The organism is Xanthomonas sp. Leaf148 (genome assembly GCF_001423585.1).
Taxonomy (GTDB): domain Bacteria; phylum Pseudomonadota; class Gammaproteobacteria; order Xanthomonadales; family Xanthomonadaceae; genus Xanthomonas.
This window is the reverse complement of sequence record NZ_LMOP01000013.1, coordinates 115344-173014: the sequence shown is the minus strand read 5'-3', so window position 1 is coordinate 173014 and position 57671 is coordinate 115344. Positions and strand designations below refer to the sequence as shown.

Sequence of the window (57671 nt, the reverse complement as noted above, 5' to 3'; positions counted from 1 at the left end):
GGCGCGGCCAACCACGTCCTGCAAGCCGTTGAGCACATGGTCGGACACGGTGTTCATCTTGGTCTTGAAGCTCACCACCGCGATGTCGTCGCCGTCATGCCACATGCGCACGCCGTCGTTTTCGAACACGGTCTCGCCCGGCGAGAATTGTTCGCCCAACAGCGGATCGGGGAAGCGCTGGCGCTTGTAGACCGGCAAGGCGGAGCGCGGCAGCTTGGCGTCGTGCGCCGGGCTGTACGAGCCTTCGGCACCATGCACGCCGTCGCGGCCATCGAACACCCAATTCGGCAACGGCGCGCTGCTCATGCTCTTGCCGTTGGAAATGTCTTCGGCAATCCACTGCGCCACCTGCTTCCAGCCAGCGGCCTGCCAGGTTTCGAACGGCCCCAGCGACCAGCCGTAGCCCCAGCGGATCGCCAGATCCACATCGCGCGCGGTCTCGGCGATGTCGGCCAGGTGATAGGCGCTGTAGTGGAACAGGTCGCGGAACGTCGCCCACAGGAACTGTGCCTGCGGGTGCTGGCTCTCACGCAACTTGGCGAACTTCTCGGCCGGGTTCTTGATCTTGAGGATCTCGACCACTTCCGGTGCGGCAGTGCGATCAGCGGCGCGGTAATCCTGCTTCTGCAGGTCCAGCACCACGATGTCCTTGCCGACCTTGCGGAAGATACCGGCGCCGACCTTCTGGCCCAGCGCGCCCTTGGCGATCAGTGCGTCCAGCCACTTCGGCGACTTGAAATACTGGTGCCACGGGTCGTCCGGCAGCGTGTCGCCCATGGTCTTGATCACATGCGCCATGGTGTCCAGGCCGACGACGTCCGAGGTGCGGTAGGTCGCCGACTTCGGGCGGCCGACCAGCGGGCCGGTCAGGCCGTCCACTTCATCGAAGCCCAGGCCGAACTCCTGCGTGTGATGGATGGTGGACAGGATCGAGAACACGCCAATGCGGTTGCCGATGAAGTTCGGGGTGTCCTTGGCGTACACCACACCCTTGCCGAGCGTGGTGACCAGGAACGCTTCCAGGCCTTCCAGCACGGCTTTGTCGGTGCACTTGGCCGGGATCAGCTCCGCCAGGTGCATATAGCGCGGCGGGTTGAAGAAATGCACGCCGCAGAAACGGTGGCGCAATTGCTCGGGCAGCACGTCGGAGAGCTTGTTGATGCCCAGGCCCGACGTATTGGAGGCAAGTACAGCGTGATCGGCCACATACGGGGCGATCTTCTTGTAAAGGTCCTGCTTCCAGTCCATCCGCTCGGCGATCGCTTCGATGATCAGGTCGCAATCGCGCAACTGTTCCAGGCCGCTCTCGTAGTTGGCCGGCGTGATCGCCTCGGCCAACGCCTTGCTGGCGAGCGGGGCAGGGCTGAGCTTGCCGAGATTGGCGATGGCCTTGAGCACGACGCCGTCGGCCGGACCTTCCTTGGCAGGCAGGTCGAACAGCACGGTGTCGACGCCGGCATTGGTGAGGTGCGCGGCGATCTGCGCGCCCATGACGCCGGCACCGAGCACGGCGGCGCGACGAACTAGCAACGGATTGGACATAGCAATTAGCCTCTTGGTGGAGCGTTTACGGTGTGGAATGAGCGCGGAAACCAGGTTCCGCGAAACGAATGAGTTCGCGCGCGGCACGCGCACGATGGTCGGCCTCGCTGACGCCGGCCGGGCGCTTGATCAGCCCGAAGTCGGCCATGGCATAGGTGAGCGCACCGGCTAGAAAATCCAGCCGCCAATACAGCTCTTCCTTGCTCAGGCCCGGCACGCAGCCGGCGATGGCCTTGCCGAATTCGCGCAGAACATGGCCGTAATGGTCGGACAGGAATTTGCGCAGGTTGTCGTTCTTTTCCGCGTAGGCGCGTGCGATCACCCGCACGAAGGCGCCGCCGTTCTGGCGGTCCTGTGCCATCGCCAGCGCCGGCTCGACGAAGGCGGCCAGCACCGCGGTGAGCTCGCCCGGCTGCGATTTCTTTGCTGCCTCCAGCTGTTGCAGGCGCGCAGCGGTCATTTCGTCCATGCGACGGCGGAACACCTCGTTGACCAGGTTTTCCTTGGAGCCGAAGTGGTAGTTGACCGCGGCGATGTTGACGTCGGCCTGGGTGGTCAGCTGCCGCAGCGAGGTGCCGGCAAACCCGTGCTGGGCGAACAGCTCCTCGGCGGCACCGAGGATGCGGTCCTTGGTGGAGAAGTGGGCGGGCTTGGGCATGCGCTGGGGTCGGACTCAATCAAACGATTGTTTGAGTCTACGGGTTTGGTTGCGGGCAGGTCATGCGGCAATGCAGCACGATTCAGGGGGCGGTGTGCAAACACGGTGGCGAAGAGATAGAATTGGCTATCGCAAAGAAGCCTAAGCCCGCGTTTTGACGCGGGTTTTTTTCATGATAACCTCGGGTCTTTAGTGGCCCGCCCAACGGAGAACTTCCCATGGCGCTGGAGCGCACCCTGTCCATCATCAAGCCCGACGCCGTCGCCAAGAACGTCATCGGTGAAATTTACAGCCGCTTCGAGAAGGCTGGCCTGAAGGTCGTGGCCGCCAAGTACAAGCAGCTGTCGCGTCGTGAAGCCGAAGGCTTCTACGCCGTGCACCGCGAGCGTCCGTTCTTCAACGCGCTGGTCGAGTTCATGATCTCCGGCCCGGTGATGATCCAGGCGCTGGAAGGCGAAAACGCCGTTGCCGCACACCGCGACCTGCTGGGCGCGACCAATCCCAAGGACGCTGCGCCGGGTACCATCCGCGCCGACTTCGCCGATTCGATCGATGCCAATGCCGCACACGGCTCGGATTCGGTCGAGAACGCCGCCAACGAAGTCGCGTATTTCTTTGCCGCCACCGAAGTGGTCTCGCGCTGAGGCCGAGAGAGTCGAATCGTGAATGAGGTTGTGATCCCATCCGTGTTGCAGGACGTTCCCGTCCGTTCCCCGGAACTGCGCAAGCAGAATTTGCTCGACCTCGATCGCGAGGGATTGGAGCGCTTCTTTGCCGACACGCTCGGCGAAGCGCGTTACCGCGCCCATCAGGTGATGAAGTGGATTCACCACCGCTACGTCACCGATTTCGACCAGATGACCGACCTCGGCAAGGCATTGCGTGCGAAGTTGCACCAGCATGCCGAGGTACTGGTTCCAAATGTCGTCTTCGACAAGCCGTCTACCGACGGAACCCACAAATGGCTGCTGGCCATGGGCACCGACGGCAAGAACGCCATCGAAACCGTCTACATCCCCGACAAGGGCCGCGGCACGCTGTGCGTGTCCTCCCAGGTCGGTTGCGGGTTGAATTGCACGTTTTGTTCGACCGCCACCCAGGGCTTCAATCGCAACCTCACCACTGCCGAGATCGTTGGGCAGGTCTGGGTGGCGGCGCGCCATCTGGGTAACGTGCCGCACCAGCAGCGCCGCCTCACCAACGTGGTGATGATGGGGATGGGCGAGCCGTTGATGAATTTCGATAACGTCGTGCGCGCGATGAGCGTGATGCGCGACGATCTGGGCTACGGCCTGGCCAGCAAGCGGGTGACCTTGTCGACCTCAGGCCTGGTCCCGATGATCGACCGGCTGTCCACCGAAAGCGATGTCTCGCTGGCGGTTTCGTTGCACGCCGCCAATGACACGCTGCGCGAGAGCCTGGTGCCGTTGAACAAGAAGTACCCGATCGCCGAGTTGATGGAGTCCTGCGCGCGCTACCTGCGTGGCAACAAGAAACGTGACTCGGTGACCTTCGAATACACCTTGATGAAGGGCATCAACGACCAGCCGGAGCATGCGCGCCAGTTGGCCAGGCTGATGCGTCAGTTCGACAATACGGTGCAGTCCAAGGACGCCGGCAAGGTCAATCTGATCCCGTTCAACCCGTTCCCCGGTACGCGCTACGAGCGCTCTGGCGAGACGGAAATTCGCGCATTCCAGAAGATTCTGCTCGACGCGCAGGTGCTGACGATGGTTCGCCGTACGCGTGGCGACGACATCGATGCGGCGTGCGGGCAGCTCAAGGGGCAGGTCATGGACCGCACCCGTCGCCAGGCGGAATTCCGCCGCACATTGGAAGGGCAGGCCGATCGAGATGCGGCAGCGTGAACTTGCGTTAATGGCGGCCGTGGCGATCGCGTTATGCGCGGTCGGCTGCGGTGGTCGCAATGCCAAGGCCGGTTCGGCCAAGCGCGTGGAAGAAGTCGCGCCGGTGTATTCGTTCCGCGACAACAAGGCCACCAAGGATCGTCTGGCGGTGCAGGAAAAGCTCGGCCTGGCCAGTAACCGGATGCAGACCGGCGACTATGCCGGCGCCGAAGAGCAGATCCGCGCCGCGTTGAAGAAAGATCCGCAATCGGTGGACGCCATCGGCATGTTGGCCCTGATCCAGGGTGGCCGCGGCGATGTCGCCGGTTCGGGCGCATCCTATCGCCGCGCCGCCGAACTGGCGCCGCAGCGCGGAGATGTGTTGAACAATTATGGCGCGTGGGTATGCGCCAATGGGTCGCCTGCTGAATCGCTGATCTGGTTCGATCGCGCATTGGCCGACCGCACCTACGCATCGCCTGCGTCCGCACTCGGCAATGCAGGTGGTTGCGCACTCAAGGCGGGGCAGCCCGAGCGCGCGGCAAGCGATTTACGCAAAGCGCTCGAACTGGATCCGAGTAATCCCTATGCGTTGGAGTCGATGGCGCGGCTGGAGGCCGGACGGCGCAATTATTTTGAAGCACGTGCTTTTATCGAACGGCGGCTTGCGGCTGCACCGGTAACGGCTTCCGTGTTACAACTCGCCATTCAGATTGAGCAAGGGCTAGGCGACAAGGTAGCTGCCAGCCGTTACCAACAGCGGTTGGTCAAGGAATTTCCTGACGCAGCGACCGCTAACCCCGGGGCCAATGCATTGTGATCAGTGATTCCAATCCGAACCCTTTCGAGCAGGAAAAGGGCTGCGGGCCGCAGTTACGCGACGCGCGCGAAGCGGCAGGCCTGAGCATCGACGATGTCGCCGGCAAGCTGCGCATGCCGGCGCATGTGGTGCGGTCGCTGGAGCAGGAAGACTGGCAGCGCCTGGGCGCTCCGGTTTTTGTGCGCGGTCAGTTGCGCAGTTATGCGCGGCTGCTGCATATCGATCTGGAGCCGTCGCTGCAGCAAGCCAGCATCGCACCGATCGAACCGGTGAAGCTGGTCAGCCATACCCACACGCCGCGTGCGCGCCGCATTTTCGAAAGTACCGCGCGCAAGGCGATGTATGTCGTCATCACCGGTGTGTTTGCGGTACCGGTCTGGTATGCGACACGCTCGCATCTGGACGGCAGGTCGCCGAGCACGGTGTCGCTGGACAGCATGCCGGTCGCAGCGAAGACAGGCACGGCCGGTAACACTTCAGCGCAACCGGCCGCAGCGCCGCGCGAGCAGCCGGCGCCGTACATTGCGTCGATGACCCCGGTGCCGCGCGCAACGCCCGAAGCCGAGGCATTACCGGCAGTGGCGGATGCTGGCAAAAGTCTGTCGTTGAGTTTCAGTGGCGACAGCTGGGTGCAGATCCTGGCGCCGGATGGCAGCGCAGTCGAAAAAACACTGATCCGTGCCGGTGAGCGTCGCAGCTATTCGCCGGGTCAGGTGGGCCGCATCGTGCTGGGCAATGCGTCGGCGGTAGAGGTTCAGCAAGGCGGCAGTATCGTCGATGTGAAACCGTTCCAGCGCGCTAACGTGGCCCGTTTTGCGGTATCCTCCGACGGCTCCGTGGTACCTGCTTCCGAGTGAAGCGGACTGCGGTTTTTCATTTTTCCCTTTTGATGTTCCGCGCCTCCGGGATGACGGAGCGAGAGTACGCATGGCGATCGACGATCTGCTGGACGAACACGAACAAGGCGAACGCGTTCGTTCCTGGTTGAGAAAGAATGGCGCGGGACTGGTGGGCGGCGTCCTGCTCGGACTGGCCCTGATCCTGGGCTGGCAGTGGTGGCAGAAGCACACCACCACCGAATTGGTTGAAGCCAACGCGCGTTACGAGGCGGTGGTGAAGTCGATCCAGGGCAAGGACCTGGACAAGGCGGCCAAGGACATCGTGGCGCTCGACGACGGCAAGGGCGGCATCTATGCCGAACTGGCGGCGCTACGTCTGGCCAAGGCGCAGGTCGATGCCGGCAAGAATGCCGAAGCGATCAAGACGCTGCGCGACGTGCCTGCACAAGGCGAGCTCAAGCAAATCGTGCAGCAGCGTCTGGCACGCGTGCTGACCGAGAGCGGCAAGCCGGACGAGGCGATCAAGCTGTTGGCCGATGCGCAGGATCACACCAGCCTGGAGATCCGCGCCGACGCGCTGGTCGCGCAGGGCAAGGCCGATGAGGCGCGTGCGCTGTACGCCAAGGCATTGACCACGGTGGATGTGGCCTCGCCGCAGCGCCGGTTGCTGGAAACCAAGCTGATGGATGTGGGCGGCAAAGTGCCCGATCCGGCGGAGCAGATTTGATGAAGCAGGACACCATGTACAAGCGCATTGCGTTGATCGCCCTGATGGGTATGTCGTTGGCGGGTTGCAGCACGGTCAAGGGCTGGTTTGCCGGTAAGGATGCTGCTGCCAAGAAGGCGCAGGAGCCTGCCGAGCTGGTCAAGTTCGAACCGTCGGTCAAGGTCGACAAGATCTGGTCCACCGGCATCGGCAAGGGTGAAGGGCACATTGGTGTGCGTCAGCGCCCGGCCGTGGCCGATGGCAAGGTGTACGCCTCGGCGATCACCGGCGGCGTGCAGGCGCTGGACCTGCAGACCGGCAAGCGCGTGTGGGAATACAAGCCCAAGAAAGAAGAGCGTAACGATCGCAAGTTCAAGCAGCGCCTCTCCGGCGGTCCCGGTGTTGGCGAAGGCCTTGTGGTGATCGGGACGCTGTCTGGCGATGTGATTGCGTTGAACCAGGCCGACGGCACCGAAAAGTGGCGCGCCAAGGTACCCAACGAAGTGATCGCCGCGCCTGCCATTGCACAGAGTCTGGTACTGGTGCGTAGCAACGACGGTCGCGTCAGCGCCTTCGATGCGGCGACCGGCGAGCGTCGCTGGTTCCATGCCGAGGAAGGCCCGACCCTGTCAGTGCGCGGCAATGCGCCGATCGTGACCGGCCCGGGCGTGGTGTTCGTCGGCAACGATAGCGGCACCTTGAGTGCGCTGGCGCTGCAGGATGGCCGCCCGTTGTGGGAGCAGGCCATCGGCGTGCCGGAAGGTCGCACCGAGCTGGAGCGCATGTCCGACGTGGACGGCGCACCGGTGGTGGATGGCACCACGCTGTATGCCACCAGCTTCAAGAACGAAACGCTCGCGCTGGAAGGCCCGAGCGGCCGTCCGCTGTGGACGCGCGATCACGGCGGCGCCGGTGGCGTTGGTGTGTCGTCCGCCATGGTGGTGGTGTCCGACAACGCCGGTTCGGTGTGGGGCCTGGACAAGAGCAGCGGTGCGGCGATGTGGTCGCAGGCTGCCTTGGCGCGCCGCTCCCTGACCGGTGTGGCCATCCAGGGCGATTACGCCGTGGTTGGCGATTACAAGGGTTATCTGCACTGGCTGAAACTCAGTGATGGTGCACTGGCCGCGCGCGCTCGCGCTGGACGCGACACGCTGCTGGCGCAGCCGATAGTCGTCGATGGCATTCTGCTGGTACAAAACACCGACGGCGATCTCACCGCCTTCCGGTTGGCACAATAAGGACCTTGCGATGCTGCCCCTGGTCGCCCTGGTTGGACGGCCCAATGTCGGCAAGTCCACCATTTTCAATGCGCTGACGCGCACCCGTGACGCGCTGGTCCATGACCAGCCGGGCGTCACCCGCGACCGTAACTACGGCGTCTGCCGTCTCGACGAGGAGCGCCCCTTCATCGTTGTCGATACCGGTGGTATCGCCGGCGACGAGGAAGGCCTGGCCGGTGCGACTGCGCGTCAGGCACGCGCTGCCGCAGGCGAGGCGGATCTGGTGCTGTTCGTGGTCGATGGCCGCGAAGGCGCCTCATCGCTGGACGACGAAATCCTGGCCTGGCTGCGCAAGCTGGCGCGGCCGACTGTGCTGGTGATCAACAAGATCGACGGTACCGACGAAGAGACCGTGCGCTCGGAATTTGCGCGCTACGGCTTCTCCGATGTGGTGGCACTGTCTGCTGCGCATCGGCAGGGGATCGACGAACTGCTCGAAGAAGTCGGTGCCCGTCTGCCTGCGGAAGGTGCCGGCGAGTTGTTGGATACCGATCCGGCGCGCGTGCGTATCGCCTTTGTCGGTCGCCCGAACGTGGGCAAGTCGACGCTGGTCAATCGCCTGCTTGGCGAAGAGCGCATGATCGCCTCGGAAGTGCCGGGCACCACGCGCGACTCGATCGCCGTGGATATGGATCGCGACGGTCGCCAATACCGTTTGATCGACACGGCAGGCCTGCGTCGCAGGGGCAAGGTCGAAGAGGCGGTGGAGAAATTCAGCGCGTTCAAGACGCTGCAGGCGATCGAACAATGCCAGGTCGCAGTGCTGATGCTCGATGCCGGCGAAGGCGTCACCGATCAGGACGCGACCATTCTTGGTGCAATCCTGGACGCTGGCCGTGCGCTGGTCGTAGCGATCAATAAGTGGGATGGACAGAGCGACTATCAACGTGCGCAGGCCGAAGACCTGTTGTCGCGCAAGCTGGGCTTTGTCAGCTGGGCCGAGGCGGTGCGGATTTCCGCGTTGCATGGCTCGGGCATGCGCGAGCTGTTCCAGGCGATCCATCGCGCGCATGCATCTGCCACGCATGAGTTCAGCACCAGCGAAGTGAATCAGGCGCTGGAAATCGCCTACGAAACCAATCCGCCGCCTAGCATTCGTGGCCACGTCTCCAAGTTGCGCTATGTGCATCCGGGTGGCGCAAATCCGCCGACGTTTATCGTGCACGGCACGCGATTGAAGGTGCTGCCGGAATCCTACAAGCGCTATCTGGAAAACTTCTTCCGCAAGCGCTTCAAGCTGGTGGGGACGCCGGTGCGTTTCATCTTCCGCGAAGGCGCCAATCCGTATGAGGGCAAGAAGAACACGCTTTCGGACCGTCAGGTTGCGCGCAAGCGGCGTTTGATGCGGCACGTCAAGGGCAAGTAAGTCTTTGCGGTATGCCATGGCGCCTCGGCGCCGTGGCATCGATGGATTGCAGCAGCATGTGTTGGGTAGCGAGCGGCGGGTAATGCGCCCGCACGCGGCATCTGCATGACAGGCCGGCGGGGTAGGCCCCGAGCAGTCATGGCACGCTGGTATCCTTCATGCCATGAACGACTATCCCACCCGTATTGCTTACGCGCAGGCGTTGCAGATTCTGCACGCCGTCGCCGGTGCCAATCGTCCGCCCGACGAAAACATTGCCACCGCGCGTGCCGATGGCCGCATCTGCGCTGCCGATCTGATCGCGCCACTGGCGTTGCCGCCATTCGCCAACAGTGCGATGGATGGCTTTGCATTGCGGCATGCCGATCTGGCTGGCGCGCAGACGCGCTTGCAGCTTGTCGGCGAGCAGTTTGCCGGCGAGCAGTGGGGCGGCACGCTGGCCGAAGGGCAATGCCTGCGCATCACCACCGGTGCTCCGCTTCCGGCAGGTGCCGACACCGTGGTACCCAAGGAAGACACCGAAGAACGCGACGGCGTGGTCACCATCCGGTCCACACCCAGCGCGGGTGCATCGGTGCGCTTGGCCGGCAGCGATGTGCGTGCAGGCGATCTGGTCATCCAGACCGGGCAGGTGCTGACTCCCGCGCGCATCGGGCTGGCTGCGGCGCTGGGCATGTCGCGACTGGCGGTGGCACCGCGGCCGACCATCGCGGTGCTGGCCACTGGCGATGAGTTGGTGGAGCCGGGCATGCCGCTTGGCCCCGGCCAGATCTACAACAGCAACCGCGACATGCTGATGGCGCAGCTGCGGGCGCTGGGCTATGCGCCGACCGCGTGGCCGACCTTGCCGGACGATCCGCAGCGCATCCGCACCATGCTGGAAGATGCGGCGGCCGCCTTCGATGTGGTGATTACCTGCGGCGGTGTGTCGGCCGGCGAAAAGGATTATCTGCCGGGACTGATCCAGGAGTTGGGGCAGATCCATTTCTGGCGTGTGCGCATGCGTCCGGGCATGCCGGCGGTGTTGGGGCAGATCGGGCGCTGCCTGGTGTTGGGGCTGCCGGGTAATCCGGTGTCTGTCCTGGCAACGTTGATCGCCTACGGTGTGCCGTTGCTGGACGGGTTGCAGGGACGCAGCGAGCCGCGCCCGTTGTGGCACGCCGCGCTGGCTAGTCCCTGGGAAAAACGTCACGAGCGCCTGGAATTCCTGCGCGGCCGCTTGGAATGTGGCACCGACGGACATCTGAGCGCGCAGCCGCATCGTGGCGACGCTTCGCATTTGCTGCGTGGCGCGGCCGACAGCAATGCCCTGATCGTCCTGCCGGAGCAGGCGCGTCGCTTCGAGGCGGGCGAGATCGTGCGGGTGATTCCGTACGCGCTGTAGGCAGATGACCAAGAGCGGCTCACTCAACGTGGTGAGCAGTCGTCAAGTGGGTATGGACGGCGCGCTCAGAATCCGTGTGTACGAGTGATTCCGAGCACGGGCCGCCCTACCTGGCGGCTGCAACGTCGTTTGACTAGCTGCTCTAAATGACTCGTCTGCGCGGCGACGCTGCAGTCGCGTGGGCAAGAAGGAAGCGGTGCGGAGAATGTGTGCCGCTTGGCTTCGCCGCGCTGCAAAAGCCGCTGTGGTACGCAGGCGCCTGAGGTGGGTTCGCTCAACGCGTTAGCGCTTCAACCGACGTTGATTGGCCGCCAAGTCGCGCCGGCGGATCTGCGCCGCTAGCGCGATCAAGGCGCTGATCGGACGTTGCAGACCTGCAATGCCGCTTCGAAAGCTGCGCTCAGCCGACTGCGCTGCCGCAAAAGGACGCGTAGTCCGCATAGCCGGGAAATGCCACATCCGGCGCGCACACCGGGCAGTGCGGGTCGGGCGGCAGGCGGATCTCGCGAAACCGCATCGACAGCGCGTCGAAGCTGAGCAGGCGGCCGCTCAGGCTGTCGCCGATGCCAAGCAGCAATTTGAGCGCTTCGGTGGCTTGCAACAGCCCGATCACGCCAGGCAGCACGCCGAGTACGCCTGCTTCCGCGCAGCTGGGGGCAAATTCCGGCGGCGGCGGCTCGGGGAACAGGCAGCGGTAGCACGGCGCCTGCCCGCGATGGCGGCCGGCATCGAACACGCTCACCTGGCCTTCGAACTGTTGCACCGCGCCGTAGACCAGTGGCTTGCCGAGTTTGACGCAGGCATCGTTGAGCAAATAGCGCGCCGCAAAGTTGTCGGCGCCGTCGACCACGACATCAACACCCTGCAACAACGCTTCCACGTTGTCGGCGGTCACGCGTGTCTGCACCGCCTCGACGTGCACGCGCGGATTGAGCGCGCCGATCCGCTGTACCGCCGAGTCAACCTTGGCAGTGCCGACGCTGTCTTCGGTGTGCAGGATCTGGCGCTGCAGATTGCTGCGGTCGACGACATCGTCGTCGGCCAGGCGCAGGTGGCCGACGCCTGCGGCAGCGAGATAAAACGCAGCCGGCGAGCCCAGCCCGCCAGCGCCGATCAGCAGCACGCGCGCACGTGCCAGCCGCTGCTGGCCTTGCAGGCCGACCTGCGGCAAGCGCAGATGCCGCGAATAGCGCTCAAGAAAATCCTGTTCGTCCGCCGGCAGGGTCGGGCGCACCAACGGCAGGCCATCGCTCATCCATGCAGTGGTCCCGCCCAGCACCGATGCCACCTGCGCGTACCCCTGTGCACGCAAGACCTCGGCCGTGTGCGCGGAGCGTTTGCCGCTCTGGCAGATCAACAGGATTTCGCCTGCTTGGTCGGGCAGATGCTGGGTGGGTGCGGTTTCAAGATCGTGTTGCGCAATCGCCAACGCACCTTCGGCCTGGCCGCTGGCGCGCTCATGCAGGTGCCGGATATCGATCAACAAGGCGCCTTGCAGGGCGCGTGCACGCGCATCGGCGGGGGAGAGGTCATGGCTGTTCATGGCGCCATTGTCGCGCAAACATCGGGGGTTTGACGTGCGGTGGCTGACGGTGGGAATCGAGCGTACCCAGGCCGATCCTCTGGCCTTCGAGCGCGGTGTCGAAGAACCCTTTACAACGCCATCTTGGCGGATGACTGAGCGAAGTCCTCGGAAGGTGTGGCCCGCACCTGGCGCAGAAATTCTGCGGCACGCTTCCGGCGATAACTGCAGCAGATCGATCAGCATCGCGAAGTGTCTGGACCTTGCGTTCAATCACGAGCTCAACAACAAACTGACGCTGCTGGCTGGAGCGCGCAAGTGACTAGGAACCACGACCAATCACTGCCTGGGTTGCCAGCGCGCAGATTTCCCAAGCGAGATTGCAGCGCTGGTGCGTCCGTAGCACTGCAGATTTTCGTTCCGCCGATGACGTTGCCTGCTGCATTGTCATCAGGCTCACCCAGGCGGCGGTAGCGTAGCGGAATGGTGTTGCGTTGGATGTTCGTCAGGCAGATGCGGACGGTCTCTGGAATTTGCGTGTTCGCGTCAACGCGCAAGTTATGCGCTGTCCGAATCCAACTGAGCATTCTTCGCCACGTCTTATCAACCGCGTTTGGCTACAGAAGGAGATCTTGATGACACCCGATATCGATGCGCAATTGAAACAGCTGGCAGAACACTTGCCTGAGATTCGCAGCCAGCATCCGGACGATTTTTGGGACGTGTTCCACGCACGTGCCGAAAAAATTACTGCTGGTGCCCAGTCGCAGGAAGAGGCCGCGCAGATTGTTAAACGGATCGATGAAATTCTGGCCGCCAATCAGCTGGGACCAGCAGATCCTGGGGCGTGAGATCGCTGCTGCTCGGTTGCCAATCGCGGGCGATAGCGCATGAGTTGGTGCGACCTATCGATCGATGTGCATGTCTTGCGTGATTGAAAGCGGCGCTGCGTCAGCACTGACTCGGCGTTGGTTTCGTCTTCATCCCGCTGTTTGTTCGTGATGCACGCATCCGATTTCAATTCGGTGAAACGCGGTGCGGTGCGTGGTGCGTGCGGGGGCATCGTATGGTTGTGTGTGCGACCGCATCGCCAAAAGCCGGTCTTCCAGGCGTGGTAGCAGACGGGTGGAGGCGAGACTGGCACTTTCCCGCATGCCTGGCTTTGATGCCTTGCCTGTCGTGGTCGGGCGCGTGCAGCGAGGCGTGTGCGCCCATGCATGCCTGCGCGGCAGCTTCACCTCGCTTGGGCATCGCCTTCATGTGACCGCCGCCATGCTGCGATTTCATCGAGCGCGCAACAAGCTGGCAATCCATGGCAAGCACCACACGCAAGATCGCCACCTTCAACGTCAACGGAATCGCCAGCCGGTTGCCGCACCTGCTGGAATGGCTCATGCGCGAGCAACCAGATATTGTGGGTCTGCAGGAGCTAAAAGCCACACAAGAGGCGTTTCCGGAGCAGGCGGTTCGCGATGCTGGCTACGGTGTGATCTGGCAGGGACAGCGCGCCTGGAATGGCGTTGCCTTGCTGGCGCGCGGCGCCGACCCTGTCGAGATTCGCCGTGGCCTGCCCTGGGACCCGAGCGACACCCAGAGTCGCTATCTGGAAGCGGCGATTCATGGAGTGGTGGTGGCGTGTCTGTATTTGCCCAACGGCAACCCGCAGCCTGGTCCGAAATTTGATTACAAGCTGGCCTGGTTTCAGCGTCTTATCCGGCATGCGAAGACGTTGGTGGAGTTGCCGCATCCGGTGGCCTTGATCGGCGACTTCAACGTCGTGCCGACCGATGCGGACATCTACGACCCCAAGGGTTGGCGCAAGGATGCATTGCTGCAACCGGAAAGCCGGCAGGCGTACCAGGCGCTGCTGGAGCAGGGCTGGACCGATAGTCTGCTGGCGGTGCATGGCGATGCGCCGATCTATACGTTCTGGGATTATTTTCGCCAGCATTTTGCGCGCGATCGCGGGCTGCGTATCGATCATTTGCTACTCAATCGCGCATTGGCGGCCGGCTTGCAGGATGCGGGCGTAGACAGATGGGTGCGGGCCCTGGAAAAGGCCAGCGATCACGCGCCTACCTGGATCAGCGTGCGGGTACCGGACGCGATCGCCGAGACGATGGCGAGCGATGAAACCGCATCGACGACGCGCAAACGTGGGGCGAAGAAAAAAACGCCAGTGCGCAAACCGGCAGCAAAGACCGCGGCGAAAAGCGGTTCAAAGCGCGCCGCGAAGCAGTCCGCTACGGGAGCGGTGGCGAAAAAGAAAAATGCAACGCGCACGTCGGCAATCAGTTCCGCAAACGCTGGCAAAGCAGCAGCGAAGAAGGCTGCGCGCACGGTTGGCAAGACGTAACGGAAACGGCTACGCCATGCGTCCAGTTACCAGCTGGTTGCTGTGCCAAGTCAATCACGCCGTCGCGCTAGACCGCTTGCGAATGAGCATGGGGTACGGAGATGCGGCTTCTGCATCTTTCTCTGGCACTGCGCTGTACTCCAGCTGGAATGGCACTGCAGATCACGCACTGCACGGGCGTTGATCCTTCAGTCGATGCCTGTTTGTGCAGTCGACACTCAGAGGCTCCGCCAGCCACTCCTCAGTCATTCCGTCCAGGCGACGATGTTTGATCCGCTGCGGCACATCGCCGATGCTTACAGTCAGCAGGACCAGGGCATTGCTGACGATAGACGCAGGATTACCAACCAGCGCGCTTTAGAGGCAGGTCGATCGCGGCGCCCAGGTTGTGGCGCTACCAGAACGCCACTGCCCACGCTGTACCGGCCACGCTGCAGGCCGGTATCCTAGCCAGGTCATCCACCGGTCGGCATCGCATTGCTCATGATCAGCTACGCCGAAGCACTTGCCATCGTGCACCAGCAGGTCGCCACGCTAGCCGGCGAGTGGGTGGACAGCGCCGATGCCGAGGGCCGTGTACTTGCGCAGGCGTTGTCGAGTCCGGCCGAGCTGCCACCATTCGATAACAGCGCCATGGATGGGTTTGCCATCGCCACACAGGGGCTTGGTGCTGCAGCAGGCAGCGAGCATGTAGTGGCGGGCACGGTCGCAGCAGGGACAGATGCCAGTGCGGCGGAGTTGGGTGCGGCGTGGGAGATCATGACCGGCGCTGGCGTACCTGCGCATGCCGATGCGGTGGTGCCGATCGAGCAGGTAGATGTTCTTGCCCACCACGACGCACGCCCCAGCCGCATCCGGCTGCGTGCGGATGTGCGTGCGGGGCAGCACATCCGCTGCCGTGGCGAAGATGTTCGCCTGGATGATGTCGTGATCGCTGCGGGTACCGTGCTGCGTGGTGCGCATTTGATGTTGCTGGCTGGTCTGGGATGCGCGCAAGTTCAGGTCGTGCGGCGACCACGGGTTGCGCTGATCGCGACCGGCCGCGAGTTGATCAGCGACCCCACGCAACCGCTGCAACCCGGACAGATCCGCGATGGCACCAGCAGCTATCTGCGCAGCCAGGTGCACGCAGCGGGCGCGCACCTGGTGTGGCAAGGGCAGGTGGGTGACGACGATGCGGCGTTCGACGCCGCACTTGCACAGGCGCGCAACGCTGGCGCCGACGTGATCTTGAGTACGGGTGCGGTGTCGCGTGGTCGCTATGACTTTGTGCCCGATGCATTGGCGCGGCACGCAGCGCGCCTGCTGTTTCACAAGGTCGCCGTGCGACCGGGCAAGCCGGTGTTGCTGGCACGGTTTGCCGACGGCGTGTTGTACGTGGGCTTGCCGGGCAATCCTATGGCCAGCGCGGCTGGGCTCCGGTTTTTTGTCGAACCGGCCTTGCGCGGATTGCTGGGCATGCCGGACGAGCGCGGCCTGCGCGTGGCATTGGAGACGCCGCTGCAAGCGCGGCCGATCTGGCGCCAGCATCTGCGTGCTCGGTTGTACTGCAACGCGCTGGGCGCGCTGTGCGTGCAGATCCTGCCGCAGCAGGAATCGTTCCGGGTGGCGCCCTTGCTGCAGGCCAATGTCTGGGCGGTGCTGGAGCCGCAGGACGACGCAGCGGCGCCACATACGACCGCGGAGGTTTTCGGGCTGGGCCATCTGCAGCCGGCAGCCCCGGTGTTGATGGCATGAGCCGGCATGCGGACCGCACGACAGGCGCGTGCACGGCATGAGCGCCGCATCTCCATGGACCGGTGTGGTGCTGGCCGGCGGCCGCTCGTCGCGGATGGGGCAGGACAAGGCCATGCTGCTTTGGCGCGGGCGTCCATTGATTGCGCAGATGCAGGCGCTTCTGCGCGATGCGGGTGCGCAGGATGTACTGATCAGCGGCCAGCGCCCGGACTATGACGGCATCGCCGATACGCAGCCGGATCTGGGGCCGCTCGGCGGGTTGGTCAGCGTGATCGATCAGGTCGCCGATCTGACCACGCTGGTGGTGGTGCCGGTGGATATGCCGCTGCTTTCCACGCAGTTGATCGCGCGATTGCTGGCACCCGCGCAGCAGCGCTGTGTCACTTTCGATGAGCAGATGTTGCCGATGCGCCTGTGCATCGATGCCACTGTGCGTGAAGCGTTGTCGACGTTGATGCACGGTGCGGCCTCGTCACGCTCGCTGCGCGCCCTGCAGCGTTCACTGCAGTGCCATCGCGTGGCTGTCACAGACAGCGAACGCGCCGCGTTCGTCAATTGCAATACGCCCGAGCAGTGGAGTCAGCTCATTCATGAAAATCCAGATTGAAGGTCAGAACGTGCGGTTCCGTATCGACGAAGACGAACTGGCTGCTTTGCTTGCCGGGCGCAGCGTCGACAATCTCAGCCGTTTGCCAAGTGGGCAGGGCGCGCGGCTGGTGCGGCATAGCGTCAGCCTGACCGGCGGTCACGCTGCATGCAATTGCGCCACCGATCACTGGCAATTGCTGGTGCCGCGCGATGCGTTGGAACAACACGCCCGCCAACTTCCGAGCCGCGAGGGATTGAGCTTCAGTTTCGATGCGGGCGCCGGGCATGCAGAACACATGGCGCTGCACGTGACCTTCGATATCGATGTGCGCGACAGTGCGCGCAAGCGGTTTCCGAAGGAGTGAGTTGACGTCTTAGATGCGCCGTTGCTGCATGCGCGTGATGGGCCGACACAGGGATGGAATGCGGTAAGCGCTCGTCCTTCGGTCTGCCCAGCACCGACACGGCCGCAGTCTGCTTGCGACTTGAAGCGGCTAAAAATGTGGTGAGCAGTCGTCAGGCGAGTGGGGACGGCACACCGGAAGCTGAGTGCATGTAGAGATACATACGCACTCCGAGCACCGACCGCGCCGCTTGGGTGCTGCGTAGACGTTTCTGTTAACCGCTCTTGGTCACGGCGTGAGCCGCTTGCACCGTTCGGTGCAAATGCCTGGTACGCGCTCGCAGGCCAGTCCGCGTTCCTGCAGTGCGGCTTCGATCGGGGCCGCTGCCGTAGCGCAGTAGCCGGTACCGCTGCGCAGCGCAACCACATGCAGGCCTTCGCTTGCCAGTTCCAGCAGCAATGCGTGCTGTGCCTGAGGCTCGGGCGGCAGTGCGCGCCGCGAGGCGTCGCGGCGCGCCAACTCGAGGATCGCGTGGGGCACATCCGCGCCGACTAGCAGTACATCGGCCAGATTCATTGCACGCAACGCCTTCAAGGTCAGCAGCCCTGGATCGCCGGGGCCGGTGCCGACCAGCTGCACGCTGCCGCGCGCCGGGACGGTATTTGCATCGTCGAGTGCCGCATTGAAGGCCGCTTCGGCTGCGGCATCGTCGCCGGCCTGCAGCAGCAACGGCACCTGCCCATCGATCACGCGATCGAACCAACGCCTGCGCCGGTTCATATCGGGAAATTGGCTGCGGATACGCTCGCGATGGCGCGCAAACAAACCAGCGAAGCGGCCCACCGATGCATCCAGCTCGCGCTCAAGCCGCTCGCGCAGGCGGCGTGCCAGCATCGGCGCCGCACCGGCCGATGAAATGGCGATGACCAGCGGGTCGCGATCCACGATCGCCGGCACCTGGTACGTCGACAGCTCGGCATCGTCCACCACGTTGACCAGCCGCTGACGCGCGCCCGCGGCCGCAGCGACGCGTTGATTCAAGTCGGTGTCGTCGGTGGCTGCGACCACCAGCCACACCGTGTCGATCCAGGCCGGATCGAACTCCCCGCCGAGCTGCTCGAAGCGCCCGGCCTGCATCAACTCCGCAAGCTCAGGCGACAGCGCGTGCGCATACAGGCGGATCTGCGCGCCTGCCTTGAGCAGCGCGAGCACCTTGCGCGTGGCGACCTCGCCACCGCCGATCACCAGCACGGCACGCCCCTGCAGATTTGCGAACAACGGAAACAACGGCATCAGACCCACTCCAAAATGATGACTCGCACCAACGGCATGTTGCATGGCACCATCGGGCCACGTCCACACGCCTCGCCGCCGCCAATGCGTGTTTTGCTGGTCAACGATACCGAAAAGCCCATTGGCGAACTGCGCCAGGCATTGACGCGCGCCGGCTACACGGTGCTCGACGATGTGGCATCGGTCGGTGCGTTGCTGCATGCGGTGCAGAGCCAGCAGCCGGATGTGGTGGTGATCGACGTGGATTCGCCGTCGCGCGACACGTTGGAGCAGTTGTCGATGCTGCACACCCACGCGCCGCGCCCGGTGGTGATGTTTTCCGGCGATGGCGACGACGCGCTGATCCACGCTGCGGTGGGTGCAGGTGTCACCGCGTATGTGGTGGATGGCCTGGCGCCGGCGCGGCTGGCGCCGATCGTGCAGGTGGCGCTGGCCCGGTTTGCGCACGAAAGCAGCATGCGCAAACGCCTGGACGATGTGCAGCAGGCCTTGCAGGACCGCAAACAGATCGACCGCGCCAAGGGCCTGCTGATGGAAAAACGTGGCCTCAGCGAGGCCGATGCGTACGCCGCGCTGCGCCAGCAGGCGATGAAGCAGGGCGTCAAGCTGGCCGAAGTGGCGCGACGCATCGTGGCCATGGCCGAGTTGTTGGGATGAACAGATGAGCCAAGCCGACCTCCCCGTATTGCGCGTGGCCTACATGCCGCTGATCGACTGCGCGCCGTTGATTGCCGCACATCGGCTGGGCCTGGATCGCGTGCACGGCCTGCAGCTGGACCTGCACCGGCAGGCCTCCTGGGCCGGCGTCCGCGACCGTCTGCTGGCGGGCGAAGTGGACGCAGCGCATGCGCTGGCCAGCCTGGTGTATGCCATCGATTTGGGCGTTGCCGGGCCGCAGTGCCCGATGGCGTTGCTGATGACGCTCAACCACAACGGTCAGGCGATCACCATGGCGCCGGCATTGGCGCAGGCGCTTGTCGACGGCCAGGCGCTGCCGCAGGTACTGAAAAACCTGGGACGACGCGCGGTGTTTGCGCAGACCTTTCCCACTGGCACGCACGCGTTGTGGCTGTATTACTGGCTGGCCGCGGGCGGCGTGGACCCGATGCGCGATGTCGATGTGCTCAGCATTCCACCGCCGCAGATGCCCGATGCCCTGGCCAGTGGATTGATCGATGGCTACTGCTCCGGGGAGCCCTGGGCGGCCGTGGCGCAGGCGCAGGGCAGCGGCGCGCGGGTGATCCGCAGTGGTCAACTGTGGCCCGGTCATCCCGAAAAGGTGCTGGCCTGCCGGCGCGAGTTTGCCGCCTTGCAGCCCGAGCTGACCGAGCAATTGACCGCCTGCGTGCTGGAAGCGTGCCGCTGGCTGGATGCCTCTGCGGACAATCGCGCGCACTGCGCGCAGTGGTTGGCGGAGCCGCAGCATATCGGCGTGTCGGCGGCGCATCTGGCAGCGTGCCTGGATGCCGATGCAGATGCCGATGGTCTAGCGCGCGATGCCACCGCGCTGGCCTTCCATCGCCACGGCACGGTGAACATGCCTTGGCTATCGGATGGCGAGTGGTTCCTGCGCCAGTTTCAGCGCTGGGGATGGCACGACATCCAGGACGACGATATCGCGCGGCTGCGCGACATCCATCGCTTGGACAACTATCGCCGTGCCGCGGCGCGCGTGGGGGTGGCTGTGCCGGATGGCGATCATCGGCGCAATCGGTTGTTCGATACACCTATAGGCGACTGATACGGTTTTTTTGAAGGGCCTTGCCCGGCCACCATCGCGGGACACGCTGTGCATCCGTCCATTGAGGCCCTTATGCGGCGTCCATGCCGCATAACGTCCGGCGACGGTAGGCGGGCAAGGACCAGAGGAGAGGGTTGGTGTGTTGTTTTTTAATACAGCGACCGACCAACGGTCTGGCGCGGTGTCCTCGCCGCTTGCGGGACCGTGTGGCGGCATGGATGCCGCCACCGAGCCTCCAGAGATGGATTCAAAGCGTGTCCCGCTAGCGGCGAGGGCATCGCACCCGCGACGTACTCGGGGTCTGCCTCTATCAATAAAGACGCGACGAATCGATACCTCGCCTGCTTCGCAGTGGTTGGATAGTGCGGAAGGAGCCTTGCGGAGCGGCTGAGCTGAGGTTTTTCTGCAGGGCCCTTGCGCGCCTACCATCGCGGGACACGCCGTGCATCCTTCCGGGGAGGCTCTTATGCGGCATCCATGCCGCATAAGGTCCCGCGACGGTAGGCGCGCAATGACCAGTGGAGAGGGCTGGTGTGTTGGTCTTAGATAAAGCGACCGACCAACGGTCTGGCGCGGTGTCCTTGCCGCTCGCGGGACCGTGTGGCGGCATGGATGCCGCCACCGAGCCTCCACGGACGGATTCACGGCGTGTCCCGCGAGCGTCGAGGGCACCACGCCCTCGACGCACACAGCACTTGCCTGAATTTACAAGGATGTGACGAATCGACACATCTTCTGCACCGCAGTGGTCGGATAGCGCAGATGCATTCTTTGCGGAGCCGTAGGTCCACGGCTTCGCTGCGGCACACGCGATGGGTGCAGCATGTTGATCTTGCCTAGCTAGCCATCTGGATGGCCGGCGCACGCTATTGGTGCGTAGCCGCACGAAAGACGGGAGTGGCGAGCTGCATCTGTCCACCAGAAAGCCGCGAAGCATTCGCGCGAAATTCGATGAAACGTCAATTTTTCAATGGCTTGCGGCAATGTGACGTGTTGATGAAAAAGTTGGCACGCTGATTGCGTAGCAGTCACGTGCAGGTACAACGGCGTGCCTGCAACAACACGTACACGGTGCAGCGGTTCAACGGCGATCCGCACGCATCCAGGACAACGGCGTCCTTCCGGTTTACCGGAGGGACGCCGTTTTTTTTTGGCCATCGCATTCGAAGAGGTCTCTATGCAGCGCTCGTTCTGGCGATCCGGGCACACGCCCACCTTGTTCGCATCCTTCCTGTATTTCGACCTGAGCTTCATGGTGTGGTATCTGCTCGGGCCGTTGCAGGTACCGATTGCGCAAGCGCTGGGATTGGATACGCAGCAGCGCGCCTTGATGGTGGCGGTGCCCATCCTGTGCGGCGCGGTGTTGCGCCTGGTGCTGGGCATGTTTGCCGATCGCGTCGGTGCAAAGCGTGCCGGCGTACTCGCGCAGCTCGCCGTCATCGCCGCGTTGTTCGGTGCCTGGCAACTGGGCGTCAACAGCATGGGGCAGGTGCTGATATTGGGTATGCTGCTCGGCATTGCCGGCGCCTCGTTTGCAGTGGCACTGCCGCTGGCATCGCGCTGGTATCCGCCCGAGCATCAGGGCACTGCGATGGGCATTGCCGGTGCAGGCAATTCCGGCACGGTGCTGGCCGCGTTGTTCGCGCCAATGCTGGCCGCCGCATTCGGCTATCAAAACGTGTTTGGACTGGCGTGCATCCCTTTGGTGCTGACGCTGATCGTGTTTGCGTCGATTGCCAAGGAAGCGCCCACACCGGTCGCACGCAAGCAATGGGCCGACTACGGCCGCGTGCTGGTGGGCAACCGCGATGCATGGCGCTTCATGTTTTTCTACGCGATCACCTTTGGCGGGTTTTCCGGCTTTGCGAGCGCCTTGCCGGGCTACTTCCACGACCAATTCGGTTTCGATGCGCGCACTGCCGGTTGGGCAACTGCGGCCTGCGTGCTAGCCGGTTCGGTGATGCGGCCGCTCGGCGGCGTGATTGCCGATCGCGTCGGCGGCACACGTGCCTTGCTGACGGTGTATCTGCTGGTGGCCGTGCTGGTGGGCATCGCCGGATTCGGTGCGGGTGGGGCCACGCTCACGCTGGCGTTGTTCGTACTGACCTTGCTGTGCCTTGGCGCTGGCAATGGCGCTGTTTTTCAGCTGGTTCCGCAGCGATTTGGCCAGGACATCGGGGTAATGACCGGCTTGATCGGCATGGCCGGCGGCATCGGCGGGTTTGCGCTGGCCGCGAGCCTGGGCGTGCTCAAGCAACACACCGGCAGTTATGCACTGGGCATGTGGCTGTTCGCCGCATTCGCTTTGGGTGGCTGGGCGCTGCTGGCCGGGGTCAAGACCCAATGGCGCAGCGAATGGTCTACCGCCGGCGCGGCGCGCGTCTGACATGTCGACAGGAATCCAGGCAATGAAGCAACCCAGACTCGTCGTCATCGGCAACGGCATGGCCGGCATCCGCACCGTAGAAGAACTGCTCAAGCTGATGCCGGGCATGTATCACATCACCGTGTTCGGGGCCGAGCCGCATCCCAACTACAACCGCATCCTGCTCTCGCCCGTGTTGGCCGGCGAGCAGGAGTTCGACGACATCGTGTTGAACCCGCTGCAGTGGTACCGCGACAACGGCATCCATCTGCACTTGAACAAGGAAGTGACACGCATCGATCGCGTGCGCCGCCGCGTGATCGCCGCCGATGGCACCGAAGCCGAGTACGACCGGTTGTTGATCGCCACCGGCTCGGTGCCGTTCGTGCTGCCGATTCCCGGCAATACGTTGAAAGGCGTGATCGGGTATCGCGATATCCAGGACACCCGCACCATGATCGACACCGCGCGCAGCAGACAGCATGCGGTGGTGATCGGTGGCGGCCTGCTCGGTTTGGAAGCGGCCAACGGGTTGAAAGTGCGTGGCATGGACGTGACCGTGGTGCACTTGGCTGGCTGGTTGCTGGAGCGCCAGCTCGACCCGGTGGCCGGTAACCTGTTGCAACAGGCACTGCGCGCACGCGGGCTGGAGTTCCGCCTCAATACCGCCACCAGCGCGCTGCTGGGCAATGCGCAGGGCGAAGTGATCGGGGTGAAGTTTGCCGACGGCAGCGAGATCCCCGCCGATCTGGTGGTGATGGCCGCCGGCATTCGCCCGAATACGCGGCTGGCCGAAGAAGCCGGCATCCATTGCTCACGCGGCATCGTGGTCAACGACAGCCTGCAGAGTTTCGACCCGCGCGTGTATGCGGTGGGCGAGTGCGCCAACCATCGTGGCATTGCGTATGGTCTGGTCGCGCCATTGTTCGAGCAGGCCAAGGTCTGCGCCAACCATCTGGCGCAGTTCGGTATCGGTATCTATCGCGGCTCGGTGGCATCGACCAAGCTCAAGGTCACCGGCATCGACCTGTTTTCGGCCGGCGACTTCATGGGCGGCGATGGCTGCGAAGAAATCGTGCTGTCCGACCCGGCCGGCGGCGTCTATAAAAAGCTGGTGATCCGCGACGACGTGCTGGTGGGTGCGTGCCTGTATGGCGACACCAGCGATGGCGGCTGGTACTTCAAGTTGCTCAAGGACGGCACGCCGATCCAGGCGCAACGCGACCAATTGATCTTCGGCGAGAGCGCGTTGGGCGACTCGGGCACCGGCGGCCAGGACCGCGCCAGCGCCATGTCCGACACCGACGAGGTCTGCGGTTGCAACGGCGTGTGCAAGGGCACGATTGTCAAAGCGATCAGTGAGCAAGGCCTGTTCACTGTGGACGAGGTAAAAAAGCACACCAAGGCGGCCAGTTCCTGCGGTTCGTGCACCGGCTTGGTCGAACAGATCCTGATGAACTGCCTGGGCTCCAACTTCCAGGAAACCCCAAAAACCAAGGCGGTTTGCGCGTGTACCGACTTGAGTCATGGCGAAGTGCGCCGTGCCATTCGCGAACACAAACTACTGACCCACGCGCAGGCCTATGCCTTCATGGAGTGGCGCACGCCCAATGGCTGCGCCACCTGCCGGCCGGCGATCAACTACTACATGCTCTCGACCTGGCCGCATGAAGCCATCGACGACCCGCAATCGCGTTTCATCAACGAGCGCGCGCACGCCAACATCCAGAAAGACGGCACCTTCTCGGTGATTCCGCAGATGAAAGGCGGGGTGACCAACGCCAGCGAGTTGCGCCGCATTGCCGATGTCGCCGACAAGTACGCGGTGCCGATGGTCAAGGTAACCGGCGGACAGCGCATCGATCTGCTTGGCGTCAAGAAAGAAGATCTGGTGGATGTGTGGCGCGATCTGGGCATGCCGTCCGGCCATGCCTACGGCAAGTCGATCCGCACGGTAAAGACCTGCGTGGGCAGCGAGTTTTGCCGCTTCGGCACCCAGAACAGCACGCAGATGGGCATAGATCTGGAAACCATGCTGGCCAACATGTGGAGCCCGCACAAGGTGAAGCTGGCGGTGTCTGGTTGCCCGCGGAATTGCGCCGAATCCGGCATCAAGGATGTGGGCATTATCGCGGTGGACTCGGGCTGGGAGCTGCATGTTGGCGGCAATGGCGGCATCAAGACCGAGGTTGCGCGCTTTCTGGTCAAGGTGACCACGGCCGAGGAAGTACGCGAATACACCGGTGCGTTTTTGCAGCTGTATCGCGAACAGGCCTATTACCTGGATCGCACGGTGCACTACATCGCACGCGTGGGGCTGGATTACATCCGTGCGCAGGTGGTCGACGACGCGGCCAACCGGCGTGCGCTGTACGAGCGGCTGTTGTATTCGCTCGAAGGCCTGGTCGACCCCTGGAAGGCGCGCATCGCCGGCGAGCGGCGCCAGGAATACCAACCGCTGCGCATCGCCGCGCCAGCCGCAACGGTGGAGGAATGAGCATGCACAACGCCGCATGGGTGCGCGTGTGCGCATTGCAGGACCTGCCGGCGCTGGGCGCGCGCGTGCTGGAAGTCGATGGGCTGCCGCCGATCGCCATCTTCCGCACTGCCGACGACCAGGTGTTTGCGCTGCGCGACCGTTGCCCGCACAAGGGCGGGCCGTTGTCGCAAGGAATCGTGGCCGGCGACACCGTGACCTGCCCATTGCATGGCTGGGCGATCGGCTTGCAGAGCGGGCAGGCCCACGCACCGGACGTGGGCTGCGCGCCGCGCTACCCGATCAAGGTGGAAGCCGATGCCGTGTGGATCGTGTTGCAGCCGGTGTCGCAGCCGGATGCCGTGACCGAGCCGGCGACATGAGCGAAGGCCTGCAGGCCGCGTCGCCTGCCACGGCAGCGCAGTCGCACATGGCAGCGCCGATGCATCGCATCACGCGTTCGACCTGTTGCTACTGCGGTGTGGGTTGCGGCGTACTGATCCACAGCGAGCACGACGCCGATGGCGAGCGCATCGTGGGCATCGAAGGCGACCCGCTGCATCCGGCCAATCACGGCCGTCTGTGCAGCAAGGGTCTGGCGTTGCCGCAGACCGTTGCAAGCACGCTGGGGCGTGTGCTTGCGCCGGAGTTGCGCCGGCATCGGCAGGCGCCGCGTGCGCCGGTGAGCTGGGATCAGGCCCTGCAGCATGTCAGCAGCAAGCTGGCCGCCATCGTCAAGGAACATGGCCCGGATTCGGTGGCGTTCTATCTGTCCGGGCAGCTGCTTACCGAGGACTACTACGTCTTCAACAAGCTGGCCAAGGGCCTGCTCGGCACCAACAACATCGATACCAATTCGCGCCTGTGCATGTCCAGCGCGGTCACCGGGTACAAGCTTGCGCTCGGTGCCGATGGCCCGCCGACCTGCTATGAAGATCTGGAGCTGGCGCACACGGTGCTGTTTGCCGGCAGCAACATGGCGTACGCGCATCCGGTGCTGTTTCGCCGGCTCGAAGACGCGCGCGCACGCAACCCGGACATTCGCTGGATCGTGATCGATCCGCGGCGCACCGATACCGCGGCCATGGCCGACCTGCACCTTGCAATCGAACCCGGTACCGACGTCGCCTTGTTCAACGGCATGCTGCATCACCTGATCTGGGAGGGTCTGGTGGATGCGCGTTTCGTTGCGGCGAGCACGCAGGAGTTTGATGCCCTCAAGCGGATGTTGCGCGAGTACACCCCGCGCATGAGCGCCGAGATCTGCGGAATCTCGCACGAGGACCTGGTGCAGGCGGCCGAGTGGTTCGGGCGCAGCCCGGCGGCGCTGTCGCTGTATTGCATGGGCCTGAATCAGTCGGCGCACGGCACCGACAAAAATCTTGCATTGATCAATCTGCATCTGGCCACCGGTCAGATCGGCAAGCCGGGCGCGGGGCCGTTTTCGCTGACCGGCCAGCCCAATGCGATGGGCGGGCGCGAAGTAGGCGGCATGGCGACGATGCTGGCGGCGCACCGCGAGATCGGCAACGCGGAGCATCGTGCCGAAGTGGAGCAGCTCTGGGGCGTGCCGGCGGGGCGCATCTCGCCGAACCCCGGCACGCCGGCGGTGGAGTTGTTCGAGCGGCTGCGCGCCGGCACCTTGAAGGCAGTGTGGATCGTCTGTACCAACCCCGTGCATTCGATGCCGGAAGTGGCCGGCATTCGCGCCGCGCTGGAACAGGCCGAACTGGTGATCGTGCAGGATGCCTTCTCCGGCACCGACACCGTGCCTTATGCCGACGTCTTGCTGCCGGCGGCCAGCTGGGGCGAGAAGGACGGCACGGTGACCAACTCCGAACGCCGCATCACCCGCGTGCGCAAGGCAGTGGAAGCGCCGGGGCAGGCGCGTGCCGATTGGTGGATTGTCAACGAAGTTGCGCGTCGACTGGAGGCACTGCTGGCGCCCGCCACAGGCGCTGGCCTGTTTGCATTCGACAGCACCGCAGAGGTCTTCGACGAGCATCGTGCGCTGACGGTAGGGCGCGACCTGGATATCGGAGGCCTGGACTACGCAGTGCTGGACAATGGCCCGCATCAATGGCCGTTTCCTGCAGGGGCGACGCAAGGGCAGGCACGGCGTTACACCGATGGAGTGTTCGCTACTGCCGATGGCCGTGCGCGGTTTCATGCAACGCCGTATCGCAAGGTGGCAGAAGCCACCTCGGCACGCTTTCCGATGCGCCTGCTCACCGGTCGCCTGCGCGACCAATGGCACGGCATGTCGCGCACCGGGCGCGTAGCCGCGGCCTATGCGCACAGCCCGGAACCGTCCTTGCGCATGCACCCGGACGATGCCGTACGCCGCGGGCTGGTGGCTGGCGAATTGGTACAGGTGGCCAGCAAGCGCGGTGCGCTGGTGCTGCCGCTGGAGTTGTCGGACGAACTGCGCTCCGGCACGGTTTTCGCCGCAATGCACTGGAGCGGGCAGACGCTGTCCAGCGGCGGCATCAACGAGGTCAGCACGGCGGCGGTGGATGCGCGCTCGCACCAGCCGGAGCTCAAACACGCGGCAGTCCGCGTGGAGAAGGCGGTGTTCGGCTGGCATCTGCTGGCGGCACGCCGCGGTGATGCGTTGGCATTGCAGCAGGCACTGCAACCGCTGCTACGCGAGTGCGGCTACGCGAGCTTGCGTCTGCATGCCGAGCCATTGGCGGATGCCGGTGGGCAGTGGGCGGTGCTGCATGCGGCTTGCGAGCGCGCGCCCGATCCTGCCTGGATCGATCGTCTGGTGGCTGCGCTGCAGTTGCCGGCCGGCGCCGACGTTCTGGAATACCGCGATCTGCGCCGCGGATTGATGCGCCGCGTTGGCTGGCGCACACAGGACGGGCAGAGCCATATCGATGGCCTGCTGCTGACTGCCGCATACCCCAGCGATGCCAATCAGTCGCTGCTGACGGTCGCCTTGGCCGGCAAGCCCTGGCGGGGTGCACGGCTGGCCGTGTTCGCACCGACGCCTTCCGCGCCCAGTGACCCGATCGTGTGCACCTGCATGCAGGTGTCGGCCGCCGCGATTCAAGCGGCCATCGACGATGGCGCCGACGTGGCGCAGCTCAAGCAACGCCTCGGCTGCGGCACCGTCTGCGGTTCCTGCGTTCCGCAACTGACCCGGCTGTGCCGCCAACCGCGGCTGGCCTGATGCACCTCATCCCTCCACACACTGCGAGATCTCTCATGTCAGTCACACCTTCCTGCGCGCGTGATGTGGTGTTGTTGTCGGCCGGTCCCGGCGATCTGGAGCTGCTCACCATCAAGGCGGTCAAGGCGCTGGCAGTGGCCCAGGTGCTGCTGCTCGACGACCTGGCCAACCCCGACATCGTCACGCTGGCACCGCAGGCGCGCGTGATCCGCGTTGGCAAACGCGGCGGTTGTCGCTCCACGCCGCAGGAGTTCATCTGCCGGCTGATGCGGCGTTATGCGTTGCAGGGCTTGCGCGTCGTGCGCGTCAAAGGCGGCGATGCGTTGTTGTTCGGCCGTGCGGGCGAAGAAATCGGTTTTCTGCGACGCGCCGGCGTGGGCGTGCAGGTGATCAATGGCGTCAGCGCCGCGTTTGCCGCCGCAGCGTCGCTGGAAGTGTCATTGACACATCGCAGCCATTGCCATGGCATCACGTTTGTCACCGCGCACACGCACGACCATGGTGAGCCGAACTGGGGCGCGCTGGCGGCCAGCGGCACAACGCTCGGCATCTACATGGGGTTGCGCCGTGCAGACGCGCTGGCGACGGCGTTGCTGGCGCATCTGCCGGCCAGCACGCCGGCCGCCATCGTGCAGGCGGCCACGCGGCCGGAGCAACAGCGCAGGCTGACCACACTGGGCGACCTGGGCAATGCCGCGGCAGCGCTGTTGCCCGGTCTGCCGACCCTGCTGCTGGTGGGCGATGCGTTGTCCGAAGCGTCGGTGGCCTGCGACGATCGCTTCGGTGCGGTACTGCAACAGGCAGTGGGGTAAGCGCTACGCGGCGCATCGTTGCGCACTGCCTGGTTAGCATGCGCGCGTTCGAATCGCAGGACCATGCGAGCGATTTTGCTGGAGCAGCCTGATCCGCCGATGCTGGGTGTGTGTGGTTTTGAGCGCTCATCGCTGATCGGTCAGCCAGCTTGAAGACACAACGATCAGCGGCCACCGGACGCGCTGAGGCGGTTTGGAGCGGCTGAAAACCTCAGCGAGCAATCGTCAGGTAGGTGTGGACGGCGCGCTCAAAACCGAAGCTGCGCGTGGTACATGCCGATTCCTCGCACCGCGCCCGCCTGGCGGCTGCACAATCGTTTTGTCAGTGGCGTTTAGAGCCGGCACTACGCACTCAAGCCGATCCTGCGTGCCGGCTGCGCGCAACTGACGATGGCTCGTTCTGTCAGCCCCCGCAGTGCGATGTGAACCGACCATCCGACACTCCAGGATGCAGCGCAGACCACGCTGATCCGAGTCGTGGCTCCCGTCGCGGACGCTCGTCCGTCGGTACGCGGGTGCGCGCTGTCGCCATGACCTGTCGTTGGCGACATCTGTTTCGTCATTTTTGGTAGCGCTACCCATCCTGCAGCGTGATGCGGCGGCTCCAGGCGCGTGAGGTGTGCAAGATTTGCGCAGCGAGCGCAGCCGTTTTTTCCTGCATGTGCTCGTCTGCCCCCATTTGGCCTGTGTTTCGGGTTGGCACGAATGTTGCGTCAAGCCCCTCACCGAATGACGTACCCGATGCATCGAGAGGAGGCACAGTGGAAGACGGACAGAACAGTACTCGTAGCCGGCGTGGCTTTGCCGCATTGGACCCGGAGAAGCGTCGCGTGCTGGCCAGCAGCGGTGGCAAGGCTGCACACGCCAGCGGTAATGCGCACGAATTCACCAGCGACGAGGCACGCGAAGCCGGTCGTAAGGGTGGCCAGGCCGTGAGCCGCGATCGCGATCATATGTCGCGTATCGGCAGCAAGGGCGGGCGATCCAAGCAGGCCAAGCCGCAGGAAGAATCCGCGTAGTCAACGGTTGGGCATGCAATAGCATGCCGTCATTGATTCAGGGGATGCAGGCCCTGCGCCGTCACGGCGCAGGGCCTGCTTTTTTAAGGCGCAAGCCCACGAAGCGCACGCGCCGACAAGCAATCGATTGCACGCAAATGACATCGGTACACGCGATCGCTGCACTGTTCACGCTGCCAAGTCCATAACTGGTTGATGCAAAACGCATTACAAGCGCCCAGGAAATTTTTGCAGACCTGCATGTGCCCACCATCGATTGCAGTGCAAATTTTCCGCCTCTGGTGCTCAAACAGTTTCGCGTCGGCAGAATTTGCAGACCTTGCAGAATCTGCAACGTGATGAGGCGGGTGTGCAGAACGGTCTTGGCAGCGAATCACAAGACCGACAACGCGCCCGCATGCGTGTGATGCCTGCTCCAGAGCGCAGATGCGATAGCGCTATGCACGGGTTGCGCAACGCGCGAGCAATGGAGCGGCAGGCCGGACCGCTGCGCAAGGCCCAGGCCAGGCGCAGCGAGCAAGAGCGGCAGCTCAAGGCGCGCGTCGAGCAGCATCTTGAGCAACCTCGCGGCCAGCAATACCTAGTGGGATCGTGCATCGAACGCTTGACGGATCGCCATCGGCGGTCAAGAACTCCATGGGCAACAGGGCTGCGTTAGACCGGCCATGGGGTGTGACGACCTTCGATGAGGTCGTCGAGGACGCACTGGCCAGCTAGCTGCTCAAGAACCTGGAGATCGCCGCGTCCACCGCGTTACCCAGTGCAGCCAAGACCATGCGCGATGTCCAGGCACCAAGTGTCTGCTGGCAGACTCTGCCGCAGGACCAGGACCAGGAGCGGGCTATTGCCGACTGGCTGCTTGCACTTCTGCCCGCGCTGATCGAAGAGTTCTCGGTTCGCGATGCCATCTCACACGTGACTGCCACGCCGTGGCCGCCAGCGCTGATGCTCTAGACATCTTAAGAATGCGGGCTTTTTCTTTCTGTGCGGCGAGCGCTTACCCTTGGACGCTCTTTGGCAACCCGGCTCGATCATGACAACGCATCTCGATTATCCGATCGGTACTCCTGGCCAGGCGTGGGGCGATGGCGAACGCAGCGCATGGCGCGCGCAACAAGTGGTGCAACGCAGTTACGCCGCTGAGGTTGTGCAGGTCATCGATGCACTGGATGAGCGCTACCAACGCGTGCACTACGGCAGCATCGTGGCGGATTCCATGCAGTACCCGCTGCTGGCATTGCGCAGTGCCGCGTGGGACAACACGCTGCCGTGCGCACTTGTCACCGGTGGCGTGCACGGCTACGAGATCAGTGGCGTGCAAGGCGCGCTGCTATTTTTGCAGCAACGCGCTGCAGAGTATGTGGGCAGGATCAATCTGCTGGTGGCACCATGCGTCAATCCCTGGGGCTATGAGCGCATCCAGCGCTGGAACGCCGACGCGGTCGACCCGAATCGCTCATTCCGCGACAACAGCCAGGCTGCAGAGTCGGCGGCCTTGATGCAACTAGTCGCCGCAACCGCTGGCACGATGCTGGTGCATATCGACCTGCACGAAACCACCGACAGCGATGAGAGCGAGTTCCGTCCTGCGCTGGCGGCACGCGATGGCGTACCGTTCGTGCCTGGCAGCATTCCGGACGGGTTCTACCTGGTGGGCGATAGCGAAGACCCGCAGCCCGCATTTCAGCAGGCGGTGATCGCGGCAGTGGAACAGGTCACGCATATCGCGCCAGCCGATGCGCAGGGTCAGATCATCGGTGCGCCGGTTACGGGTCATGGGGTGATCAACTACCCGGTGCGACGCCTGGGCCTATGTGCTGGCGTCACCGCTGCGCGCTATCGCACCACCACCGAGGTGTACCCGGACAGCCCGCGCGCCACGCCGCAGCAGTGCAATGCTGCACAGGTCGCGGCGATTTGTGCGGCACTGGATTACGCACTCTCGTAAGGGTGAAAACACCTAGGCAGCAGCGTGAGTGCGGGCTTGCGACGCGCTTTAGCTGCCTGCGTGCTGCAGGCGAGCAGGCGGTGTCGACCGGCATGTGATCCAGCGCAACCATGCGGCTTTTGCTCAAGGCAGGCGTCGCTGCACCCTGGCGTCCTGCACATAGGCCGCCACCAGTTGCGCCTCCATCGGCCTGGACAGTAGATATCCCTGCGCCTCATCGCAGCCCCAGCTGCGCAGCAACGCAATCTCGTCGGCGTGTTCGATGCCTTCGGCAACGGTGCGATAGCCCAGCGCGCTGGCCAGTCGCACCACTGCTTCTGCGCGCATCTGCATGCCAGCCTTGTTGGCAATGCCGGTGACCAGCGAGCGGTCCAGCTTGAGCACGTTGACCGGCAACTCGGTGAGATACCCGAAATTGCTGTAGCCGGTGCCGAAGTCATCGATGGCCACGCTGACGCCGGCATCGCGCAGGGCGCGCAGGCGCGGGACGGCTTCCACGTTGCTGCGCAACCAGCGGCCTTCGGTGATTTCCAGCTCGATCCGCGTGGTCGGAATGGCCAGGTCCTTGCAGCGATTGATCACGTCGGCGGCCAGATTGATGTTTCCGAAATCGCGCGACGACAGATTGATCGAGATGGAAAAATCCAGGCCTTGCGCTCGCCATTGCGCCAACTGCAGCAATGCGCTTTCGATTACCCAGTTGGTGACCGTGCACATCAGTGCGGTCTTTTCGAACAACGGAATGAACTCGTCCGGACCGATCGGCCCCAGGCTGGCATGCTGCCAGCGCAGCAGTGCCTCGAACCCGACGACCGACAGATCTTCCAGATCGATACGCGGCTGGAACACCAACCGGAAATCGCCGGCTTGCAGCGCCTTTTCCGCATCCAGCGCCAACCGATACGAGCGCTGGATGGCATCGTCCTGCGAAGCGCTATACCAGCACACCACGGCATTGTTGCCGATGGCATCGCCCAGCGACACCAGCCCCTTGCGCATCACATCGTTGGTATCTGGTTGTTGCGGTGCAAAGCGCACCACGCCGGCATGGAAGGTCAGCGACATCGGCACCCCGGCGGCATCGAACGGCTTTTGCAGCATGTCGCGCAAATCCAGCAGCAGGTCTTCCATCTCGTCGGGCGCCGAGTTGAGCAGAAAAAACGCAAAACGCATCGACGCAACGTGATAGACAGTGGCCTTGCCGCGCAGGGCGCGGGTCAGCACATAGCTGGCGTGACGGATCAGCTCTTCCAGCGGCTGCATGCCCAGAGCCTGGCGCGCCTCGTTGGCCGCCTGCGTGTCGTAGACCTCGATAAAGGCTGCAATGGTTGGCACGCTGTGGCTGCCGAAGGCGAGGGCATCCAGATCCGATTGCAGCTGACGCGTATTGAGCAGGCCGCTGTGCGGCTCACGCCGGCCCGCGCCGAATTGCAGCTCCAGCTGCGCTGCCGTCACATTGGCAAACATCAGTAGCTGCTGATGTTCCTGGCTGGCGAGGCGGCGCTCGCGCGTGTCGATCACGCATAACGTGCCGGTGATGCCGGCCTGCGGCGCACCGACCGGCACGCAGGCAATAAAGCGTGCCGGCAGCCCGGGAAACGCCGCATCGCCCAATTGAATCGGCGCGAGTGCGTCGCCTTCGATCAACTCCGTCACACCATTGGCAGCGGCCGGTGCGCGTTGACACAGCGCGATGGCTTGTTCGACCTGGGTGGTGCTGATCCCGCGCGCCGCCAGCACCCGCATGCGGCCGGCTTCGGTAATGGTCAACGCCGCCGCTGGGGCGACCAGCGCATGGCATAGCAGGCGAGCGATCTGTTCGAGCGGCTCCATCCCGCCGAGATCGATTGGCACCCCGGACCAATCGAAGTGGCGTTCCTGTGTTTTGTCTGCCGAAGCAAGCGTCATGTCGTCAGGTTCCGTGTTGAAGATCACACACTGCAGGGCCACTAGAAACAATTCGAGGTCACCAATGGGTGATGAGCCGGGAGCGTGATGCTGTCATCACGCTCGAATCCTCCGCGCAATAGCGTGTACTCCCGTAAGCGGACATAACAAATAATCGATAACGGCTGCTCGTTTCACTTTGGACTGGCTTCTACAAATACCGCATTCCACCGACCGGCGTCGAGAGTGGATTGGTTATATCGATCCAACCGGACTCAGGTAGACCATTTGGCAGTGATTCCGTTCTTTCGCAACACGACATATTCGCGGCCTCTTCTATTCATAAGGTTCGGACCGCTATCACGCGGTGTAATGCGTACTGGCTGGTTTGGTGATTCGGACTCAACCAATGCATTGGCATGGATCACCGTGAAATGCGTCTTTATTTTAGCTGTTTCGCCCGTCTGGCAGGGCTGTGGCTGCTTTAAAGGCGGCCGTTCAAGCGTTTGAAGCGGGCGCAAGTAAACACGTCGACAGTTTATGCCCGTGTAACGCGCGAGTGCGTGGTTAGTGATACTCCGCACAGTTCAATTGAGGCGATTCGCCTATTAATTTGGCAACGTGTTTACCAGGGATTGGTATTAACCACTCTCATTCTTGAGCGAGCGGGTTGAAGCGAGTCACGCTTTAAATCCACCGAATCTTTAATCCACTTCCGTCTTTTGAAGGCGCGCATGTGTGCGCGCTGATCTATCGCGCGGCAAATCAGGGGAATCAAAATGAATCGTGCATTTGCGCTGGTCTGGAACGCAGCCATTGGCAATTGGGTCGTGACGCATGAACTGGTGCGGCGTCGACGTAAGCCCGGAACGACGCGCCGTGCATTGCCCAGCCTGGTGGTCCTGGCGGTGGGGGCCGCCGCTCCCGCATTGGCCTGGGGTGCGTGCACACCCGCATTGCCGACTGCCGGCGCAACCGTCACCTGCACCGGTCTGCCGATCCTCAGCAATGCTTTTTCGAGTAACGCGAATAATCTGACCGTCAACGTTGCGGCGGGCACGCAGATGACGGCTGGCTTGCTGGGCGGTACCGCCATCGCGCTCGGTGGCACCAATGCAACGCTCAACAACAGCGGCACCATCGACCCGTCCGTGCTGGGTCTGCTGTCGGTGTTGAGTACCGGCGTCACCATGGGCAACGCAGGTTCGACATCGGTGATTGCCAACAATCTGTCCGGCGGCACCATCTACGGGACCGGCGGGTTGCTGGGCGCCAATCTGCTCAATCTCGATGGAATGGCGTTGGGTCTGACCTCCGCCAGCAATGGCGTCGTGCAGATCAACAATGCCGGCTTGATCAGCAGCCGGACGTTGCTCAATCTCTCGGTGCTGGGTGCCGACACGCCGGTGATTGCCGTCAGTGGCGGCGGAACCGTCAATGCGGTCAATACCGGCATCATCGATGGACGCGTCGGCTTTCAGAGCTCGGCTACCGGCAACAGCTTCGTCAATTCCGGCACCATCAACGGCAGCGTGTCGATGGGTGCCAACAGCACCAATACCTTCACCGCAGTGACGGGCGGAAGCATCAACAGCGCTGGCGGACTCGGACTGGAATTGCTTGGTCCAGGCGGTTTGCTGAGCTTTGCACGCACCGGTGTGGTGGATGGCGGCGCGGGCGGAACCAATACGCTGATCCTGCAGAATTCCGCGACAGGAACCGGTAGCGGCATTACCGGTGTCGGCGCGGCAAGCACCGATCAGTACATCAATTTCGGCAGTCTGCGCGTCAACAGCGGGACCTGGACGCTGGGCGGCGCAAGCAACTTTGGCAGCAGCGCACTCAATGGCGGTGTCCTGCAATTTGCGATACCCGCGCAGTTGGGCACGGCGATCACCGCCAACGGCGGCACGCTCGAAGCCACCGCTGCCGGCTTGACGCTGGCACCGGCCGGCGGTATTGCGATCGCGGCGGGCGGTTTGACGGTGCAGGGCACCAATGCGTTGACCATCGGCAGCACGCTGACAGGCACGGGGGCGCTGACCAAGGCTGGTACCGGCGGATTGAATCTGACCGGCGCCAATACCTTCAGTGGTGGCGTCAACCTGAGCGGCGGCGCGCTGACCGCGGGCAATAGCGCCGCCTTGGGAACAGGCACCGTCACAGCGTCCGGCGGCAGCCTGCTGGCCGGTGCCGCACTCAACTTGGCCAACGCCTTTGTATTGAACAGTAACTTGGGCATTGGCGGGACCAATGCCGTGCGGCTCGGCGGTGTGGTCAGCGGCGTCGGTGCACTCAACAAGACCGGCACCGGCACGCTCACACTTGGCGGCGCCAATACCTATTCCGGCGGTACCACGCTGAGCGCGGGCAGCACGGTGCTGGAAACCTCCGGCGCGCTCGGCACCGGCACCGTCACTGCAGCAGGCGGGCTGCTGGACACCACTGCACCGTTGACCTTGAGCAATGCGTTTGCGCTCAACACCACGCTGGGCCTGGGTGCCAGCGGCAATGCACTCACCTTGACCGGTGCGCTTGCCGGCACCGGCGGTCTCAACAAGACCGGCACCGGCACGCTGGCGCTCAATGGCGTCAACACCTATAGCGGCGGCACAACGCTGGCAGCGGGCACCCTGCAGTTGGGGACTGCGTCCGCACTGGGCACCGGCGCGTTGAATGTCTCCGGCGCCTCCAGCCTCAGCACCAGCGCACCGTTGGCGGTAACCAATGCGGTCAATCTTTCCGGGCCATTGAGCTGGACCGGCGCGCAGGCGCTCACCCTTGGCGGCGCCATCAATGGCAGCGGCAGCCTGATCAAGAGCGGTGCCGGCGATCTCACGCTGACCAATATCAATGGCTATACCGGTGGCACCACGCTGAGCACCGGGCGCCTGGTGGTCGGCTCCAATGCTGCGCTGGGCACGGGGACCTTGACCGCCAGCGGCGGTGTGCTTGATGCAAGCACTGCGGCAACGCTGGGCAATGCGCTTGCGCTCACCGGCACGCTGGGCGTGGCCAGCAATGGCACCGCGCTGAATTTGAGTGGTGCGATCAGTGGCACCGGTGCGTTGAGCAAGCTGGGCACCGGCACGCTCACCTTGGGCGGTTTGAACACCTACAGCGGTGGCACCACGCTTGCCGGCGGCACCTTGCAGGTGACCAATAACGGTGCGCTCGGCACCGGTGCGCTGAGCTTGACCGGCAACGCCAATCTGCAGGGCACCACGCCCACCACGTTGACCAATGCAATCGCATTGAACACCAATGCATTGACGCTCAATGGCACGCAGGCGCTGACGCTGGGTGGCGGCATCAGCGGTGCCGGTAGCCTGGTCAAATCCGGGAGCGGCGATCTCACCCTCACTGGCAACAACCTCTATACCGGTGGCACATCGCTAAGCGCGGGCAGGCTTGTCGTCGGCAGCGACACAGCGTTGGGTGTGGGCGCATTGACCGCAGCAGCCGGCACCACGCTGGATAACGTCGCGGTAAGCACGCTTGCCAACGCCATCGCGCTGACCGGTTTGGTCAGCATCGGCGGCAGCAACGCGCTGACGCTCAATGGCGGCATCAGCGGTGTCGGAAGCCTGGACAAACTCGGCCCCGCCAGCCTGACCCTCGCGGGAAACAACACCTACACCGGCGGCACGCTGCTGACTGCGGGCAGCCTGGTGCTGGGCAGCGATGCCGCACTGGGCACAGGCAGCCTCACCGTTGCCGGCGGCCTGCTCGATAGCACCGCTGCACGCGTGCTCGCCAACAACGTCGTGCTGAATGCCGACCTGCAGCTTGGCGGCAGCCAGGACCTGGCGCTCAATGGCGGCGTCAGCGGTGTCGGCGGCCTGGTGAAGAACGGCGGTGCGTCGCTGACGCTGACCGGCGCCAACACCTTTGCCGGCGGCGTGGATCTCAATGCAGGCGCCTTGTTGATTGACAGCGGCGCGGCATTGGGAAGCGGCGTGTTGACCGCTGCCAACGGCACGCAGTTGCAGGCGACTACTGCAGCGACAGTGGGCAATGACGTCGTTTTGAACGGTGCGCTGTCGCTGACCGGCAACAACGCGCTCGACTTGACCGGCGCGGTGAGCGGTGCGGGCAGCCTGATCAAACAGGGCACTGGCGCGTTGACGCTGACCGGCAACAATGGTTATGCCGGCGGCACGCTGTTGAATGCCGGTTCGTTGATCGTCGGCAGTGACACGGCGCTCGGGAGCGGCGCGCTCATCGCGGCCGATGGCACGCTGCTCAGCGCCGCCATCGCCGCGACCTTGCAGAATGCCGTCACGGTGAATGGCGCGCTCGGCATCGACGGCCAGGCGCTCACGCTCACTGGTGTGATCGATGGTGCGGGGAGCCTGATCAAGAGCGGCACGCAGACGCTCACGCTCACCGGCAATAACACCTGGAGCGGCGGGTTGCAGCTGCAATCCGGCGGGTTGGTGGTTGGCAGCAACACCGCCTTGGGTAGCGGCACGCTCACCGCCGCGGGCGGCACAACGCTCGATGCCAACACGGCGGTGACGCTGGCCAATGCGCTTGCCTTGAACGGCGCATTGACGCTGCCCGGCACGCAGGACATCACGCTGGACGGCGTGATCAGCGGCGCCGGTAGTCTCGCTAAACAAGGCACGACAACATTGACCTTGGGCAACGCCAACACCTTCAGTGGCGGCGTCACGCTGGATGCCGGCCGCCTGGTGCTTGGCAACGCTGCAGCCTTGGGCGTGGGCGGCCTGGTGGTCAGTGGCGCCACCGAACTGGATGCAAACACTGCGCTGGCTGTCGGCAATAGCGTGCAATTGAACAGCCAGCTTTCGCTGATCGGCAGCAACGACCTGGGCTTGAACGGCACCATCAGCGGCACCGGGAGTCTGGTCAAGAACGGCACCACCACCGTGTCGCTCAATGGCAGCAACACCTACAGCGGGGGCACCACGCTTGACGCCGGCACGATTGCGGTGGGGGCCGATAACGCACTCGGCACCGGCAGCTTGTCGGTCACTGGCGATTCGGTGCTGAGCAACGCCATCGCGGTGGCCTTGAGCAATGGCATCGATCTGGCTGCAGCGCTCACCGTCGACAACACGGCGGACATGTTGGCCAGCGGCACCATCAGTGGCGCGGGCGCGCTGACCAAAACCGGCCTCGGCACCTTGACGCTGAGCGGCAGCAATACCTATACCGGCCCGCTGGCGATCCAGGCCGGCACCGTGGTGGCCAGCACGGCCGCATCGCTTGGCAATGCCAGTAACGTGGATGTGGCCGCCGGTGCGGTATTGAACCTGACCAACGGTGGCCTGATCAATGCACTCACCGGTGCGGGGAACGTCGATACCGATGCCGGGGCAACCTTGCAACTGGGCAGCGGTAACTTCGCCGGCAGCCTGGGCGGTGGCGGCAATCTGGACAAGGTCGGCCCGGGCACCGTGAACCTGCTCGGCACCAGCCTGATCGGCGGCGCTACGCAGGTGAGCGGCGGCATCCTGGACGTGGTGGGCAGCCTGGGTACGAGCGCGTTGAACGTGGCAACTGGCGGCACGCTCACCGGTACCGGCCCCAGTGGCAGCATTGGCAGCGATGTGACCATCGGCAATGGCGGCCGGCTGGCATTGAGCAGCGGTTCGTCGCTCAGCATGGGCGGGCTGACGTTGGCACCGGGCGCGGTGATGGACGTGTCGCTTGCGGCGCCGAGCACTACGCGCCTGCTTGCGGTCAACGGTAATCTCACCCTGGACGGCACACTCAATGTCATCGACATTGGCGGCTTCGGTTCTGGTGTGTATCGGTTGATCGATTACACCGGTGTGCTGACCAACAACGGCGTGCTGTTCGGCAGCATTCCCGGTAGCGTCGATATCAGCCAATTGGCATTGCAGACCGCGATCGGCCAGCAGATCAATCTGGTGGTCGCGGCACCGGGCAGCATCGTGCAGTTTTGGGACGGCGTGCAGACCACCGCCAATGGCACGGTCGATGGCGGCTCGGGGGTATGGGGCACTGCCACCAACTGGACTGGCCAGGACGGCTCCGCCAACAGCACCTGGCAGGGCGATTTTGCAGTGTTCTCCGGCACTGCCGGCACGGTTGTCGTGCAGGGCACGCAAACCATCGGCGGCCTGCAGTTTGCGAGCGATGGCTACGTGCTGAACGATGCCGGTGCGAGCACGCTGGCGGTGACCAGCCCCCTCACCGCAATCCGCGTCGACCCCGGCGCCACAGCCACAATCGATGTAGACATCTCCGGCATCGGTGGCGTGCAGAAACTCGACACCGGCACCCTGGTGCTCGACGCGGCCAACAGCTACACCGGCGGCACCTCGCTCAGTGGCGGCACGCTGGTGTTGGGTGATGCACAAGCGCTCGGCACCGGCGCGTTGACCGCAGCAGCAGGCACCAGCCTCGATAGCAACCAGGCAGTGGCCGTGGGCAATGCGGTCGTCCTGGATGGCGCGCTGAATCTCATCGGCAGCAACGACCTGAGTTTGTCCGGGCCGGTCAGCGGTGCGGGCAGTTTGATCAAGAACGGCACCACCACGCTTACGCTCGACGGCAACAACAGCTACGCGGGCGGCACGGTATTGAATGCCGGCACGCTGGCGGTGGGTAGCAACAGCGCCCTGGGTGTCGGCAGCTTGTCGGTGTTGGGTAATTCCACCTTGAGCAATGCGATCGCACTGGCGCTGGGCAACAGCGTCAACCTGGGTGCGGATCTGACCATCGCCAATGCCGCGGATCTGGCACTGACCGGCACGCTCAGTGGTGCGGGGGCGCTCACCAAGACCGGGCTGGGCACCTTGACCTTGTCCGGCGCCAACAGCTTCAGCGGTCCGGTGGCGGTGCAGGCCGGTGTGCTGGCCACCGCTGCTACCGGCAACCTGGGCACCACCAGCGCGGTGGATATCGCCGCGGGTGCCGGGCTGTCGTTGGGCAGCAATGCAGCGCTGGGCGCGGTGACTGGGCTGGGTGCGGTCGACATCCTCGGCGGCAACACGCTGCAGCTGGGCGTCAACAACGTTGGCAGTACGTTTGCCGGCAGCCTGAGTGGCGCCGGCAACCTGGACAAGGTGGGAACCGGCACATTGCAGCTCACTGGCACCAGCGCGCTGGGCGGCACCACGCAGGTCCTCGGCGGCACGCTGGATGTGGATGGCACGCTGGCCAGCGCTGGTGGCCTGAGCGTTGGCGCGGGCGGCAGCTTGAGCGGCAGTGGCCTGGTCGATGCGGCGGTCACCGTCAACAATGGTGGCCGTCTGGTGGTGAGCAGTGGTGCATTGCTGACCACCGGCAGTTTGAGCATGGCGCCCAACGCCACGCTCGATGCATTCCTGGGCATCCCGAGTCTGACGGGGGTGCTGCAGGTCAACGGCGACCTCACGCTGGATGGCACGCTCAACATCACCGACATCGGCGGCTTCGGCACCGGTGTGTATCGCCTGATCGACTACAGCGGTGCGCTGACCGACAACGGCCTGGGCATCGGTACGCTGCCCGGCACCGTGGACCCGACCCAGCTGACGCTGCAGACCGCACTGGCCCAGCAGGTCAACGTGGTGGTGTTGGCGCCAGGCAGCAACGTGCAGTTCTGGGATGGTGCGCAAACCGTCGCCAACGGCAGCATCGATGGCGGCACCGCTGCATGGACGGCCGCCGACACCAACTGGACATCGATCGACGGCCTGGCCAACGACACCTGGCAGAACAGTTTCGCGGTGTTTGCCGGCACTGCCGGGACTGTCGCCGTGCAGGGCACCCAGGGCATCACCGGCATGCAGTTCGTCACCGATGGCTATGTGCTGAGCGATGGCGGTGCCGGTGCGTTGAGCGCCAACGCCGCCAACACCATAATCCGCGTCGACCCCGGCGTGACCGGCACGATCGATGTTGCCATCGGCGGCGCAGGCGCACTGCAGAAACTCGACACCGGCACGCTGGTGCTCGACGCAGCCAACAGCTACACCGGCGGCACCTCGCTCGGTGGCGGCACGCTGGTGCTGGGCGATGCACAAGCGCTTGGCACCGGCGCGTTGACCGCAGCAGCGGGCACCAGCCTCGATAGCAACCAGGCAGTGGCGGTAGGCAATGCAGTGATCCTGGATGGTGCGTTGAATCTCATCGGCAGCAACGATCTGAGCTTGTCCGGGCCGGTCAGCGGTGCGGGTGGCTTGATCAAGAACGGCACCACCACGCTCACGCTTGACGGCAACAACAGCTACGCGGGCGGCACGGTGTTGAACGCGGGCACGTTGGCGGTAGGCAGCAACACCGCCCTGGGTGTCGGCACGCTGTCGGTGACCGGCGATTCGGTGCTCAGCAATGCGATTGCTGCCGCGTTGGGCAATGCGGTCAATCTGGGTGCCGTGCTCACCGTCGACAACCCGGCCGATCTGACCCTGGCCGGCGCCATCGGCGGCAGCGGCGCACTGATCAAGACCAACACCGGCACGCTGACGCTGGACGGCAGCAACAGTTACACCGGCGGTACCACGGTCGGTGCCGGCACGCTGGCAGGCGATAGCGCGAGCTTGCAGGGCGCGATCGTCGATAACGCCACCGTCGTCTTCAACCAAGCAGCCAACGGAGTGTTTAGCGGTTCGATCACCGGTACCGGCAACGTGGTCAAGGACGGCGCCGGGGCACTGTTGCTCAATGGCGCAAATGGCTACAGCGGCGGCACCACCATTGCCGCCGGCAGCTTGATCGGCGACAGCACCAGCGTGCAGGGCGATGTCGTCAACAACGCGGCACTGGTGTTCAACCAGGCCATCGGCGGTGTGTATGCCGGCGTGGTCAGTGGGAGCGGCTCGCTGGAAAAGGCCGGCACCGGCGCACTGCAACTGACCGGTGCCAATAGCTACACCGGCGGCACGTTGGTGAGTGCCGGCAGCTTGATCGGCACCACGACCAGCCTGCAGGGCGACGTGTTGAACAACGCCACGCTGGTCTTCGAACAAGCCACCGATGGCACATTTACCGGTCTTGTCAGCGGCACCGGTAGTTTGGTGAAGCGGGGTGCCGGCGTGCTCAGGCTTGCTCGTGCCAACACCTACAGCGGCGGCACCGCCATTACCGGCGGCACACTGCAAGGCACTACCACCAGCCTGCAAGGCAACATCCTCAACGACGCAGTGCTGGTGTTCGATCAGGCCGGCGACGGCACGTTTGCCGGCAACATTACCGGTAGCGGTGCGCTGATCAAGGACGGCAGCGGTGCGGTCACGCTGGATGGCGTCAACGCGTATCTCGGCGGCACCACGATCAATGCGGGCAGCTTGATCGGCGACACCGACAGCCTGCAGGGCAACATCGCAAACAACAGTGCGTTGGTGTTCCTGCAGAACGCCAACGGCACCTATGCAGGCACGCTGTCGGGCACCGGCAGCCTGCTCAAGGACGGCGTCGGCACCTTGTTGGTTACTGCAGACAGCAGCGGCTTTACCGGCCCGACCACCATCACCGCAGGCACCTTGAGCGTGGGCAACCCGGCCAACCCGGGTGCCGCCATCGGCGGTCCGGTGACGGTGGGGCCGGGCGGTACGCTGACCGGCAGCGGCAGCATCGGCAGTCTGACCACGACCGGCGGCACCCTGGCCATGGGCGGCACCACCGGCACGATCAGTGTGGTTGGCAACGCCACCATGGGCCCTGGCTCCACGGTGCAGGTCACGCCCGGTACGGACGGTGCGGTGACGCCTTTGACGGTAGGCGGCGCGGCCACGCTAGCACCGGGCAGCACGTTGATATTGGTGCGTGCAGTCGACCTGCCATTGTTCACCGAGATTCCGGTGATCAACGCGGCCGGCGGGCTCACCGGGCAATTCACCAACGTCGTGTCCGACTACGCGTTTATGGATCCCAACGTCAGCACCACTGCAACGGCACTGTCGGTATCGATGGGCCGCAATACCGTTGGCATGGTGGATGCGGTGACCACGCCCAACCAGCAGTCGACTGCTGGCGCAGTCGATGGCCTGCCGGTGACCAGCCCGGTGTATCAGGCGGTGATACGTCTGCCGGACGACCCGGAGGCAATCGCCACCGCCTTCGCGTCGCTGTCGGGCGAAAGCCATGCCAGCACCGCGACCGCCATGCTGGACAGCCGCTTTCTCACCAGCGGCATCGGCGGCCATCTGCGCGGCGATAGCCAGGACACCCGCATCGGCGACACCACGGTGTGGATTACAGGGCGTAGCCTGCCCAACCGCGTCGATGGCGATGCCAATGCGATTTCGGTGCGCCGCGAAGACAACGGCATCATGGCCGGTGCAGAACGTCGCATCGGCGAGCGCAGCGTGCTCGGTGTGGCGGTCGGCAGCCAGGACATCGAAAGCTGGTCGCGCGAGTGGGGCGACCGCGCCGACATCGATGGCACGCACGTCGGTGTGTATGGGCAGGCCGACTGGTCCGCGTTTTCGCTGCAGGGCGCCGTGGATTATGCGGACTACAGCGTGGATGGATCGCGTCGGGTGATGCTGCCCGGCGTGCTCGAAGAACGGCTCACCAGCGAATACGACGCCACTGCGGTAACGGTGTCGGTGGAAGCGTCGTGGAATCTGCGCACCGGCAATGCGGTGTACAGCCCGTTCATTGCCGCCGACTACACCCATCTGAAGACCGATGGATTTGACGAGCGCGGCGGGATCGCCGGGTTGACGGTCGACAGTGCCACGGACACGTTCACCACCAGCACCCTGGGTGTGCGCGGGCGTTGGGAGCTTGGTCGGCAGGCCGCGCTGTATGCCTCGGTGGGTTGGCGGCATGCGTTCGGCGATCGCGCCGTGCGGCGTTCGGCGGGCTTCATCGGGACTGGCTCGGAGTTCGCAGTGCAAAGCGTCACGCTGGCCAAGAATGCCGCCATCGGTGAGTTGGGGGTCAGCCTGATCACCTCGCCCAACAGCCGCCTGTCGCTGTCGTTGCAAGGACTCAATGGCGATGGACAGACCGCGTATGGCGGGCAGGTGACCTGGGGTTGGAGTTTCTGATCGGCTCAACGCAGTGAACGACAAAGCCCCGGCATGCCGGGGCTTTTTTTGCGTGCCGATCCGCTTGACCGGGTGCGTATCGACGCGTCGTCGTCGATGAAGTAACCGATCGGTACCGGTTTGCTCGTGGCTTGCATTCTGTCTCGACCAGTGCAAGCGCGTCGACAACCATGTGTGGAGCGGTCGATAAGCATGGGCGGGGATCGACTGCAGATCACGTCGGTGGCGTGCATTGCCGCATTCCCGCATCGATCAAAAGCAGCGCTTTTCAATTGTTTTCTGCAGGCCGTGGCATCGCCTGGAGTGCCTTCGTAGCGTGCAAGCCCACGGCCACGCGTGCTATGGCAGTCGCGCTGCCACACGCACAGACGCACGAAGGCCCCGGCATGCCGGGGCCTTCGTTGTCGCTGGCATTACGCGGCCAGCGGAGGGTGTCGCGCTACCACCACCATCGCCGGATCAGAACTGCCAGCGCAGACCGACATTGGCGTTGATGCTGTTGGAATCGGAACGACCACGCTCGGCGCCCACATTGCCGTACAGCGAAAACGCGTCGTTGACCTGGTAACGCACGCCGACCGAGGCGCGCACGGCCTGCTTCGACACCGGCGTCCCGGCCACATTGAAGCGCGCTTCCGGCAAGCCGGTGAACCAGGCGGTGAAGTCGGCATTGGGGTTGCCCAGCAACGAGCGGTACGCGACCAGACCATCGAAGCCCCATTTGCCGCGCGCCAGATGACCGCGGACGCCCACCTCGCCGTAGCCAGAGCGCAGGGTGTCGCTGCCGGCGCTCAGGCCCAGACCGGTCACCGACGCCTCGCTGAAGGCATCCTGGGTCTGGCTGACCACACCCGCAGCAACGAAGGGCGACAGCCCGGCATGCGGCAGCAAGCCGACTTCCGCGCGCAGCGACCAGTTGGTGTCGTGGCGACGGTCCTGCAGACGCTCGCCGATGCTGCCGGCCTGCACGTTGCGCTCGGTGTCCACATTGCTCATGCCATACGAACCAATGCCCGACACGTACGCCTGGCCGATGGGCTGATACAGATACGCGGTCATCGCATAACGGTCCGAGCGCAGGCGGCTGGCCGACGCATCGATGTGCGCGCGGTCCTGGCCCGAGGTCACTGCCGCACCGACCACCGTGCCGGCACTGCCCAGCGGCAGATCCACACCAAAGGTGGTGGCCTGCTGGGTGTAGTCGGCCGAGGCGAACCCGCTGCGGCTCAGATCGCCATCCAGATAGCTGCCCTGCATCCAGGTGGTCAGCGTGGTGGTGTCGGCCAGATAGGGCAGGCGATCGGCAGCAACGCGTGCATCGTTGAGTGCCGACTGGAAGCCCAGCGTGCGCTCGATACCGTGCACCTGGCCGGCCAGGGTCGGCAGCGATGCGGCAACCTGCGCATTGGATGCCGCCAGCAGCGAGCCGGTGGCGCTGATCAGGCCACCCAGGTTTGCGGTGTCGCCGGAGGCCACGCGGGTGTCCAGCACCTTGACCAGCGCATCGGCCTGGGCGGCACCGTTGACCACTGCCTGCGGCGCACCGGCGGCCTGCGCGCTGGCAGCCGACGCATTACGGGTCAGGGTTGCGGTGACGGTGGTCGGGTCGTAGGCAAGCGATGCGGTCCAGAAGAAATTGTTGGTGTACTGCACACGGTCGAACGTGCCTTGCAGGACCCCGGCCTTGACGATCTTCTCGCTGCTGCCGACGGTGTAGCCCGCCGCTTCCGGCAGCAATAGCAGATTGCCTTTCAGGCTGGCCAAACCGGTGACGGTCAGGCCCTTGCCCAATTCGATGGCGGTCGTGCCGGTGTTGTTGACCAGGCTGTAGCCGCCGTTGATCACGCCGCCGCGCGACTCGAAGGTGGCCGAGTTGGCCACCAGAAGATCCGAGCGCAGGCTGCCGGACAGTGCGAGCACGCCATCGAGAATGGTGGTGCCGCCGGTATAGGTGTTGTTGCCGCTCAGGGTGAGTTTGCCGGTCCCGCCCTTGGTAAAGCTGCCAGTGCCGGAAATGTCGTTGCTGAAGGTGCTGTCGTAGCCAGCACCTACGCTGATCCCCCAGTTGCTGGCGAACTGGCCCGGGCCCTTGATCGCCTTGGCCGCGTTGACCAGGCCCCAGCCATACAGCGCATCCACGCCCGGGTCGCCCAGATCGGTAGCGGTGGTCAGCAGGGTCTGCTGCAGGTTGGACGCGCTCATCCACGGATACACGCTCAGGACCTGCGCCGCGACGCCGCTGACCGCAGCGGTGGAGAACGAGGTGCCTGCGATCTGGCCCTGTAATTCGGTGCCGGCCAGCGCCGGCGCGGTGAAGCTGCCCGGTGCCACCAGGCACCACTGCGCCGCGGCGCCGCAATGATTGGAATAGCTGGTCAGACCGGCCGCATTGCCGGCATTGTCGACATTGATCGCGCCCACCGCCAACCAGTTGTTGCGCACGCTGGCTTCCTGCACCGGCGTCGCTGCCGGATACGAGGCTTCGGCAGCGCCTTCGTTGCCTGTCGAGGCGACGATCAGTGCGTCTGCCTGCACCAGCGGCGTCAACGCAAACCGCCAGGCGGCTGCGGCGTTCGCGCTGCCGGCGGCGTCGGCATACGAAGCGCCCAGCGACAGGTTGGCGATGCGCACACCCGAGGCGGCCAGATCCACCGCAGCGCGGCGGGCCTGCTGGGTGCCGCAGGAATTCTCGGCGCAGATACGTGCATAGAACAGGTCTGCATCCGGAGCCACGCCACCGGCAAAGCCGTCCTGCGCCGAGCCCAGCACCAGCGCCGAGACGATCGTGCCATGGCCGCGCAGCGCATTGGACGACGACTCGGGCGTGCCCGGGCTGGCGGTGTAATCGCTGAAGCCATCGACCTTGCCGGCAATCGGCGCGTAACTCGGCACCAGGTTGTCGTCCAGCACCGCCAGCTTCACGCCCTGGCCCCGGGCACCGGCTTGCTGCGCCAGATCGGCATTGATCGGCACCAGCAGATTGCTGCCGACGCCTTGATAGCGGGCAGGCGCAGGCGTCGGAACTGGCGCGGTCTTGGGCAGCGGATCGGACGTCGTGCCCGGGGTGGTGGGCGCGGTCGGCGTGGGTGCCGGCGCAATCACGGTGCTCTGCGGCGGATCATTGCGGACGTTGCCGCCACCGCCACCACCGCCACATGCGGTCAGGACGAGACAGGAGGCGATGGTGGTGGCAAGTAGCGAGCGATTCATAAGAGTGGTCGATTCCGTTGTAGGCGCGCCGCTACTGCTGATTCTGAAATTTGGCGCAGAAGGTCCCAGCGCTGGTGGTCACCAACGAAGGCGTTTAATTTCACGTTTTATTCACTTCAAACCGCAGCGATCCGTCCCCTCGGAGTTGCGCTGACGGAGCATGCGGCGAATACGCTGATGCACTCGCCGTGTGCTTGCGGTTTGTTTAACGGCGCTATCCATTAACTCTAAAGTCTGAATGGACAGTTGCTATTCAGAGAAAAGAATCGAGTGATAGGCATCGCCGATTTAATCCATAGCTAAATCGGATTAGAAACCGGCTAGCAGGTCAAAATGCAGAAAAACGTCGGACCGAACTCAACAATTATGCGTCACATTTCGCAGAGGGCGATAATCCTAAATGCGATAGAGCGCGCGGGTAATCAGGGAATCATGTCAAAGATGTCGGTGAATCCCTCACCCTTGGTAGCGGATTCAACCGCAAGTTAGTCACTCTAACGGACTCTGCCGTATGTAGGTAAATTTTGAATAATGTTGTTTAAGGCGACGATTAAAGCTGTCTAAACGGTCATTATCTCTCGCCTTTTTTGCGATAAGAACGCCCCCGGGAAATGCCGACCGGCCTCTTCCGATTGTGCAAAATTCGACGCCTGAAGGCTCAGATTTCGCAATCGGTTGCATTAAAAATGAACGATTTGAATAATTCGGTTTATTTTTGGGGTGAATTTTAATTTATTTCTTTCCCGGCGGATCAGGGGTGAGCTAACAGTTATTCAATCATCCACTCTCGAAATTCAGGTTGGTTTCCGGCGCGAATTGGGGAGTGCTGACGGTGGCGGGCAAGCTTTCGACATCTTCGGCATTCGAAGCCTGCAAAGGTTCAGCTCGCTGGGTGCGGAGGCCAGTGACCTCTGCTCCCGCCTTACCGCGAAAGCCGGTGGCGTCGCGGCTGTGACTGTTTGGGGGATCTTCTCAGGCAAGGCTGTGCCGTCTTCATTGACGGCACAGCCTGGAGACCGACTCTGTGGCCGGGCTATCTTCACAGGCTGCCGTGGGCGATCACGTCCGCAGCCGATTAGTACGTCACCAGGTACTCCAAAGGCCACTGCTGAACATCCGCAAGATCGACCCACCACCCGCATGGGTTCGGAAGGTATGGCGTGGTCAGATGCACATGGAAGTCCGCAGTGGCACCCGAATGGCGCGTGGAGTACCTTGAGCGGTGCGCGGGCAGTTGACGCGTCAGCGATAGGTGGCGCATCGGCACTAAACGACGCGTTTGCAGCGCAAGACACGCAGCGTCGAGATCAACGGGTCAAGGTGCGCGCTGGCCGGGCGCGGTGGTCGTCGCTTTTTCCTGGCCAATGCGCACCGCATCCTGCAATCAGCGGATGGGGATGGCGATGGACGGCGCCGACAGGGGCAGCGGCACCTCGCTGCTTGCCTCCCAACACGCCGATCTGCGGGCTGTGTTGAGGATGCCGCTGATGAGCGGGCACCCGACCACTGGCGCGCACCTGCGGCCGGGTGGTTGCAGAGCGCGGCGCAGCTCGGCAGCAATCTATCCTGGCAACACATCGGCCAATGCATCAGGAGACAGATACGCAAGCGCCAGGAGCCGCGCCACCTGCGGCCAGGTCGCTGCCCGCCACGCGGCGGCACACTGGGCGAATCTTTACGCTGCGACTGCGGCTGCCAATGGCTGCATCAGTTGGTCAGTACCGTCACTGCGTCTTGGCCAGGGCGGCCTTGGCGCGGGTGCCGGCCGCGGCACCGACCCGTTTATCCAGCACCTGCGCAAGCGCATTGAGCTGCGCGCTGCTCACACCGATGTTCATGCTGATCTTCAGATGCGACTGCAATTGCGAATCCACGCCCTCCAGCGCTGCCAGCATGCTCACCGTCGCCAGTTCGCGGCTCACCCAATCGAGGTTGTCGCGCGCAAAAATGTCGCCGAACAGGTGCGTCTTCAAGTACGCATCGATGGCCGGTGCGAAGTCGAACAACGGTCCCGACACCGCAGCCCCCACCAATTGCGTCTGATTGGCGGTACCCAACGCAAGCAGTTCCGGCCCGGTCGGCACCGGGCCGGGCAGCGCGCCCTGCGCGTCGGTCACACCGCGCTGCTGTCGCGCCTGGACCACCTGCATCAACGCCGCAAGTGCATTGAGGCTGCGCGGGAAGCCGGCATAGGCGTAGACCTGTACCAACACTTCCTTGCATTCGTTGACGGTCAGGCCAGCATCCAGACCTGCCTCCAACGCATTCTTCAAACGGTCGATATCGCCGATTGCCGCAAACGCGGCAATCGGGGCGATGGCTTGCTGCTGGGGCGACAGACTTTCTGAGATGGGCATACCGATGGACTCCGGGGAACGTGCTGCCGCGGGGGAGGGGGCAACGACACAAACAGCGGCCGCGCCAAGGGCGCAGACCACTACATGAGCGATCAATGGGCGCCAACGAGGCGCATTGATCGGTCTCTCAGGTCCAGATCTAGGGATCGATACGGTGAAATCCAAGCGTTAACCTCCTGTTGCGCGGCAAACAACAACGTTACGCGCGTCTGCCGGCGGGGTTGGGCTGCGCACAGAGACCGGCATGTACGAGCGGTACATGCCGATTCCGAGCACCCGCAGCCCCGTTGGGTAGTCGCGCAGTCGTGTTGTTGGTCGCTCTTGGTGAATCGATACCTGCAGGCCAGACGCACTGCGCGAACGCGACATGCACGCACCGTAGCGGGGCTCGACAGGGCAGGGCGCCAGCATGCCGTATCCGCATGGCCGTTCCATCCATGTGCGCCGCATGCAGTTATGAGATGCACTCATCAGCGAGTGTCCGCACCACCTTGAGGCGATGAATTCCCTGAAAAAGTCAGCGCTCGCTGCAGACACACACTCGACGCATACCGATGCCATGCAGTCTTTCCGCATCGCCCAGCGCAACAGCCTGGCGCGTGCAACAGTGCGTTCGTGGCATGTAGAGGTGCGATGCGCTGAATATCGCCTTTCTCATCACACGCCAGCTGGCAGCATCGGGGCACGTTTCGCCATCGCCCCAATGAGTTCGCCATGAATGCAGCCGCCGTTTCGCCCCGTCGCTGGGCCATCCACCCGTTCCATGCAGCCGTGCTTGGTGGTGTATGGCCCTTGTTCCTTGGCGCGCTATTGAGCGACTACGCCTACTGGAGCAGCTACCAGATTCAGTGGAGCAACTTCGCGTCCTGGCTGTTGGTCGGCGCCATGGTGGTGACCACCATCGCGCTCGTGGCCGCCATCGTCGCGCTGGTGCGCGGCAGCCGCAACTTCATTTATGTGATCGCATTGGTGGCAACCTGGATCGTGGGATTTTTCGACGCGCTGCATCACGCGCGCGATGCGTGGGCCATCATGCCGGCGGCATTGACGCTGTCGGCAATCGCCACACTGTTCGCATTGCTTGCCACCTGGTCGGGGCTGTCGGGTCTGCGCGTGGGAGGTGCACGATGAGCCGCTACACGCGTGTACTTGCCGTCTCGGTTCTTGCTGCTGCGCTGGCCGCCTGCGGCAAGGCACCCGAGCTCGATCAGCATGGCGCCACGCCAGAGCTGCCGTCCCCGGATCGCGGGGTGCTGCCTGACATGACGATCGCCGAACCAAGTGCATGGGGCGACCGCAAGCCGACCGTCCCGGCGGGCTATCGCATTACCGCTATTGCCACCGACCTCGGCATTCCACGCCAGACGCTGGTGTTGCCGAATGGCGACATCCTGGTGGCCGAAGGACGCGGCGGCTCTGCGCCAAATCTCAAGCCCAAGGACATCATCGCCGGCCCAATCAAGGCCAAGGGCACGTCCAAGGCCAAGAGCGGCAATCGTCTGACGTTGTTGCGCGATGCCGACGGCGACGGCACCTATGAATTGAAGACGATCTTTGCCGACAAGCTCAACGCGCCTTATGGGCTTGCGCTGATCGGCAATGCGCTCTACGTCGCCAACCAGGATGCGCTGGTGCGCTTTGACTATCGCGACGGCCAGACCAAGGCCAGCGGCGCGCCGAGCAAACTGACCGATCTACCGTCGGTCATCAATCACCATTGGACCAAGGCGCTCACTGCCAGCGTAGATGGCCGTTATCTGTATGTGGCGATCGGCTCCAACAGCAACATCACCGAACGCGGCATGGCTGCAGAAGTCGATCGCGCGCAGGTCTGGCAAGTGGACGCGGCAACCGGTGCGCACAAGCCATATGCCACCGGTCTGCGTAATCCCACCGCACTGGCGATCCAGCCCGGTACCGGCGCGCTGTGGGCAGTCGTCAACGAGCGCGATGAAATCGGCCCGAACCTGGTGCCCGACTATTTGACCTCGGTACGCGAAGGTGGCTTCTATGGCTGGCCTTACAGTTATTGGGGCAAAAATGTGGACGCACGTGTGATGCCGCAGGACCCGCAGAAAGTGGCCTCTGCCATCGCACCCGACTACGCGCTGGGTTCGCATGTGGCCGCGCTGGGTGTGGCGTTCTCGTCTCCGGTGCTGGGCGCGAAGTTTGCCAACGGCGTGTTTGTCGGTGAACACGGCAGCTGGAACCGCGACCCGCCAGTGGGCTACAAGGTGGTGTTCGTACCGTTCCGCGATGGGCGCCCGGCAGGCCAGCCGATCGACTTCGTGTCCGGCTTCCATGGCGATGACGGCAAGACGCGTGGCCGCCCGGTGGGTGTCACCGTGGACCCGCGCGGTGCCTTGATCGTGGCCGACGATCTGGCCAACATCATCTGGCGCGTGACGCCAGAGGCCGCTGCAGCCGCGCCACAGTAAGCAGCAATGCGAGAGCCCGCCCGGTTGCATGATGCGCCGGGCGGGCTTTCTTTTGCCGTTCTGATCACACGAGACGGCTAGTCAGCCAGATGCTTGGCAGTGCGCCCGAGTAGCGCAGGGTGGGTGCGCAGCAACGCAATGCATGCGGAAGACTGCGCGCTGTGACAGCGACGGGTTGTGTGCATCCCAGTGCGTCGTCTACTTCAAAGGTCGTCGTGCGCAACTTGCAAAAGATAGCCATCCCCTTCGCATTCGCATACAGTGCCGGCCCTGCGTCGGCACTGCCGCGCGGACGTCGGGCGTCAGGACAGCGCCGGGCAAGGCCATCCGGCCAAGAGCAGCTAACAAAAGGACTGGGCAGCCGCCAGGCGGGCGCGACCGGTGCTCGGTGCGGCATGTACCACGCGTACACGCCGGTTCCAAGCGCGCCGTTCACACCCGCCTGACGACTGCTCGCTACGTTTTGTTAGCCGTTTTAAGAATGCACACACGGGAAAAATGCAAGGACGACTTCTACCGATTGCCAAGGGACGTTGTTGTCGATGTTGTTCAGATGGTTGTTGGGTGTTGTGGGTGTCTTACTCGTTTTGCCTGCCGGCGCAGCAGAGCTTGTTGGAAGGGCCGCCGTCACCGATGGCGATACCATTACCGTGGCGCACAAGCGCATCCGGTTATGGGGAATCGATGCGCCGGAAAGCGCGCAGCAGTGCAATGATCCAGACGGCCGTGCGTGGCCCTGTGGCCGTCGCTCTGCAGCGGCGCTGGATGGTTATCTGATCGACAAGACCGTGCGATGTCAGCAAAAGGATACCGACCGTTACGGACGCGTCGTTGCCGATTGTTTTGTTCAAGGGCAATCGGTCAACGGCTGGATGGTGCGCAATGGTTGGGCGGTGGCGTATCGCCAATACGCAACTGCGTTCGTTGCCGATGAGCGCATCGCGCAGCAGCAAAAACGCAATCTCTGGCAGGGAACCTTCCAGCAGCCTGCCGAGTACCGGCGCAACAAACGCCATCACGTTACATCGCGCGCAGCAGCAACTGCACCGGCAGCCGTGCCGGGCAAGTGCGCCATCAAGGGCAATATTTCCGGCAAGGGCAGCAAGATCTTCCACATGCCGGGTCAACGCGATTACGCGCGTACCAGCATCTCTACCGAGAAGGGCGAGCGCTATTTTTGCTCGGCCCAGGATGCGCTGAATGCCGGTTGGCGGCGCGCCGCACGTTAAGCGGAGATGGGACTCAGTCGGCCAGGCACGGGAGGCAAGCACATGCAGCACGCGCACTGGCCGCGTCTGCTTTGCGCTGTTGCAGCCCTGCGCCTGAGGCGCCATGCCACGCCGATCAAAACGTGTGGTTTGCTAGCATCGTTCGCTCCACGACAACGCAGCGACCCGATGCCGATGCTCCACATCCCCGCGCCCGATCTGTTCGTGCCTGGCCAAGGCGAGCCATCCCTGCGCTGGGGCGTGCTCGGTCCCGGCGGGATCGCATCCGCATTCGTGCGTGCGTTGCGCAGCAATACCCATCAACGCCCGGTGGCAGTTGCCTCGCGTAGCAGCGAGCGTGCGAACGCGTTTGCGAAGACCTGGGCGATCGACCGTGCGTACGACAGCTATCAGGCCTTGGTCGATGACCCGAACGTCGACATCGTCTACATCGCCACGCCGCATAGCGAGCATCTGGAGCATGGGCTGCTGGCGCTACGCGCCGGTAAACATGTGCTGATCGAAAAGCCCATCACCACCTGCGCCGACGATGCACGCCTGCTCGTGTAGGAAGCGCGTGCACGCGGCCTGTTCTTGATGGAAGCGATGTGGAGCCGCTACCTGCCGCAGACCTCGGTGATCCGCAAACTGCTTGCCGATGGCGCGCTGGGCGATGTGCGCCAGGTGTTTGCCGACTTGAGTCAGCGTGGACCCAGCGACCCTGCACATCGGCAACGCAGTCCCGAACTTGGCGGTGGTGCGCTGCTGGATCTGGGCGTCTACGCCGTGCAGTTTTCCTCGATGATCCTCTCTACGCCCACTGCAATTACCGCCGTCGGTGAGCTCACTGACACCGGCGTCGATGCTTTTTCCACCATCATGCTGTCGCATCGCGCGCATGCGCAGTCCACCTTGATCAGCTCCATCGTCGCGCGCAGCAGTTCGATGGCCTACGTCACCGGGACAGACGGCCGCATCGACCTGGTCGGCGATTTCCACAATCCAACCACGCTGCGGATTGGCAATAACGCTGACGCCAGCACGCCGGTCGAATGGACCGACCCGACCGGCATCAAGGGCTATGAAGGGCTGTCATGGCAGGCAAATGCCGCCGCACGCTATATCGGGGAAGGCCGCAGCGAGTCGCCGCTGCATCCGCTCGACGAAGTGGTGCAGATCATGACAACGCTGGACGTGGCGCGTGCACAGCTGCACACAGCTGCACGCAGCTGCTGCAACGGCTGACGCTGATGCCGCTTGACGCGCCTCACCGTTGTCAGGGGAGCCGCTACATCACAGATCGCAAGTACCTCACGGCCGCACCACAACCACACCAACACACCCACATCGCGTCAATCGCTCTGCCTGCACACCCAGCAACCACAGCAGGCGCGGCGCCATCGATCAATCGCCCTCGCGTCGCACCCGTGTACGGTAGGCAGACACATTGTCGCCATCGATCTGCGCTTGGCGCGTGCCGATGATGGTATCGACCTTGACGTCGGTACCGGTCACCGGCTGTGCATCGACCTTGGTTTCGCGCTCGAACGCATGCGATTGATCGGTGTTGCGGTAGTACCGATACAGCATCCAGTACAGCGCCGAGCCACCGGCCGGGCCCGCCAACAGCAGAAAAAGAACGCCATCATCGCTCATCAAACACCTGCCAGAAAAAACACAACCGCCGCTTCGATCGCGGTGCCGGCAGTCAGCGCAGCCAGCAGCAGTTTCCATTGCTGGACCGGCACGCTGCCCATGGTTTCGCCGGTGCGGCCATTGACTGCGACGTAGTGCAGCATGCCGCCGTCGCGACCGGGCTGATGGTACGAATACAACCACACCGGCAGATACATCGACACCCAGCGCGTGCCGTGCACGTCCAACCGCTCCGACTCCCAGCGCACCCCACGGCCATAGCGCCTGACCGACGGTTCGACCTGCGCACGTGCGATCGACAGCAGCTGGTCTTTCAGCCGGGCGCGTAGCTGTGCGATGTCGCGGTCGCGCTTTTCCGAGCTGAAACCTGCCAGATACGAAGCGTTCCAATGCACGGCGTTCTTGGTATCGAACGGCAGGATCGCGTTGATGATGTTGTTGGTGTTGACCCGGCTGTCCAGATTGCCGCGCGCCGCGGACGACTCCAGCGGCAGATCATCCACCGTGAATTCGATCTGTCGACGCACCTGGTACACGTCGGCGTCGTAGTAGGTCTGTTTGTTCTTGTCGGTGCCGCGGGTGTACTGCCGTAGCTTGATCTCGCCCATTCCCGACACGCTGGCGCTCACATTGCCGTCGACGATCATGTAAGGCAGATACACACCCACCACGTTCTCGGGCGTGAACTGCTGCTTGAACGCCTTCAATGCAAACAACCGGCGCTTGCCCACGAACTGACGGATGCGCGCTACCGCATCCTGCTTGTCGATATGGAAGGGCAGCACCGCATCGGGAACCGCGCCGTTGGCCACCTGTTCGTTGACGCCGAACACATGCCGGCACCAATGGCAGCGCGCCGTCATGGTGCTTTGCGTGTTGATGGTGACCTCGGCCCCGCAACCGGCGCACTTGAAGCTCATCAGGCTGGCCGCATCCGCAGCGATGTCTTGCGCACCGGAGGCGACGACCGTGCCGCGCAACGCGTCGAGGCCTTGCCCGAAGCCGAATGCCTCTTCGACCCGCACCCCTGGCCACTCGGCGCGGCAGTACTGACAGACCAGCAGGTCGGTGCCGAGCTTGGGGCGGATATCGCTGGAGCCGCAGGCCGGGCAGCGGTTGAGGCCGTCCTTGAGCTCGGCAGCTGCGGTGTCGATCGCCAGTGGATCGGGAGCCAGTACTTCCTCGCGGATCGGGCCGGGCAGGGTGGCCGGGTCGAGCGCCAGGCTACCCGGCAACGGCGGCACGTCCTGTGGTGAGCCTGGACCGGTAGGCGGTGCCGCACGCAATGGAGGCAGTGGAGGCGGCTGCAGTGGCGGCAGCGGCGGCGGAAAGCGGGGATCGGACATGACGGCGAGCGCGCTTACAGACCCAACGCCCTGGCCTTTGCGGCATCGTAATCGGCCTGCGTGATCAGGCCCAGATCCAGCATGTCCTTGGCCTTTTTCAACTTGGCCACCGGATCGTCCGCCGCAGGCGTTGCTGCTGCGACAGGCTGCTGCAGCGCACCCACACCGCCTGCCAAACCCGTGGCCATGCCCACGCCCACCAAACCTGCCGCTCCTCCGTGTTCGCCTGCCGATTGCAGACCCTGCGCTACGCTGGCTTGCAGGTTGGAGTTGCCACGCGCCCCGGCCAGCGCATCGGCGCGCTGCACGGTCTTGAGCAATTCGCGCGTGTTGGCGTCGTACTCGATCGACACGATAGTGGTCTTGACGATTGCCAGACCACGATCGGATTTCCACTGATACGCCTGCTCCACTGCATCGGACAGGCTGCGCGCAAACCCCAGCGAATCCTGCTGCAGTTTGGTGATGCGATTGCCCTTGGCCGGGTCGTTCGTATACAGGCTGAAAGCGGGCGCGAGCGAGCCGACCACTTCGTTGAACAGCTGACTGGCCGCGGCGTTATCCAGATCGGTGAAGTCGAAGATCGCGCCCGGTTGCAGATAGCGCGCCGGCACAAAATTCTTCACGAACAGGATGGGGTCGACGATCTTCAAGGTGTACGCGCCGCGCGTGATCGCGCCCACCTGCGTGCCCAGAAAGCCGTCGTCCCAATAGATTTCGGACTGTGTGCCGAAGCGGTTATCCGGCAATTCCTTCAGCGAGACAAAAA

The 57671-nt window shown here is 63.9% G+C and carries 37 protein-coding genes, 2 other RNA genes and 2 pseudogenes (2 of these 41 cut by a window edge); 30 read left to right on the top strand and 11 right to left on the bottom strand.

Going from position 1 to position 57671, the window contains the following annotated elements; translation table 11 throughout:
* A protein-coding gene (locus ASF90_RS20105) for a 3-hydroxyacyl-CoA dehydrogenase/enoyl-CoA hydratase family protein (RefSeq protein ID WP_055854366.1) crosses the window boundary here: on the bottom strand, nt 1–1542 show its 5' portion. It extends 831 nt beyond the left edge of the window; the window shows 1542 of its 2373 coding nt (coding positions 1–1542); its start codon is at nt 1540–1542; the stop codon falls past the left edge of the window.
* Nucleotides 1543–1567: 25 nt separating this feature from the next.
* Nucleotides 1568–2200 carry a TetR/AcrR family transcriptional regulator gene (locus ASF90_RS20100; RefSeq protein ID WP_007963815.1) on the bottom strand — a complete coding sequence of 211 codons (633 nt, stop codon included), beginning with the start codon at nt 2198–2200 and terminating at the stop codon, nt 1568–1570.
* A gap of 218 nt (nt 2201–2418) precedes the next feature.
* Between ASF90_RS20100 and ndk the strand changes: the two genes are divergently transcribed.
* The 8 genes from ndk (at nt 2419) to glp (ending at nt 10442) form a co-directional block, all read left to right on the top strand.
* Nucleotides 2419–2844 carry a nucleoside-diphosphate kinase gene (ndk, locus tag ASF90_RS20095; RefSeq protein WP_002812972.1) on the top strand — a complete coding sequence of 142 codons (426 nt, stop codon included), beginning with the start codon at nt 2419–2421 and terminating at the stop codon, nt 2842–2844.
* Between the two features lie 18 nt (nt 2845–2862).
* Nucleotides 2863–4068: a 23S rRNA (adenine(2503)-C(2))-methyltransferase RlmN gene (gene rlmN / locus ASF90_RS20090; protein WP_055854364.1), complete on the top strand. Its 1206-nt coding sequence runs from the start codon at nt 2863–2865 to the stop codon at nt 4066–4068.
* A gap of 10 nt (nt 4069–4078) precedes the next feature.
* Entirely contained in the window at nt 4079–4867 is a 789-nt protein-coding gene (pilW, locus tag ASF90_RS20085; RefSeq protein WP_055854362.1) for a type IV pilus biogenesis/stability protein PilW, read from the top strand.
* Nucleotides 4864–5724, top strand: a complete 861-nt coding sequence (locus ASF90_RS20080) for a helix-turn-helix domain-containing protein (protein WP_055854359.1) — start codon at nt 4864–4866, stop codon at nt 5722–5724. The genes pilW and ASF90_RS20080 overlap by 4 nt, the downstream gene beginning before the upstream one ends.
* Before the next feature lie 70 nt (nt 5725–5794).
* On the top strand, nt 5795–6433 hold the full coding sequence (locus ASF90_RS20075) for a tetratricopeptide repeat protein (RefSeq protein WP_055854356.1): 639 nt from the start codon (nt 5795–5797) through the stop codon (nt 6431–6433).
* Nucleotides 6433–7650 carry an outer membrane protein assembly factor BamB gene (gene bamB / locus ASF90_RS20070; protein ID WP_055854354.1) on the top strand — a complete coding sequence of 406 codons (1218 nt, stop codon included), beginning with the start codon at nt 6433–6435 and terminating at the stop codon, nt 7648–7650. Before ASF90_RS20075 ends, bamB begins: the two co-directional genes overlap by 1 nt.
* Before the next feature lie 10 nt (nt 7651–7660).
* Nucleotides 7661–9058, top strand: coding sequence for a ribosome biogenesis GTPase Der (gene der, locus ASF90_RS20065; RefSeq protein ID WP_055854351.1), 1398 nt, complete (start codon nt 7661–7663; stop codon nt 9056–9058).
* Nucleotides 9059–9221: 163 nt separating this feature from the next.
* The gene (gene glp, locus ASF90_RS20060) at nt 9222–10442 is read left to right on the top strand and encodes a gephyrin-like molybdotransferase Glp (protein WP_055854348.1); all 1221 of its coding nucleotides are present in this window, start codon (nt 9222–9224) and stop codon (nt 10440–10442) included.
* Between the two features lie 400 nt (nt 10443–10842).
* Here glp and moeB read toward each other — a convergent pair whose 3' ends face one another.
* The gene (gene moeB, locus ASF90_RS20055) at nt 10843–11985 is read right to left on the bottom strand and encodes a molybdopterin-synthase adenylyltransferase MoeB (RefSeq protein WP_055854588.1); all 1143 of its coding nucleotides are present in this window, start codon (nt 11983–11985) and stop codon (nt 10843–10845) included.
* Between moeB and ASF90_RS23700 the strand changes: the two genes are divergently transcribed.
* From ASF90_RS23700 to ASF90_RS20030, 6 genes are all read left to right on the top strand, one after another.
* Nucleotides 11984–12286, top strand: coding sequence for a hypothetical protein (locus ASF90_RS23700; protein ID WP_153066554.1), 303 nt, complete (start codon nt 11984–11986; stop codon nt 12284–12286). The genes moeB and ASF90_RS23700 overlap by 2 nt on opposite strands.
* A gap of 313 nt (nt 12287–12599) precedes the next feature.
* Complete coding sequence (locus tag ASF90_RS20050) at nt 12600–12815, top strand: hypothetical protein (protein WP_055854346.1); 216 nt, start codon at nt 12600–12602, stop codon at nt 12813–12815.
* Nucleotides 12816–13276: 461 nt separating this feature from the next.
* Nucleotides 13277–14320 carry an exodeoxyribonuclease III gene (gene xth / locus ASF90_RS20045; protein WP_055854344.1) on the top strand — a complete coding sequence of 348 codons (1044 nt, stop codon included), beginning with the start codon at nt 13277–13279 and terminating at the stop codon, nt 14318–14320.
* A gap of 483 nt (nt 14321–14803) precedes the next feature.
* Nucleotides 14804–16057: a molybdopterin molybdotransferase MoeA gene (locus ASF90_RS20040; protein ID WP_055854341.1), complete on the top strand. Its 1254-nt coding sequence runs from the start codon at nt 14804–14806 to the stop codon at nt 16055–16057.
* 37 nt (nt 16058–16094) lie between these two features.
* Nucleotides 16095–16664, top strand: a complete 570-nt coding sequence (locus ASF90_RS20035) for a molybdenum cofactor guanylyltransferase (RefSeq protein WP_055854338.1) — start codon at nt 16095–16097, stop codon at nt 16662–16664.
* On the top strand, nt 16648–17010 hold the full coding sequence (locus ASF90_RS20030) for a hypothetical protein (protein ID WP_055854335.1): 363 nt from the start codon (nt 16648–16650) through the stop codon (nt 17008–17010). The genes ASF90_RS20035 and ASF90_RS20030 overlap by 17 nt, the downstream gene beginning before the upstream one ends.
* A 267-nt stretch (nt 17011–17277) precedes the next feature.
* Here ASF90_RS20030 and ASF90_RS20025 read toward each other — a convergent pair whose 3' ends face one another.
* Nucleotides 17278–18282, bottom strand: coding sequence for an NAD(P)-dependent oxidoreductase (locus ASF90_RS20025; RefSeq protein ID WP_055854332.1), 1005 nt, complete (start codon nt 18280–18282; stop codon nt 17278–17280).
* A gap of 84 nt (nt 18283–18366) precedes the next feature.
* Here ASF90_RS20025 and ASF90_RS20020 point away from each other — a divergent pair, with 84 nt between their 5' ends.
* The 7 genes from ASF90_RS20020 (at nt 18367) to cobA (ending at nt 28854) form a co-directional block, all read left to right on the top strand.
* The gene (locus tag ASF90_RS20020) at nt 18367–18939 is read left to right on the top strand and encodes an ANTAR domain-containing protein (RefSeq protein ID WP_055854586.1); all 573 of its coding nucleotides are present in this window, start codon (nt 18367–18369) and stop codon (nt 18937–18939) included.
* A 4-nt stretch (nt 18940–18943) separates the two neighbouring features.
* Nucleotides 18944–20023 (top strand): CmpA/NrtA family ABC transporter substrate-binding protein, encoded by a 1080-nt coding sequence (locus ASF90_RS20015; protein ID WP_055854329.1) that lies wholly within the window; start codon nt 18944–18946, stop codon nt 20021–20023.
* A gap of 1216 nt (nt 20024–21239) precedes the next feature.
* The gene (locus ASF90_RS20010; protein WP_193552617.1) at nt 21240–22409 is read left to right on the top strand and encodes a nitrate/nitrite transporter; all 1170 of its coding nucleotides are present in this window, start codon (nt 21240–21242) and stop codon (nt 22407–22409) included.
* A 58-nt stretch (nt 22410–22467) separates the two neighbouring features.
* On the top strand, nt 22468–24885 hold the full coding sequence (nirB, locus tag ASF90_RS20005; RefSeq protein ID WP_236699321.1) for a nitrite reductase large subunit NirB: 2418 nt from the start codon (nt 22468–22470) through the stop codon (nt 24883–24885).
* The gene (nirD, locus tag ASF90_RS20000; RefSeq protein ID WP_055854323.1) at nt 24882–25247 is read left to right on the top strand and encodes a nitrite reductase small subunit NirD; all 366 of its coding nucleotides are present in this window, start codon (nt 24882–24884) and stop codon (nt 25245–25247) included. The genes nirB and nirD overlap by 4 nt, the downstream gene beginning before the upstream one ends.
* Complete coding sequence (locus tag ASF90_RS19995; protein ID WP_082473633.1) at nt 25244–28042, top strand: nitrate reductase; 2799 nt, start codon at nt 25244–25246, stop codon at nt 28040–28042. Before nirD ends, ASF90_RS19995 begins: the two co-directional genes overlap by 4 nt.
* Nucleotides 28043–28107: 65 nt before the next feature.
* Nucleotides 28108–28854, top strand: coding sequence for a uroporphyrinogen-III C-methyltransferase (gene cobA / locus ASF90_RS19990; protein ID WP_193552618.1), 747 nt, complete (start codon nt 28108–28110; stop codon nt 28852–28854).
* Nucleotides 28855–29054: 200 nt separating this feature from the next.
* Here cobA and ASF90_RS23040 read toward each other — a convergent pair.
* Nucleotides 29055–29129: non-coding RNA, sX9 sRNA (locus ASF90_RS23040), on the bottom strand.
* Between the two features lie 486 nt (nt 29130–29615).
* Between ASF90_RS23040 and ASF90_RS19985 the strand changes: the two genes are divergently transcribed.
* The 3 genes and pseudogenes from ASF90_RS19985 to ASF90_RS19975 all read left to right on the top strand — a co-directional run bounded on the left by ASF90_RS19985 (nt 29616) and on the right by ASF90_RS19975 (nt 31821).
* A complete protein-coding gene (locus tag ASF90_RS19985; protein WP_005990975.1) occupies nt 29616–29873 on the top strand; it encodes a KGG domain-containing protein in 258 nt (85 codons plus the stop codon).
* A gap of 406 nt (nt 29874–30279) precedes the next feature.
* Nucleotides 30280–30827, top strand: a pseudogene (locus ASF90_RS19980) (DUF892 family protein).
* 79 nt (nt 30828–30906) lie between these two features.
* On the top strand, nt 30907–31821 hold the full coding sequence (locus tag ASF90_RS19975; protein WP_055854319.1) for a M14 family metallocarboxypeptidase: 915 nt from the start codon (nt 30907–30909) through the stop codon (nt 31819–31821).
* A gap of 123 nt (nt 31822–31944) precedes the next feature.
* Here ASF90_RS19975 and ASF90_RS19970 read toward each other — a convergent pair whose 3' ends face one another.
* On the bottom strand, nt 31945–33756 hold the full coding sequence (locus ASF90_RS19970) for an EAL domain-containing protein (RefSeq protein WP_055854578.1): 1812 nt from the start codon (nt 33754–33756) through the stop codon (nt 31945–31947).
* Between the two features lie 731 nt (nt 33757–34487).
* On the opposite strand from ASF90_RS19970, the gene ASF90_RS19965 reads away from it, so the two are divergent.
* Nucleotides 34488–44687, top strand: coding sequence for an autotransporter-associated beta strand repeat-containing protein (locus ASF90_RS19965; protein WP_055854316.1), 10200 nt, complete (start codon nt 34488–34490; stop codon nt 44685–44687).
* A gap of 459 nt (nt 44688–45146) precedes the next feature.
* Here ASF90_RS19965 and ASF90_RS19960 read toward each other — a convergent pair whose 3' ends face one another.
* Nucleotides 45147–47897: a S8 family serine peptidase gene (locus ASF90_RS19960; protein ID WP_055854314.1), complete on the bottom strand. Its 2751-nt coding sequence runs from the start codon at nt 47895–47897 to the stop codon at nt 45147–45149.
* A 1724-nt stretch (nt 47898–49621) separates the two neighbouring features.
* Nucleotides 49622–50254 carry a carboxymuconolactone decarboxylase family protein gene (locus tag ASF90_RS19955; RefSeq protein ID WP_055854309.1) on the bottom strand — a complete coding sequence of 211 codons (633 nt, stop codon included), beginning with the start codon at nt 50252–50254 and terminating at the stop codon, nt 49622–49624.
* Between the two features lie 714 nt (nt 50255–50968).
* Here ASF90_RS19955 and ASF90_RS19950 point away from each other — a divergent pair.
* The 5 genes and pseudogenes from ASF90_RS19950 (at nt 50969) to ASF90_RS24550 (ending at nt 55145) form a co-directional block, all read left to right on the top strand.
* Nucleotides 50969–51385, top strand: coding sequence for a hypothetical protein (locus ASF90_RS19950; protein WP_055854306.1), 417 nt, complete (start codon nt 50969–50971; stop codon nt 51383–51385).
* Nucleotides 51382–52692 carry a sorbosone dehydrogenase family protein gene (locus ASF90_RS19945; protein WP_055854305.1) on the top strand — a complete coding sequence of 437 codons (1311 nt, stop codon included), beginning with the start codon at nt 51382–51384 and terminating at the stop codon, nt 52690–52692. The genes ASF90_RS19950 and ASF90_RS19945 overlap by 4 nt, the downstream gene beginning before the upstream one ends.
* A 395-nt stretch (nt 52693–53087) precedes the next feature.
* A non-coding RNA gene (locus tag ASF90_RS23035) (sX9 sRNA) lies at nt 53088–53164 on the top strand.
* A 70-nt stretch (nt 53165–53234) separates the two neighbouring features.
* Nucleotides 53235–53921, top strand: a complete 687-nt coding sequence (locus ASF90_RS19940) for a thermonuclease family protein (RefSeq protein ID WP_055854302.1) — start codon at nt 53235–53237, stop codon at nt 53919–53921.
* A gap of 168 nt (nt 53922–54089) precedes the next feature.
* Nucleotides 54090–55145: pseudogene (locus tag ASF90_RS24550) on the top strand (Gfo/Idh/MocA family oxidoreductase).
* 159 nt (nt 55146–55304) lie between these two features.
* Here the strand turns inward: ASF90_RS24550 and ASF90_RS19925 are convergent.
* The 3 genes in view from ASF90_RS19925 to ASF90_RS19915 are tightly spaced (at most 14 nt apart) and all read right to left on the bottom strand, a layout consistent with a single transcriptional unit that may run on beyond the window.
* Nucleotides 55305–55556, bottom strand: a complete 252-nt coding sequence (locus ASF90_RS19925; protein WP_055854288.1) for a hypothetical protein — start codon at nt 55554–55556, stop codon at nt 55305–55307.
* Nucleotides 55556–56902 carry a hypothetical protein gene (locus ASF90_RS19920; RefSeq protein ID WP_055854285.1) on the bottom strand — a complete coding sequence of 449 codons (1347 nt, stop codon included), beginning with the start codon at nt 56900–56902 and terminating at the stop codon, nt 55556–55558. The genes ASF90_RS19925 and ASF90_RS19920 overlap by 1 nt, the downstream gene beginning before the upstream one ends.
* A gap of 14 nt (nt 56903–56916) precedes the next feature.
* Nucleotides 56917–57671, bottom strand: partial view of an SPFH domain-containing protein gene (locus ASF90_RS19915; RefSeq protein WP_055854282.1) — the 3' portion only. Its footprint extends 397 nt past the window's final position; the window shows 755 of its 1152 coding nt (coding positions 398–1152); its start codon lies off the right edge, out of view — the gene reads right to left on this strand; the stop codon is at nt 56917–56919.

What these genes read in the sequence shown, in the direction of transcription:
- ASF90_RS20100 (WP_007963815.1), bottom strand. Translation starts at nt 2,200, where the DNA reads ATGCCCAAGCCCGCCCACTTCTCCACCAAGGACCGCATCCTCGGTGCC.
- ndk (WP_002812972.1), top strand. Translation starts at nt 2,419, where the DNA reads ATGGCGCTGGAGCGCACCCTGTCCATCATCAAGCCCGACGCCGTCGCC.
- pilW (WP_055854362.1), top strand. Translation starts at nt 4,079, where the DNA reads ATGGCGGCCGTGGCGATCGCGTTATGCGCGGTCGGCTGCGGTGGTCGC.
- ASF90_RS20075 (WP_055854356.1), top strand. Translation starts at nt 5,795, where the DNA reads ATGGCGATCGACGATCTGCTGGACGAACACGAACAAGGCGAACGCGTT.
- bamB (WP_055854354.1), top strand. Translation starts at nt 6,433, where the DNA reads ATGAAGCAGGACACCATGTACAAGCGCATTGCGTTGATCGCCCTGATG.
- der (WP_055854351.1), top strand. Translation starts at nt 7,661, where the DNA reads ATGCTGCCCCTGGTCGCCCTGGTTGGACGGCCCAATGTCGGCAAGTCC.
- glp (WP_055854348.1), top strand. Translation starts at nt 9,222, where the DNA reads ATGAACGACTATCCCACCCGTATTGCTTACGCGCAGGCGTTGCAGATT.
- ASF90_RS23700 (WP_153066554.1), top strand. Translation starts at nt 11,984, where the DNA reads ATGGCGCCATTGTCGCGCAAACATCGGGGGTTTGACGTGCGGTGGCTG.
- moeB (WP_055854588.1), bottom strand. Translation starts at nt 11,985, where the DNA reads ATGAACAGCCATGACCTCTCCCCCGCCGATGCGCGTGCACGCGCCCTG.
- ASF90_RS20050 (WP_055854346.1), top strand. Translation starts at nt 12,600, where the DNA reads ATGACACCCGATATCGATGCGCAATTGAAACAGCTGGCAGAACACTTG.
- xth (WP_055854344.1), top strand. Translation starts at nt 13,277, where the DNA reads ATGGCAAGCACCACACGCAAGATCGCCACCTTCAACGTCAACGGAATC.
- ASF90_RS20040 (WP_055854341.1), top strand. Translation starts at nt 14,804, where the DNA reads ATGATCAGCTACGCCGAAGCACTTGCCATCGTGCACCAGCAGGTCGCC.
- ASF90_RS20035 (WP_055854338.1), top strand. Translation starts at nt 16,095, where the DNA reads ATGAGCGCCGCATCTCCATGGACCGGTGTGGTGCTGGCCGGCGGCCGC.
- ASF90_RS20030 (WP_055854335.1), top strand. Translation starts at nt 16,648, where the DNA reads ATGAAAATCCAGATTGAAGGTCAGAACGTGCGGTTCCGTATCGACGAA.
- ASF90_RS20025 (WP_055854332.1), bottom strand. Translation starts at nt 18,282, where the DNA reads ATGCCGTTGTTTCCGTTGTTCGCAAATCTGCAGGGGCGTGCCGTGCTG.
- ASF90_RS20020 (WP_055854586.1), top strand. Translation starts at nt 18,367, where the DNA reads ATGCGTGTTTTGCTGGTCAACGATACCGAAAAGCCCATTGGCGAACTG.
- ASF90_RS20015 (WP_055854329.1), top strand. Translation starts at nt 18,944, where the DNA reads ATGAGCCAAGCCGACCTCCCCGTATTGCGCGTGGCCTACATGCCGCTG.
- nirB (WP_236699321.1), top strand. Translation starts at nt 22,468, where the DNA reads ATGGCCGGCATCCGCACCGTAGAAGAACTGCTCAAGCTGATGCCGGGC.
- nirD (WP_055854323.1), top strand. Translation starts at nt 24,882, where the DNA reads ATGAGCATGCACAACGCCGCATGGGTGCGCGTGTGCGCATTGCAGGAC.
- ASF90_RS19995 (WP_082473633.1), top strand. Translation starts at nt 25,244, where the DNA reads ATGAGCGAAGGCCTGCAGGCCGCGTCGCCTGCCACGGCAGCGCAGTCG.
- ASF90_RS19975 (WP_055854319.1), top strand. Translation starts at nt 30,907, where the DNA reads ATGACAACGCATCTCGATTATCCGATCGGTACTCCTGGCCAGGCGTGG.
- ASF90_RS19965 (WP_055854316.1), top strand. Translation starts at nt 34,488, where the DNA reads ATGAATCGTGCATTTGCGCTGGTCTGGAACGCAGCCATTGGCAATTGG.
- ASF90_RS19960 (WP_055854314.1), bottom strand. Translation starts at nt 47,897, where the DNA reads ATGAATCGCTCGCTACTTGCCACCACCATCGCCTCCTGTCTCGTCCTG.
- ASF90_RS19955 (WP_055854309.1), bottom strand. Translation starts at nt 50,254, where the DNA reads ATGCCCATCTCAGAAAGTCTGTCGCCCCAGCAGCAAGCCATCGCCCCG.
- ASF90_RS19950 (WP_055854306.1), top strand. Translation starts at nt 50,969, where the DNA reads ATGAATGCAGCCGCCGTTTCGCCCCGTCGCTGGGCCATCCACCCGTTC.
- ASF90_RS19945 (WP_055854305.1), top strand. Translation starts at nt 51,382, where the DNA reads ATGAGCCGCTACACGCGTGTACTTGCCGTCTCGGTTCTTGCTGCTGCG.
- ASF90_RS19940 (WP_055854302.1), top strand. Translation starts at nt 53,235, where the DNA reads ATGTTGTTCAGATGGTTGTTGGGTGTTGTGGGTGTCTTACTCGTTTTG.
- ASF90_RS19925 (WP_055854288.1), bottom strand. Translation starts at nt 55,556, where the DNA reads ATGAGCGATGATGGCGTTCTTTTTCTGCTGTTGGCGGGCCCGGCCGGT.
- ASF90_RS19920 (WP_055854285.1), bottom strand. Translation starts at nt 56,902, where the DNA reads ATGTCCGATCCCCGCTTTCCGCCGCCGCTGCCGCCACTGCAGCCGCCT.